44 protein-coding genes, 2 tRNA genes and 2 pseudogenes (1 of these 48 cut by a window edge) are annotated in these 52,854 nt (G+C 42.9%); 4 read left to right on the forward strand and 44 right to left on the reverse strand.

Annotated elements, in window-relative coordinates; translation table 11 throughout:
* Positions 1–551: the 3' portion of a response regulator gene (locus ROSEINA2194_RS08285; RefSeq protein WP_007885621.1), read on the forward strand. Its footprint begins 1,045 nt before the window's first position; only the last 551 of its 1,596 coding nucleotides appear in the window; its start codon lies beyond the left edge, outside the window; the stop codon is at positions 549–551.
* An 80-nt stretch (positions 552–631) separates the two neighbouring features.
* Here ROSEINA2194_RS08285 and ROSEINA2194_RS19690 read toward each other — a convergent pair whose 3' ends face one another.
* From ROSEINA2194_RS19690 to ROSEINA2194_RS08380, 19 genes are all read right to left on the reverse strand, one after another.
* Positions 632–3,193, reverse strand: coding sequence for a discoidin domain-containing protein (locus ROSEINA2194_RS19690; RefSeq protein ID WP_007885622.1), 2,562 nt, complete (start codon positions 3,191–3,193; stop codon positions 632–634).
* Positions 3,194–3,226: 33 nt separating this feature from the next.
* Positions 3,227–4,249 carry a peptidylprolyl isomerase gene (locus ROSEINA2194_RS08295; RefSeq protein WP_007885623.1) on the reverse strand — a complete coding sequence of 341 codons (1,023 nt, stop codon included), beginning with the start codon at positions 4,247–4,249 and terminating at the stop codon, positions 3,227–3,229.
* Positions 4,250–4,458: 209 nt separating this feature from the next.
* Complete coding sequence (locus ROSEINA2194_RS08300) at positions 4,459–4,926, reverse strand: Fur family transcriptional regulator (RefSeq protein WP_044927521.1); 468 nt, start codon at positions 4,924–4,926, stop codon at positions 4,459–4,461.
* Positions 4,927–5,006: 80 nt separating this feature from the next.
* Positions 5,007–5,138 (reverse strand): FeoB-associated Cys-rich membrane protein, encoded by a 132-nt coding sequence (locus tag ROSEINA2194_RS20335; protein ID WP_007885627.1) that lies wholly within the window; start codon positions 5,136–5,138, stop codon positions 5,007–5,009.
* Positions 5,139–5,207: 69 nt separating this feature from the next.
* Complete coding sequence (gene feoB / locus ROSEINA2194_RS08305; RefSeq protein ID WP_044927511.1) at positions 5,208–7,364, reverse strand: ferrous iron transport protein B; 2,157 nt, start codon at positions 7,362–7,364, stop codon at positions 5,208–5,210.
* Positions 7,365–7,512: 148 nt separating this feature from the next.
* Entirely contained in the window at positions 7,513–7,731 is a 219-nt protein-coding gene (locus ROSEINA2194_RS08310; protein WP_007885634.1) for a FeoA family protein, read from the reverse strand.
* A gap of 88 nt (positions 7,732–7,819) precedes the next feature.
* On the reverse strand, positions 7,820–8,032 hold the full coding sequence (locus ROSEINA2194_RS08315; RefSeq protein WP_007885636.1) for a FeoA family protein: 213 nt from the start codon (positions 8,030–8,032) through the stop codon (positions 7,820–7,822).
* Positions 8,033–8,290: 258 nt separating this feature from the next.
* Complete coding sequence (locus tag ROSEINA2194_RS08320; protein WP_007885638.1) at positions 8,291–11,296, reverse strand: beta-glucosidase; 3,006 nt, start codon at positions 11,294–11,296, stop codon at positions 8,291–8,293.
* Positions 11,297–11,504: 208 nt separating this feature from the next.
* Positions 11,505–11,873 (reverse strand): hypothetical protein, encoded by a 369-nt coding sequence (locus ROSEINA2194_RS08325; protein WP_007885640.1) that lies wholly within the window; start codon positions 11,871–11,873, stop codon positions 11,505–11,507.
* A 91-nt stretch (positions 11,874–11,964) separates the two neighbouring features.
* Positions 11,965–12,222 carry a hypothetical protein gene (locus tag ROSEINA2194_RS08330; RefSeq protein ID WP_007885642.1) on the reverse strand — a complete coding sequence of 86 codons (258 nt, stop codon included), beginning with the start codon at positions 12,220–12,222 and terminating at the stop codon, positions 11,965–11,967.
* Positions 12,223–12,407: 185 nt separating this feature from the next.
* A complete protein-coding gene (locus tag ROSEINA2194_RS08335) occupies positions 12,408–14,090 on the reverse strand; it encodes an AAA family ATPase (protein ID WP_007885644.1) in 1,683 nt (560 codons plus the stop codon).
* 76 nt (positions 14,091–14,166) lie between these two features.
* Positions 14,167–15,729 carry an MFS transporter gene (locus ROSEINA2194_RS08340; RefSeq protein WP_007885646.1) on the reverse strand — a complete coding sequence of 521 codons (1,563 nt, stop codon included), beginning with the start codon at positions 15,727–15,729 and terminating at the stop codon, positions 14,167–14,169.
* Positions 15,730–15,762: 33 nt separating this feature from the next.
* Positions 15,763–17,685 (reverse strand): glycoside hydrolase family 2 protein, encoded by a 1,923-nt coding sequence (locus tag ROSEINA2194_RS08345; RefSeq protein WP_007885648.1) that lies wholly within the window; start codon positions 17,683–17,685, stop codon positions 15,763–15,765.
* A 223-nt stretch (positions 17,686–17,908) separates the two neighbouring features.
* On the reverse strand, positions 17,909–19,090 hold the full coding sequence (locus ROSEINA2194_RS08350) for an ATP-binding protein (protein ID WP_172727075.1): 1,182 nt from the start codon (positions 19,088–19,090) through the stop codon (positions 17,909–17,911).
* A gap of 87 nt (positions 19,091–19,177) precedes the next feature.
* Entirely contained in the window at positions 19,178–19,882 is a 705-nt protein-coding gene (locus tag ROSEINA2194_RS08355) for a LytR/AlgR family response regulator transcription factor (protein ID WP_007885653.1), read from the reverse strand.
* Between the two features lie 227 nt (positions 19,883–20,109).
* Positions 20,110–22,149: a methyl-accepting chemotaxis protein gene (locus tag ROSEINA2194_RS08360; RefSeq protein WP_044927512.1), complete on the reverse strand. Its 2,040-nt coding sequence runs from the start codon at positions 22,147–22,149 to the stop codon at positions 20,110–20,112.
* Between the two features lie 115 nt (positions 22,150–22,264).
* A complete protein-coding gene (locus ROSEINA2194_RS08365) occupies positions 22,265–23,110 on the reverse strand; it encodes a delta-lactam-biosynthetic de-N-acetylase (RefSeq protein WP_007885656.1) in 846 nt (281 codons plus the stop codon).
* Between the two features lie 51 nt (positions 23,111–23,161).
* Complete coding sequence (locus ROSEINA2194_RS08370) at positions 23,162–24,067, reverse strand: hypothetical protein (RefSeq protein WP_044927513.1); 906 nt, start codon at positions 24,065–24,067, stop codon at positions 23,162–23,164.
* A gap of 623 nt (positions 24,068–24,690) precedes the next feature.
* Positions 24,691–25,908, reverse strand: a complete 1,218-nt coding sequence (locus ROSEINA2194_RS08380) for a hypothetical protein (protein WP_007885661.1) — start codon at positions 25,906–25,908, stop codon at positions 24,691–24,693.
* Positions 25,909–26,187: 279 nt separating this feature from the next.
* Between ROSEINA2194_RS08380 and htpG the strand changes: the two are divergent.
* From htpG to ROSEINA2194_RS08395, 3 genes and pseudogenes are all read left to right on the forward strand, one after another.
* Positions 26,188–28,304: pseudogene (htpG, locus tag ROSEINA2194_RS08385) on the forward strand (molecular chaperone HtpG).
* A gap of 475 nt (positions 28,305–28,779) precedes the next feature.
* Positions 28,780–28,998, forward strand: coding sequence for a hypothetical protein (locus ROSEINA2194_RS08390; RefSeq protein ID WP_007885665.1), 219 nt, complete (start codon positions 28,780–28,782; stop codon positions 28,996–28,998).
* Between the two features lie 128 nt (positions 28,999–29,126).
* A complete protein-coding gene (locus tag ROSEINA2194_RS08395; RefSeq protein WP_044927525.1) occupies positions 29,127–29,882 on the forward strand; it encodes an exodeoxyribonuclease III in 756 nt (251 codons plus the stop codon).
* Between the two features lie 103 nt (positions 29,883–29,985).
* On the opposite strand, the gene ROSEINA2194_RS08400 is transcribed toward ROSEINA2194_RS08395, so the two are convergent.
* The 25 genes and pseudogenes from ROSEINA2194_RS08400 to ROSEINA2194_RS08520 all read right to left on the reverse strand — a co-directional run bounded on the left by ROSEINA2194_RS08400 (position 29,986) and on the right by ROSEINA2194_RS08520 (position 52,835).
* Positions 29,986–32,217, reverse strand: coding sequence for an InlB B-repeat-containing protein (locus tag ROSEINA2194_RS08400; protein ID WP_007885669.1), 2,232 nt, complete (start codon positions 32,215–32,217; stop codon positions 29,986–29,988).
* Positions 32,218–32,339: 122 nt separating this feature from the next.
* Complete coding sequence (locus ROSEINA2194_RS08405; protein ID WP_007885671.1) at positions 32,340–32,645, reverse strand: hypothetical protein; 306 nt, start codon at positions 32,643–32,645, stop codon at positions 32,340–32,342.
* 81 nt (positions 32,646–32,726) lie between these two features.
* The gene (locus tag ROSEINA2194_RS08410) at positions 32,727–33,770 is read right to left on the reverse strand and encodes a LuxR C-terminal-related transcriptional regulator (RefSeq protein WP_172727076.1); all 1,044 of its coding nucleotides are present in this window, start codon (positions 33,768–33,770) and stop codon (positions 32,727–32,729) included.
* The gene (locus ROSEINA2194_RS21045) at positions 33,680–34,141 is read right to left on the reverse strand and encodes a hypothetical protein (RefSeq protein WP_007885674.1); all 462 of its coding nucleotides are present in this window, start codon (positions 34,139–34,141) and stop codon (positions 33,680–33,682) included. Before ROSEINA2194_RS21045 ends, ROSEINA2194_RS08410 begins: the two co-directional genes overlap by 91 nt.
* Positions 34,142–34,196: 55 nt before the next feature.
* Entirely contained in the window at positions 34,197–35,273 is a 1,077-nt protein-coding gene (gene mnmA, locus ROSEINA2194_RS08415) for a tRNA 2-thiouridine(34) synthase MnmA (RefSeq protein ID WP_007885675.1), read from the reverse strand.
* A gap of 94 nt (positions 35,274–35,367) precedes the next feature.
* A complete protein-coding gene (locus ROSEINA2194_RS08420; protein ID WP_172727077.1) occupies positions 35,368–36,150 on the reverse strand; it encodes a flagellar filament capping protein FliD in 783 nt (260 codons plus the stop codon).
* Between the two features lie 340 nt (positions 36,151–36,490).
* A complete protein-coding gene (locus ROSEINA2194_RS08425) occupies positions 36,491–37,168 on the reverse strand; it encodes a uracil-DNA glycosylase (RefSeq protein ID WP_044927526.1) in 678 nt (225 codons plus the stop codon).
* Between the two features lie 72 nt (positions 37,169–37,240).
* Positions 37,241–38,002, reverse strand: a complete 762-nt coding sequence (gene hisF, locus ROSEINA2194_RS08430; RefSeq protein WP_007885678.1) for an imidazole glycerol phosphate synthase subunit HisF — start codon at positions 38,000–38,002, stop codon at positions 37,241–37,243.
* An 11-nt stretch (positions 38,003–38,013) separates the two neighbouring features.
* Positions 38,014–38,619, reverse strand: a complete 606-nt coding sequence (hisH, locus tag ROSEINA2194_RS08435) for an imidazole glycerol phosphate synthase subunit HisH (protein ID WP_007885679.1) — start codon at positions 38,617–38,619, stop codon at positions 38,014–38,016.
* On the reverse strand, positions 38,616–40,082 hold the full coding sequence (locus ROSEINA2194_RS08440; RefSeq protein WP_007885680.1) for a hypothetical protein: 1,467 nt from the start codon (positions 40,080–40,082) through the stop codon (positions 38,616–38,618). Before ROSEINA2194_RS08440 ends, hisH begins: the two co-directional genes overlap by 4 nt.
* A gap of 102 nt (positions 40,083–40,184) precedes the next feature.
* A complete protein-coding gene (locus ROSEINA2194_RS08445; protein WP_007885681.1) occupies positions 40,185–41,090 on the reverse strand; it encodes a chemotaxis protein in 906 nt (301 codons plus the stop codon).
* 226 nt (positions 41,091–41,316) lie between these two features.
* Positions 41,317–42,000 (reverse strand): DUF5067 domain-containing protein, encoded by a 684-nt coding sequence (locus tag ROSEINA2194_RS08450; protein WP_007885682.1) that lies wholly within the window; start codon positions 41,998–42,000, stop codon positions 41,317–41,319.
* Complete coding sequence (locus tag ROSEINA2194_RS08455; protein ID WP_007885690.1) at positions 41,997–43,523, reverse strand: sensor histidine kinase; 1,527 nt, start codon at positions 43,521–43,523, stop codon at positions 41,997–41,999. The genes ROSEINA2194_RS08450 and ROSEINA2194_RS08455 overlap by 4 nt, the downstream gene beginning before the upstream one ends.
* 54 nt (positions 43,524–43,577) lie before the next feature.
* Positions 43,578–44,261, reverse strand: coding sequence for a response regulator transcription factor (locus ROSEINA2194_RS08460; RefSeq protein WP_007885694.1), 684 nt, complete (start codon positions 44,259–44,261; stop codon positions 43,578–43,580).
* A gap of 45 nt (positions 44,262–44,306) precedes the next feature.
* Positions 44,307–44,960: a hypothetical protein gene (locus ROSEINA2194_RS08465; protein WP_044927514.1), complete on the reverse strand. Its 654-nt coding sequence runs from the start codon at positions 44,958–44,960 to the stop codon at positions 44,307–44,309.
* An 80-nt stretch (positions 44,961–45,040) separates the two neighbouring features.
* A complete protein-coding gene (locus ROSEINA2194_RS08470; protein WP_007885701.1) occupies positions 45,041–46,099 on the reverse strand; it encodes a sulfate/molybdate ABC transporter ATP-binding protein in 1,059 nt (352 codons plus the stop codon).
* The gene (gene modB, locus ROSEINA2194_RS08475; RefSeq protein ID WP_007885702.1) at positions 46,096–46,755 is read right to left on the reverse strand and encodes a molybdate ABC transporter permease subunit; all 660 of its coding nucleotides are present in this window, start codon (positions 46,753–46,755) and stop codon (positions 46,096–46,098) included. The genes ROSEINA2194_RS08470 and modB overlap by 4 nt, the downstream gene beginning before the upstream one ends.
* A gap of 31 nt (positions 46,756–46,786) precedes the next feature.
* The gene (gene modA / locus ROSEINA2194_RS08480; protein ID WP_044927515.1) at positions 46,787–47,656 is read right to left on the reverse strand and encodes a molybdate ABC transporter substrate-binding protein; all 870 of its coding nucleotides are present in this window, start codon (positions 47,654–47,656) and stop codon (positions 46,787–46,789) included.
* A gap of 71 nt (positions 47,657–47,727) precedes the next feature.
* Positions 47,728–48,643, reverse strand: a pseudogene (locus tag ROSEINA2194_RS23535) (molybdenum cofactor synthesis domain-containing protein).
* Between the two features lie 47 nt (positions 48,644–48,690).
* Positions 48,691–49,692 carry a GTP 3',8-cyclase MoaA gene (gene moaA / locus ROSEINA2194_RS08495; RefSeq protein WP_044927516.1) on the reverse strand — a complete coding sequence of 334 codons (1,002 nt, stop codon included), beginning with the start codon at positions 49,690–49,692 and terminating at the stop codon, positions 48,691–48,693.
* The gene (gene moaC, locus ROSEINA2194_RS08500; RefSeq protein WP_007885707.1) at positions 49,686–50,177 is read right to left on the reverse strand and encodes a cyclic pyranopterin monophosphate synthase MoaC; all 492 of its coding nucleotides are present in this window, start codon (positions 50,175–50,177) and stop codon (positions 49,686–49,688) included. Before moaC ends, moaA begins: the two co-directional genes overlap by 7 nt.
* A 6-nt stretch (positions 50,178–50,183) precedes the next feature.
* A complete protein-coding gene (locus ROSEINA2194_RS08505) occupies positions 50,184–51,206 on the reverse strand; it encodes a molybdopterin-binding protein (RefSeq protein WP_007885708.1) in 1,023 nt (340 codons plus the stop codon).
* An 11-nt stretch (positions 51,207–51,217) separates the two neighbouring features.
* Complete coding sequence (locus tag ROSEINA2194_RS08510) at positions 51,218–52,513, reverse strand: putative ABC transporter permease (RefSeq protein WP_007885709.1); 1,296 nt, start codon at positions 52,511–52,513, stop codon at positions 51,218–51,220.
* 169 nt (positions 52,514–52,682) lie between these two features.
* A tRNA-Gly gene (locus ROSEINA2194_RS08515) sits at positions 52,683–52,753 on the reverse strand.
* Positions 52,754–52,760: 7 nt separating this feature from the next.
* Positions 52,761–52,835: transfer RNA gene (locus tag ROSEINA2194_RS08520), tRNA-Pro, on the reverse strand.
* Between the last annotated feature and the right edge of the window lie 19 nt (positions 52,836–52,854).

The following is a 52,854-nucleotide window of genomic DNA, read 5'->3' on the forward strand; positions in this document are numbered from 1 at the left end:
CGCTGGAACCTTTTCATCTGTGCATGAATTGCGTCCATATTTTTGAAGGTGTCGCATTGTCCGGCAAATCTGGAAAACTGCATGCACAAATTCATGATTACCAGAAGAAAATTTCGCAGTCCACAAGCTTGGCAGAATTAAAGGTTACACTTTGTGATGCGCTTTTACTTTTACTGGAAAGCAATGAAAATAATTATGAAAATTACAAAAAAGAAATTCAGGTTGTGATGCGGTATGTGAACGTACACTACAAGGAACATATCACCCTCGACCAAATTGCTGAGGAGGCAAACCTGAACAAAAGCTATCTCTGCCGCCTTTTCAAAAAAGAATACGGTGACAGTGTCTTTAATTATCTGAATATGATACGGATGGAAAAAGCTGCCGAGCTTCTGCGGAGCAATCCCGGACTTTATGTGCAGGAGGCAGCCGCAGAGGTCGGAATTACAGAACCTTTTTACTTTACCAGGCGGTTCAAAGAATATTTTGGCATCTCGCCAAGGGAATATATCCTGCGGGTTTCAGACAATGACCATTCCCCGGAGGCATAACCTTTCTTCCTCTGTCCCTGCACGATTAAAAAACCAGCACACTGTGATTTAACTCATCTGTGTGCCGGTTTTCCTTTTCTTTATCTTCTGTAAAGCTCAAATTCTGCAATGCTCGGGTCTGTCTGTCCGGCACTGTTTGCCGAAGTATCCGCCCGCAACGCAGTAATTACCAGCCTTATTTTCTGTGCTGTGGTATCCTCAAAAGCAAATTCCTTCCTTTCTCCGACTTCTCCTGTATTCTCAAATATTGTCTGATATGTGGTTCCATCCCACGCCTGAAGCTGGAAGCTTTCAATTCGCGGCGTTGCCCAGTTTGCAACAATATTTTCCGTCATTGCCATTGTGTTAAATGTCACATCACTGCCCAGGTTAAATTCTATCTCAATCGGTAATTCTGAATTGGCAGATGCCCAGCGTGTATCCATTTTTCCGTCATTAAGCCATGATACATCAAAATCATTATGACAGTTATTGGTTATAACTTCTTTGTTTAAAACCAGATTGACCTTTTTGGAAGCCTGTTTATTATAATAAAGCTCCAGTTCTTTCAGGCTCGGGTCTGTCTGTCCTTTTCCGTGCAATGTCGTATCTGCCTTAAGCCCTGTAATTACAAAACGCAGTTTTGTCGTTGTAACTTCTGGAAAAACAAACTCTGCAGACTCCCCAATTGTTTCACTGCTCTCATAAAACTTCTCAAACTCCGTTCCGTTCCATTTTTGCAGTTCAAACTTGGCAATTCGCGCAGATGCCCATCCGGAAACGATATTTTCTTTTGCTATAAGCTCATTAAAGGTTGTCTCCTCCCCAAAATCAAGCTCCAGCCAAATCGGAAGGGTGGAGTCGGCAGATGCCCATCTTGTCGTATCATCTCCATCCACTACATTACACGCATCAAACGATACATGGAAATTATTTGCACTCGCAGAAGCTTTGACCGCAAGATTAACCGGTGGTGCATTATATTCTCCTTCCGGTACTTCATATACACCAATATCCGGTGCATCCCCGTAATATAACTGATTTCCGAAAAAGTCCATCGTTCCCATCTGTGGTACATAAATCCCCGCATCAACTAACGGAGAGTCCTTCCCAATTTTATAACCGTCCCAAATGGTGGCACCGCTGAGAATTCCCTGTTCATTGCGCTCCGGTTTTTGTCCCGGATTTACCATTTTCGGGTTCTCGGTAACTTTATATGCATCTGCCGGTTCATATTTCGAATGTATTCCGCTCGCCTCATAAAAACAATTGTTACTGAATGTCACCGCTCCAAGATTTCCGAGATATCTGGCAGTATCATGCCACGTTGTCGTAGTTGTGGTGCTTTTATTATAGAATACATTATTGTAAAAGTATGTCTGTGATTTAAATGGGTCCCGATGCATAAACTTCGTTCTTTCCCCATCATATATAATAACATTATTTAAAAAATAGGTTGGTGTTTCACAGGCTGTCAGAAAATATTTAATGATGTAATCGCCGCCGTCATCACTGATATTATAACGGATAATATCATTATTATTTTTTCCCATATACAGCATCCAGCCACACGGATTGTTATGTGAATAATTAAACTGATATACAACATCTTTCAGACCTGAGTCCATATCATAAGGGCTTCCATCTGCATTTGTTGACGGTCCGTTGTATACCTCATTAAACTGAAAAACTGCATTTTCACATTTCCATGGATAAAGTGCAACCGTCGGCCGGAAATTCGGATAACGTTTCAAAAATCCATCTACAACATTGTACTCCACAACTGCGTCCTTCGCATCACACAAGTCAATTGCTCCCTGCGCAATGTCCTCAAAATAGTTGTGTCCGATATACACGTTCGTCATCCACATATTGTTGGCATCAATCCCATCCTGATAGTTTCCCTTAACGGTTGTAACATATCCGGTAACTCCCAGAAGGTCCACCTTACGGATTGTATTGTATGCAATACGGAGATCATTAAAGCTGCTGGAAGGTCTCAATGAGCTTCCAACCACGTTAAATATAATTCCACCAGTAAATGTATCATTCCAGTCATTTGGTCCGTCTACATCATGTACATAACAGTTCTCAATGTAAATATGGTCCATAATTCCGTCATCATCATCCTCTAACTGATCACAATCGACAATCAGAAGTATTCCGTTTCTTGTCATATTTTTACTCGACCAGCTATTGTCGCCCTTCGGTCTGGAAAGGTCAATATCCTCATCAAAGTCATCGTCATTTGTAATTTCCAGATTTCTGATTTCCCAGTACTCCTGATTTCTCAGATGGACTGCTCCAGAATAGTTTAATCCACGGTCAATTCCCATACCGTTTATAATAGGTTTCTCCTCACCGCCGTACTTGTCAATAATAATCGGCGCTCCTTCCACACCGGAGCCTTTCGGCCATAACCATTCCCCATTCCACACACTGCCGGATTTTAACAGAATTTGGTCGCCCGGCAAAAATGTCGTATCAGTGACTTTATTCAGACTTTTCCATGGTGCATCTATGCTTGTGCCACTGTTAGAGTCATCTCCATTTTCTGCATCAACATAATAGGTTGTCCCTGCATTACCTGTCGTTTCCTGTGCATTTACACAAACAGGCATGCTTCCTGTCACCATACCTGCAACAATTACTGCCGCCAGCAATGAACTAATCTTTTTTTATACATTCTTCTTCTCCTAATTCCATTTAATCGTATCGTAAACTCTGTCTACGACTGTTACTGAAAGTTCTTCCTCTCTGTCTGTCAGATATCTCTGAAACTGCTCTGTCATAATCATATCCTCCAGACGGTTTCTTACCTCATCATAAGAGAGTCCGCTGCCCTCCTTTCTGCCTAAATACCGGACTGCATAATAACCTATGGAGTCATCATAATAAACATCTGATATCTCCCCGGCATTCAATCCATAGACTGCTTCCAAATAAATACTGTTGCTGCGCGAGTCCCCTTTATTTGACATCTCTCCTATCGCAAGCTCTGTTTCGTCATATTGCCCGATGCGTTCTTTTTCAGACTGTATTCTGCCGTTAACCTCAATTTCTTTTTTTATCTGTCTTAACGTGCTCTCCCCATTGCCGTCCGCTGCATCCGGCACTGAATAAACCAAAAGACTGATTTCATCTCCCTGCGAAAACAGTTCTTTGTGGCTTTCATAATACTGCCTTGTCTCACTCTCCTGTAATCTGTTATCCACTTTATATTGTTCAAACATTTCCAGTTTTATTTTACTAATATAGTAAGAATAATAATCTGAAAAACTCATCTCAACCGGTCCATAGACAATTTCGTTACTCTCAACTGCATTTTTTCTCGCAGCTACAAACTCTTTCCAGTCTTTTCGAATATCAGAGTAGGATACACTCTCTGCCATCCCGGCTTCCTTTGCCAGTAGCAGAATATTTTTTGTCTCCACAATATTTTTCAATGCACGTTCACGCGCATATTCCTCCGGCGTTATTCCATCAAACTGCGTATTCCGAAAAGAAGACACAGAGGTATCCGCATTGTATTTCCCCGCAAAATATGCATAAGATGCACTTTTTTCCTCCGATACAAAAAATTCTGCCTCCTCTTTGGAAATCTTAATATTTTCTACATAAAGTGCCGGAGAAGAAATAAGCAGACTTATTCCTGTAATGCTGAATGCTGCTAAAAGAACAATTCCTATAACAAAATAAAAATATCGTCTCTTTCCCATTACGTTTTCTCCTATATTGGTAATTGATAAGTACTATTGTATGTATTATGACTGACTTTTTCCATGAAGAATATTTTGATTAACCTATACAATATTGACTTTCAGGATATGAAGAAGTGATTTTTCACAAAAAAACAGCGGTACCGCCAAATGCGATACCGCTGTTTTCTAATGATTTTTATTTAATTATAAGGATTTTCTTTTTCATTTCAGCAGGCTGAAGGCTGCATATTAAGGCTTTTTACATGCTGGTCATTGATGTACCCACAGGCTTTTAACCCCGCCTGAAGAACAGAAATTAAGCTTGCACCTGACATCTGCTGTATGGTATGATCATCCAATTCGATCATGTACGTGCGTTCGCCGTTATCTTTCTCACAGTCTATCTTATACATATTTCTTCTGCTGATCGCACCGATCTCCTCTAAGGTATTGATCATACGATACACGGTGGCCGTTCCGATCTTAGGATCAATTCTGGATGCTTTATAATAGATTTCTTTACAGCTTGAACAATTCTCATTCAATATGATATCGAGTAACACCATTCTCTGCTTTGTAATCCTGCATCCCTGCTCTTTCAGCCGCTGAATCACAATTTCACGCTGCATCTGGGTTCTCTCATACTTCTGCTGGTTGTTCTCTTGTTTCTGCTGTACTGACGTATGCTGATTCATTTTAAACCATGCCCTTCTTATCACCTGAAATTTGTGGTTATCACTACAGGCAGCATGAAACACCGCCTTTGCTTTTTTATCTAATGGCAGCCTCTGCAATGTGAACAGTCCCCACCGCAGGAAGATTTTCCACTCTTTTTGTCCCGGACAATGCCTCTGACGATCAGAGCAACTACGGATATCAAAACAACTAATACAACGAATGTTCCCATATTATACTACCGCCTTTCTGTTTTTTAAGGAGAAGCCTCTATGTATGAGGCTTCTTCCTGAAATGACTATTATTTTGCACTTACAACTTTCTTTGCGTCAACCTTCAAAGAGCTGCTCTCTTTGTATGGGCGGAACAGTAAGTACAGGAATCCGATCACAAGCAGGAATGCCACAACTGTTCCGATTCCGAATGTTCCAGTTGTAATTAATGTACCGATCTGGTAGATGCAAAGTGATACCACATAAGCGAGTCCACACTGATATCCGATTGCGAACCAGAACCATTTTGCATTGTTCATCTCACGTTTGATGGCTCCCATTGCTGCAAAGCATGGTGCACACAGTAAGTTGAACACTAAGAATCCATAAGCTGCGATTGGAGTCATGGCTGCTGCAAGGTTACCCCAGATCTCAGCACCATCTTCTGCTACTTCTCCGAATCCATATAACATACCGAAAGTTGCTACAACGTTTTCTTTTGCAATCAAACCTGTGATTGCTGCAACTGCCATCTTCCAGCCTTCACCTGCATTGGTCCAGCCAAGTGGAGTGAAGATCCATGCAATCGCGCTTCCGATAGAAGCAAGGATAGAGTTATTTAATTCCTCAACCATACCAAAGCTTCCGCTCTCCCATCCAAAGCTCATTAAGAACCATAATACGATGGTAGATAAAAGAATGATCGTACCTGCCTTTTTGATGAAGGACCAGCCTCTCTCCCACATGCTGCGAAGTACGTTGGAAACTGTTGGCCAGTGGTATGCCGGAAGCTCCATAACGAATGGTGCAGGATCACCGGCAAACATTTTTGTTTTCTTTAAGATGATACCGGAGCAGATGATCGCTGCGATACCAACGAAATAACAGCTTGTTGCAACCCATCCGGAGTTATCGAAGAACGCGCCTGCGATCATGGCGATAATTGGAAGCTTTGCTCCACAAGGAACAAAGGTCGTTGTCATAATGGTCATTTTACGGTCACGGTCATTCTCAATCGTACGGGATGCCATAATACCAGGAACACCACATCCGCTGCCGATCAGCATTGGAATGAAGGATTTTCCGGAAAGACCAAATTTACGGAAAATACGATCCATGATAAATGCGACACGCGCCATATATCCGCAGCTCTCTAAGAAAGCAAGGAAAATAAATAATACTAACATCTGTGGTACGAAACCAAGAACTGCACCGACACCGGAGATCACACCATCTACGATAAGTCCGGTCAGCCAGTCTGCACATCCGATGCCTTCAAAGAAGCTCTGTGCTCCTGGAATGATCCATTCTGCAAATAATGTGTCGTTTGTCCAGTCTGTCAATAATGCTCCAACGGTTGTAACAGATACATAATATACAATGAACATAACAAGTGCGAAAATAGGTAATGCTGCCCATCTGTTTGTCACGATGCGGTCAATCCTGTCAGAAGTTGTCAGTTTTTCTTTGGTGTTCTTTGTCACACAGTCGCCAATGATAGAAGAAATATATACGTATCTCTCATTCGTGATAACACTCTCTGTATCATCATCAAATTTATCTTCCATCTCTTTGATCTCTGCGGATACATCCGGAACGTTTGTCATCATTTCATTGATCTTATCATCTTTTTCCAGTAATTTGATCGCAAAGAATCTCTTCTGTTCCTCCGGCATTCCTTTGATCTTGCCTTCAACTTCTGCAATAATATCCTCAGCCTCTTTGGAGAACTCGTGGGCTACTACTGCTGCTTTTCTGCTCTCTGCAAGCTTTACTGCCTTCTCAGCAGCCTCTTTGATGCCGGTTCCTTTTAAAGCGGAAATCTCAACGACTTCACAGCCTAATTTTTTGCTTAATTTATCTGTGTGGATTTTCTCACCGCTCTTCTCCACAACGTCCATCATGTTGACTGCCATGATGACCGGAATACCTAATTCCATAAGCTGTGTGGAAAGGTAAAGGTTACGCTCGATGTTTGTACCGTCGACGATATTTAAGATCGCATCCGGTCTCTCAGCGATGAGGTAGTTTCTTGCAACTACTTCCTCAAGTGTGTATGGAGATAAAGAATAGATACCCGGTAAGTCCATGATAACGACATCTTTATGTCCTTTTAATTTTCCTTCTTTCTTTTCTACCGTAACACCCGGCCAGTTACCAACAAACTGGTTGGAACCTGTCAGCGCATTAAATAATGTTGTTTTACCGCAGTTTGGATTTCCTGCGAGTGCAATTTTAACTGCCATGATCAACTCTCCTTTTCTGCTTCTATGTAAGTCCGTTTCCATGTCTGGAATCCGTATGCTGCATTCCGCAAAAGTATGCCAGCACTACTCATTTTCACAACATTTTTGTCTTATAGGTTAGTTATGTTTAACCTTTAGGCAAAAAAAATTATTCTACTTCAATCATCTCTGCATCTGCTTTACGAAGAGATAACTCGTATCCGCGCACAGTAACTTCTACAGGGTCGCCGAGTGGCGCTACTTTTCTGACAAAAACATCCACACCTTTTGTGATCCCCATATCCATGATCCTTCTCTTAACCGGTCCCTCGCCAGTCAACTTTTTGACTTTTACTGTCTGTCCGACAGCTGTTTCTTTTAATGTCATTTCCTAACGGCTCCTTTTTTATTTTTTAGTCATTTATCAGCAGGCAGGAAACGCCCTGCCATTGCTTACAACTTACAGGCTGGCACACCTAGACCATGATCTTGTTTGCCATGTCTTTTCCGATCGCAACCCTCGAATCCTTGACATTCACGATCATATTGCCACCGATCTCAGATACGACCGTAACAACGCCTCCTACTACAAATCCGAGATTCTCTAAAAATCTTCTGGTTTCTTCTTTTCCGCCAACTTTTTTAATTGTATTCTCTTCACCTGTTTTCACCATTGTTAAAGGCATCATATCTTCCTCTTCCTTATCTTTCCAAAGACTATTGATAATCTTTTTCGTTTCTACGTTGGTTAGTATAATCTAACGATAGTTAGTTGTCAATAACTTTTTCACATATTTTTCTAAAATATTTTCTTTTGTAGGGCTGCACAATTTTTCATTATTTTAAGTCACTATTTTCAGTGAGATGTAAACCTCCTCAGACGTATGGTCATGAAAAAAGAAGACATCACACATTTTGCTGTGCAATGCCTTCTTCCGCATCATTTCTTACTGTTTATTCTGCTTATTCTGTTTTAACTCTTTTTTCCATGCCATATAGCTTGTGTACTCTTCACTCTTTTTGAACTTGCGTTTTTTCAGAATGAACATCACAAGTGAGAGGATGAATCCTACTACACCGATGGTCGCAATTGTCTTTAAGATCACAAGTAATTTTGGTTGTACAAATTTAATGGTTGTATTTTCACCAACACCGTTCATAGCAACAGAGTTTGCTAATACATACAGGTCATGGTGGCATGCCTCACGCATTGCTGTTACCATAACCGGATCATTTTTATATGCCGGTAATTCTTTGGTCACATACGGCATCATGGCATCATAGGTTGTAACACCACCTGCCATCACTCCGTCCGGGCCATTGACATATGGATTAAGAACGTTGTCTGTGATGGTAAGTCCATTGCTGCCCCACTCATTTCTCATGATTCCGGTCATCAATCCTTTGTTACCGCCGGACCAGATACATCCCCAGCGTGTGTAAGCAACCATGGTTCCGTTTGCATTTCCTTCTTCAAATACATCCTGGAATGCTTTTAAATATACTTCACGTGCTGCCTGCTCAGAGAGCCATACGCCAAGACCAATACGATCCTGCTCGCAGTCATTTAATGCAAAGTGTTTCATTACGACATGAACACCTTTTTCCTGGATAGCTGCCACTTCGTAAGCACTCATTTTTCCGGAAAGGAATCCGTCTTCACTGTAGTACTCGAAGTTACGTCCGCCATAAGGAGTTCTGTGGATATTGTTACCCGGTCCGTAAAGAATCGCAACGTCTGCAGACAGACAGTTATTACCGATCACTTTACCAATTTCTGTCATAATATCCGTATTGAAAGTTGCTGCCATCACATCCTCAGATGTAAATGCAGTTGCTGTCAGTTTTTCTTTATCATTATTACCGAATAAGGAAGCGGTCAGTCCCTGTGGTCCGTTCTCATCACGGGAACCCGGAGCCTGGATCGATTTGATCGGCATTGTCCAGTGGAAGGAGTCGCCAATTAAAGTTACCATCTCGTCATAGGTAAGCTGGTCTAATAAAGTATCCCAGTCAGCATCGTCATAATCTTTACCGATCATATCGTATAAAGTAAGACCATTTTTTGCACCTAATGTCGGCATCTCTACCGTATCATAATCTGCTGCATCATACTGAACTAACTGCAGGTCATCGATCATAGTATCTGTCAATGCAAATACCGGAGATTCTGTCGGGAATGTTCCCTCCCAGTCATTACGTGAAAGGTAAGTTACGGAGTTATCTCCGGCGCCTTCGTAAAGGTTCATATCGGAATCAGATAACTGGTTTGTCACCTCTGCACCACTCTTAGATACTGCATAAGTAGTGGTATCTAATGTATCATTTGTCCACTGGAATGTAAGTTCTGCATTACCTTCTGCATCCATTCCATTCTCAGCTGTAAATCCTTTTGCTGCAAGAATGTTGTTTACAGCATTGTGTGCATCTGTTGCTGCTGTAAAATAGTAATCACCTGCATCTAAGATATATGTTTTTGCACCGTATGCATCATAAGATGCGATATCTGCCCTGTCCACATTGATCGTTAATGTCTGGGACTCACCCGGAGCCAAAATATCAGTTTTGCCGAATCCGCATAACTGTACTGCAGATTTCTCTACAGAATTCTCTTTGTCATACTCTGTATATGGAGACTGTGCGTAAATCTGAACGGTCTCTTTTCCGGAATAAGTATCACCTGTATTGGTAACTGTCACATTAAAGTTATAAGAATCTGTCGCAGCATCATAAACGCCCGTCATGTCACTGTACTCGAAATCTGTATAGCTTAATCCATAACCGAATGGGAATGCCACATCATCGCTGTATACATAGCTTCCTGCATTTCCGGTTCCCATAACCGTGTCTTCATAACGTGTCTCATAATATTTGTATCCAACGTAGATACCTTCCTGATATACCATGTAGCTTTTTGCTTTTTCAGGAATCAGTTCTTCTGTATAGCCTTCATAAATCATCGGCATGAAGTTGGCCATGGCCGGTGAAGAATAATTGTCATAGCAGTAGGTATCCACAAGGCTTCCGGATGGATTGACGTTACCTGCAAGGATATCAGCCACTGCATTGATACCTGTAATTCCGACATCGCCGATCCACAGACAGGCATCTACATTATAAGTATTGTCTTTTAAGAAATCTACCTGTAATGCATTTGCAGAGTTGATCAGCACAATGATCTTGCTCACTGTTCCGTCTGCTTTCATTGCTGCCACATTGGAAAGCATTTCTTTTTCATTGTCATCTAATGCAAGGTAATTGACATCGCCGTATGCAAGGTCGGCACCCTCACCGCCTACACGGGATAATGTGACGATTGCCGCATCACCATAAGAGCTTACAGAATCTTTCACTTCGTCTGTGTACTCATTCCATGGAACTTCAGTTACAACGGCACTTGCAGTTGCGATCGTACCACCATTTCCACGTTTGTACATTCCCATCTCTTCGGATTCATAGAAGTTCCAGAGTGTTTCATTTACATTGAAACCTGTTTTTTCCATTGCAGTTTTTAATGTATCTGCTGTGGAAGCGTCAATGTTACCGGATCCTGTACCACCATACACAAGGTTTACAGATGAATTGGAAAACAGACTGACATTGTCCCCTTCTGCCAGAGGAAGTGCGTTATTCTCATTCATAAGAAGCGCTGCACCTTCTGCCTCCACCTGCTGGACAAGCTGTAATCCGTAGTCAACCATATCTTCTGTAGACTCAAAGTCAGAGGTAAAGTACTGTGCACTTTCATCCTCGTTCTGTAATTTCCAGAATGTTCCTCCGACGAAAATAGCCAGTGAATTATCAAAAACGTTTAATAAACTGTACAGCGGCACAAAGATCACTGCCAGAATTGCACATACAATTGATAATCCTTTCCATGGACGGATCGCTCTGTGTTTTGCTTTACGGAAAGCCTTCTTACGGGCTTTCACTTCTTTTTTGTTCTCTCCCATAAATTTTCTCCATTTCTTTTTTCAAACTTCGTCATTTTGACGGAATTTATTTATGATGTGTCCTTATTTTATTAAAATTTTGTTAAAAAATCAACAAAGTGGACTTAGTCGGTTCATTTTGTGACGTAAGTGGCATAAAAAAATACAGCCTATAAGACTTTCATCCTATAAGCTGTATCTTTTGCATAAATTATGTTTTCTATAATTTTTATTTTAATCCTTTGGTCAATGGAATCAACATTAACAGTGCGATAATGCCGACAAGTCCGATCACAACACCAAGTACCATTTTTCCAAATACCATGCATAAACACATTCCAATTCCAAATAAAAGTGCTCCAAAGATAGATAAAATGATTGTACCAACTGTTTTTCCACTTAAATGGATTGGCTCTTTTCCTTCCATTCTTCTCCATACGATCAACGTGATAAGAAGAATTACAAGTCCGATCACACCTGCGATAACTCCCTGCTGAAACATTCCCCATTCTTCGATCAGTGCCATGCACATTCCAAGTGCAAAGAATACCATTCCGATTGTTCCAAGTATTAATGCTGCAAAATTACTTTTTTTCATGTTTATTTTCCTCTTTTCTTTGTATTATTTATTGTAGCTATAATGTACATCTTCTTTTTTTAATAATTGTTTGACTATTGTTTTAGAATTGTTAATCTTGCTTTTTTTCTTCTAAGAACTTGTCTACAAATGCATCTTCGATTTTCTTGTAGGTTCCAACTACTCCGTCCTCAATTCTGTGGTAAGTTCCTACGACTTTCTCCGCTGTTTTTCCAGTTTTTAATGTATATCCGGAAGGACTGCTCTCATCCTTCTCCAAAAAAGTATCCGTAAATTTTTCTTCAACTTTTTTGTAACCATCTACTACTTTCTGTCCAATTTTTCCTATTTTTAACTGATATTCAGCCATAATGCTTTCCTCCGTTTTTCTGTTGTTTTTTTATTGCTTTACTTTATGGACTGATTCTAACGTCTGATTGTTTCATTATTGCTTGATTTTTGTTTTAGAATTGTTAATTGTTGACTAAAAACTAAGACTTTTTCAATATAAAAAAGTCCATGCATCTGTATTTCTACAAACACATGGACTAACCATTATAACCTCTCGCATACCACCCTGCACCGTTTTTTATGGAATGCAATGCCATACGCTAAAATATCACACCTTCCATTCTCCCTGAGTGTTTCATCGTATCTGCGATTTTTAATCTGCGCCATTGCATTTTCACATGCTTTGTCAAGACCGCTAATAGATGCCGCATGCTTTACCTCAATGATAATGCCTGCATCCGGATTTTCTGGTTCTATGAGAATATCACTATACCCGTCTCCTGACTCTCTGTTCGATTTTATCAGCCAGTCCGGATTGCTTCCCCGCAGCAAACCTAATAACAGTCCATGATAGAAATTCTCTTTCTGTTCCTCGCGCGCTTTTGTATCCAGCACGCTGATCATCCTGCTCATGATAACATTCAACTGTTTCTGCAATTCTTCTGCATCTGCGTTCAAAATTGTCTTTGAAAACTCTGGCATAGATTCTTCTTTTGCAACAGAACGCTGAAACCATTCCTGTATTTGCAGAACAAATACCTCATGAACTTCCCTATTCGGAATAACCAGCTCGTAGACGCCACTCTCTGGATTTCCTATATTCGTAAGATACCCTGTTGTAAATAAAACACTCCATACATTGTCTATGCTATTCTCAATTTCATCATAGGTCAGATCCAGACGAATCCTTTTTGTTACCGATTTTCCGGTAACAAGCCGTTCTATTTCATCCTTCGTTGATTGATCTGCCTTATCCACGAAAAGTTTTACCAGATCATTTCCACTGCTATTGATCCAGAATGCACTTGGTTTTGCATTAGAATCTGTCAATAATTTTTTCACAAAATTAATGACATCCCACGGACAGTATATGTCTGCGTTGCCAAAATGATATCCATCGTACCACTCTTTTATATCCGAATAGCGCTCCGTACAATGATAATATTTTAACATCTGCATCACTTCTGCATCTGTAAATCCAAAGCCTTCCTCATGCTCTATATCAACAATCGAATTAATCTCAAAATTATTAAGTCCGGTAAAAATGCTCTCCTTAGAAACACGTAAACACCCTGTGAGTACCGCAAACTGCAAAAATTCATTTGTCTTTAGCGCCTGCCCGAAAAGTCCCCTGATGAGCGAAACCATCTCCTGATAATACCCATTCTTAAAAGCCTTATCCAACGGAACATCATACTCATCAATAAGGATTACCACTTTCTGATCGTAGTGCAGATAAAGCAACTGTGAAAGCAGTCTTAAACTGTCAACAAGATTAACGTCCTCATTCAAAAGCATTTTTTCAAATTGTTTTCGGTCTTCAACCGTCAGCTTATCACTTGTTTTCAGATAATAATGTCTCCGGACCTCGTTATTAATAATGGTCATAAGCATTTTCTGTGCATCTGCAAAATGAAGTCCCTCTACTCCCTTAAGCGATAAAAAAATAACAGGATACTTTCCCATGTATTCCGCACACAGTTTTTCTTTTTCCGAAATATACAAGCCCTGAAAAAGCGATTTCTCTGCACCAATTTCAAAAAAGCTCTTTAGCATACTCATATTGAGTGTTTTGCCGAAACGGCGCGGTCTGGTAAAAAGAGTCACTTCACCCCAGCTTTGTAAAAGCTGCTCAATCAATTTTGTCTTATCCACATAATAAAAACCTGCTTCACGTATTTTTTTAAAATCATCTATTCCAACCGGTAATTTTAATGTATCATTCATGGAAGCCTCCAAAAAAAATCCGCTATACTATTTACATAGTATAACGGATTCCTACTAAAAAAACAATTCTCTTACTTTATTCCTGCCGGAATTCTTCCGGCACATCCTCATAAGTTTTCCATTTTTCCATGGCTTCTTCCAGTGACATTCCCTCACTTACCGCGTGTTTTCTCACAGCATTGACAGCCTGGATCTCTTTCATTCTGGCTCCTGTTAAAGTGTAGCCCTTCATGGCCCAGAGTGTTGCAAGCCATGCGATCATCGGTACGATACAGAACAGGATCAGAACAACGCCATGCATTCCGGAAGAATATGGTGTCTTGCTGTCCGGTAATGTCTGGATACCGATCATTGCAACTGCTGCACCAACGATGGTAGATCCAAGAGAACTTACTAATTTATCTACAAGTGAGAATAATGTTCCCATAATTCCCGGCACATACTGTCCGGAACGGTATGTCTCATAATCGGAACAGTCTGCAACCATCGGAATCGGCATATCTGCTGTTGCATAATATGCACCATAACCGATACCAAAGAATAACACAAATAACACCGTGTATACATTGATGGATCTCAGGCTTAAGTTAAATGCCGGAACCCCCTGATTCCATAACAACAACAACACTAAAACTCCAATGTACATGACCAGTGCAAGCATTGTATAGCGCACCAGTGAAGCTTTCTGTCCATGCTTCTGTGATGTCTTTACCGTCAAAAGGAAGAACGGAACAGAGAAAATATATCCGACGATCATCATTGGAAGATACAGTCCGCCGTAGTCTCCCATCATTGCTCCGTAAAGCATACAGAGTACTGTCATATTCGTTGCGATGGAGAAAGCAAGCTTACATCCCGCTCCTGCGACCATAAGACGCTGCAGCTCTTTGTTTGCTTTTAAAATAGCAACATATTCTTTTAATTTTACTTTTTCCTGTTTATTGCCAACACCGAAAAATTCCGGTCTGTCTTTCTCCCAGATACCGATCACTGCAAGAAGTGTCAGCACTGCAGATACCACGATGGCAAGCGGGATCATAAAATCAAAAAAGTTTGCGCTGTTATAGCCGCCAAGACGGTCACCTAAGATCGGTGCCAGAAACTGTACAAGTCCCATACCGATCAGGCTGGCGATCGTATTAAAAATAGTAAACATCGGGCGCTGTTTCGGATCGTTTGTCAGACAAGTCTGTCCGGAACGGGTACAGGCTGTCTGGAATGTGTATCCGATAACATATAATGCATAAAATAACACAAAACATGCATAGCGCAGCCACTGCATGTCCGGTGCGATGATCCTCGTTCCAAAATACAGTAAAATGGAAGAAACGATCATGATCACATTTCCGATTACCATGTATGGACGGAATTTACCGAATTTTGAATTTGTCCGGTCGATCAAAGCTCCGATGATTGGATCCGTCACGGCATCAAAAAGACGCATAACGGTTACCATTGTCGTTGCAAACATAAGCGCAAGTCCTAACACTCCGTTTGCATAATATGCGATAAAATTCATGGTGAGGATATAATAAACATTTGTCGCACCATTGTTCATCGGGAACAGCACAAGCTGATACGGTTTTGCCCGGTTCATTCCGGCTGCCTGTGCAGTGGTTTTTTCTTTTTGATTACTCATTATTTCTTCTCCTTTGGAATATCCTGCTAAAATCTATACCCAGTTTTCACTCTTTTTCGCTTCTTTTTTCAGCTTATAATCCGGATTCTCTTTTTCTGTGTGATGAAGTACCATCGCATCCTTCACACTTCCGGCTACAGCTTCGATCTTATTCTCTTTTTCCATAGGAAGCTGGAAGGTAAAAATATGATTTCCGCTCTTCTGCTCGATCAGCTCTCCGTTATTGTATAAGGATACGACCGGCTGGTTTGTGTAAACTTTAATGGTCGTTGTATCCTCAGAACGGTCACTGCGGCGTGATCCACACAGATGTACAAATGGTTCGTCACTCCAATATGCTTTATATAAGAAGAAACTGTCTTTCTTTGTCTTGCGGTCAAATGTCACAAGTCCCTTATGGTTCATGCCCGGCTCGCCGCCCTGATTTCTAGCATCTGCCGCAAAATCAAACATATTCCACACATAAGTGCTCCACATAAATGGATGACGCTCGAAACATTTGATCATATACTCATGATATTTTGCCTGATATTCCTCAGTATGGTCTCCACGTCTCGGTCTTCTGCTGTGAAGGTTTGGCATACCTTCCGCGCCATACTCGGAATAACCGATCGGGCGGTTCGGGAATACAAGGTGGAAAAATCTTAAGAACAGATCATTTAAGAAAAATCCCGGTACATACCATCCCAGATATAAATTCCATCCAACCAGATCTGTGATGTGTGCAGAACGGTTAAATGGTCCGCACATTGCATAACATGCTAACGTTGTCAGTCTTGTCGGGTCCATCTTGTGGCAAAGATCATTTAACACATGATGATTGTCCAACATATCTTTTTTGTCCTTTGTACTGATGGTAATCTCATTGGATACGCCCCATACTACAATTGACGGATGATTGTAATTCTGAACGATCAGCTCTCTCATCTGGCTGATGGTGTTCTCTCTTCCGCCCGGCATATGTTCCGAAATGTATGGAATCTCTGCCCATACGACCATACCTCTCTCATCACAGAGATCATAAAAATACTGGTCATGCTGATAGTGTGCGAGACGAATCGTATTTGCCCCAAGTTCGCAGATCATATCCATATCTTCATCATGGTTTTTTGTTGAAATCGCATTTCCTAATGCTTTAAAATCCTGATGTCTGGAAACTCCGTGAAGTGGATAATGCTCTCCGTTTAAGAAAAATCCCTTCTTTGGATCTACCGAAAAAGTACGGATACCAAAACGGTTCGTGATCTCATCCTTCACTTCCCCATTTACGGTCAGCGTTGCAACTGCCGTATAAAGGTATGGATTTTTTCTTCCATGCCAGCGGATTGGATTCTGGATATTAAGATTTACGTCACATCCGTTCCCTTCTGCAACTACTTTTCCGTCCTGATCTTTGATCTGAACGTTTACCTGTGCTTCCTCTGTATTGGTAAATGTTTCGATATGAACATTCGCTTCGTTCTCTTTTACTTCCGGTGTGATCTTAATTCCGTTACTTCCGAGGTAATCTAAGTCAAAATGCTCTTTTGACACGATCAGGAAACGGACATCGCGGTAAATTCCGCCATAGAACGTAAAATCGGCTTTCTGCGGATATACTTTTCCATTGACGGAGTTGTCCACGGTCACTTCCAGTTTATTCCGGTCTTCTAAAACCTCTGTGATATTGATGCGGAATGTGGAATATCCGCCATCATGATGTGCAAGTTCTTTTCCGTTCACAGTCACATCACTGCTTGCATTTACACCAAGAAACTCCAGATATACTTCCTCTGCCTCCGGATCAAATTCCGGTTTTTCAAATGTTTTCTCATAGTGGCAGGTTCCTCTGTAGTAATCATTTCCTCCGTCCTGTCCGTCTTTTGCATTCCATGTATGTGGCAAGTTCACCTGCTCTTGTCTGTTGTCAGGTCCAATGAAAAGCCACTGCTCCATCAGATTTTGAATTCGTCGCATATAACACATCCTTTTTATTATTTATGGTGCCTGTCACTTTGTATCGTTTCAGGCTATTTTTATATATTGTTCCAATTTCAATACATAAATAATAAATAAAATTCGTTAATTTTTCAACGAACCTGACTTAGTCGGTGCTTTTTGTGACGTAAGTGGTGTTCCTTTGTAAATACGAAACCGTCTATCCAAACTATATGTATAATTCAGACAGACGGTTGTTCTTTTACTTCACCGGGAGCAGCACTTCCAGATTGAAACAGTTCATCTCTGTGGATACTGAGATATCCCCCCCGTATTTCTCTGCAATGTGCCGGATACTCTTTAACCCAATCCCGTGATACTGCTTGTTTTTCTTCGTGGTCTTTGGCAGATCATTCTCATACTCCGGTGCTCGCTCGATTGGATTCGAAAAACGGATATATAAAAAATGCTGCTTTTCTGCGACACAGATATCGATAAACCGCATCTCTTTCTCTGAAAACTTTTCCACACACTCGATCGCATTGTCAATAGCATTTCCAAACAGTGCATAAATATCAATGGAATCCATAAAGAAAAGCTTCTTTCCATCGATCACACAGTGCATGGTAATATCTCTTGCCTCACAGATCAGGCTCTTCTCTGAGAGCAATGTATCCAGAATCTCATTTCCTGTTTTTACGATAGAGTCGTAAATGCGGATTGACTGTTCCAGTTCTTTTAAATTTTTCTCCCGCTCTGTCGGGTTTTCAATATGCCGCATTGCAGCCACCTGATACTTCAGATCGTGACATTTGCGGTCGATCACCTGCATCTGGTCTTTCGCGATCTCGTACTGCTTCTTCTGCTGGTACCACATGCGCTCCATCAGCGCATACTCCTGCTTTACTTCGCTTTTTTTGAAAAGCTCTGCCTGCAGATACAAAAAAGTCACGCAATATAACTGAACCAGAACCGCAAGATTGGATTCTCCACGGTTCTGGTAAAAATTGTAGTAAGAAAACAAGGATAAGAAAAGCACTGCTGCTGCTGAGAGTGTTCTTCTTGGTCCTGCCTGGTAAAATCCATTTCTCGGAAGCCAGCGGAACAGCGTGATGGACAATAGCAGATACACCGCTGCAAAAAACAGAAGTGAAAAGAGATATTGCAGCACCCGCGGCTGCTGCTCAATGGCAGAAACGCGATGTAGACTGTTCCAGATAATATTGATACAATGATATACAATGAGCGGCCAGACCGTACAATAAATCATTTCCCAGCTTATTTTTTTGCTGATCAGTCCAACAGCAATCATCGTGATCACAAAACGCATGAAAAACTCTGCGATCAGATGTTCCCCGATTGCCGGAATGAGCAGTCTTGCTGCAAGCATGACACACCAAGCCCCACAAAGTATCAGACCGTTTTTTATTTTTTTCTTTTCCATGACATGCAATGGCATGAGAAACAGATACACACATACCAGCAATAAAAAATACCTGAAAAATCATGATACCAAAATCACGAACCATTCTTAACTTCTCCCTACACTGCGGATGAGTGCCGTCATAAAGTTTTTCTTACTGCGGCGGCTGATCTGCAGTTCCTCTCCTTCTACGATCACCGTGTCATCCTTAATCTCTGCAACATGTGTCAGACCTACCAGACACCAGTTGCTACATTTTGCAAACAGCCCCTTTGGAAGCTCCTCTTCCACATTTTTCAAGCTTCCGCGCACCTCAAAATTGCCCTGTTTTGTGTGATAGCGCAACACATGATTCTGGATCTCCACATAAAAAATGTCTCTGGAATCAATCTTTTTGACGCCGGTTCCCGTCTGGATCATCACCGGTTTGCTTCCGCGGTTCTCCACCAGCTGCATGGCACGATCCATCTTATTGGCAAAATTCAGGTACTGGATCGGCTTTAAGACAAAGTCCAGTGCGCCCACTTCATATCCTTTGATTGCATAGTGCGCCATGTTCGTAATGAACATGATGACTACCTGGGCATCCCTTTTACGGATCTGCTCTGCCGCATCCATGCCGTTTGTTCCCGGCATCTCAATGTCCATCAGGATAATATCATAATCTCCGTTATAAACTGCCAGAAAATCATCCGCTTTCTCAAAAGGTGTCGCCTCAAATGCTGTATCACGTTCCTGTTCATATTGTTTTATATAAATAAAAAGTGTGTCACGATAACCCTGATCGTCTTCCACAATTGCTATCCTGTTCATGTCTGCTCCATCTTTATGAATCCTGCATTTTGGCAGTGTTCTTCACTACCTTCTTTTTTCCGTATCTCTTATTATAACAATTCACATTTGCAGTGTCTAGGTTTCGTATGCAAAAAGATTGATGAGCCCGCCAAAAGGTATTGGGCGACAGCAAAATCCCACCGGCAGATAGGATGTTCCTGTTCGCTTCGCTCACGAAGGAAATCATATCTGCCGGTGGGATTTTTCTATCTTGTTGTATCGTTGCTGCCATCATCTTCGAGGTCAAAATGTTTGACAAGCGCTTCGAGTGTTGCAGCCTGTGCAGCCAGCTCCTCTGATGTTGCAGAAGTCTCCTCTGCAGATGCAGAATTATCTTCCACTGCCTTGGAGATTTCTTCGATACCAAGTTTGATCTGCTCAATGTTTTGATTCTGCGTCTGGTTATTCTCTGCACTCTTCCCTATCATACCATTCACATTTTCAATCGCATCCAATACTTCCTGCATGGAGACAACCACATTCGCTGCAAGTTCTGTTCCACGCTCAATCTCCTGAATGGATACTCCAATGAGGTCTTTCGTATTATTTGCAGCCTTGGAACTTCCTTCTGCAAGCGATCCAATCTCAGAAGCAACCACTGCAAATCCCTTACCGGCTTCACCGGCTCTTGCCGCCTCAATCGAAGCATTCAGTGCCAAAAGATTCGTCTGATCTGCTATGTCTTCGATTGTCTTAATGATGCTGACAACTTCATTGGAAGTCTCTGTGATCTTGTTCATCGCATCTGTCATCTGATCCATCTGCATTCTGCTGTCCTGCATCATCTTTGTGACACGTGCCGTTTCATCTGCTGATTTTAATGCATCGTCTGTATTCTCTTTTACCTGCTCAGATACAGAAACTGAAGTTGCGACAAGTTCTTCCACAGAAGCTGCCTGTGTGCTTGCACCCTCAGCAATATTCTGGGCTGCTCTCGAAAGATCATCTGCACCAGCCGAAACCTGTGCGGAACTGTTGATGATATTCTCGATCATTCCCTGTAATGATTCTGAGATATGCATCATTCCATCTTTTACTTTTGCAAAATCACCTGCATAATCGTATTTTAATGTAAATTTCAGTTTTCCATCGGATAAACGGTTCAGGACATACGCAATCTCATCAATATAATTAATGTATTCTTTTAACCGGTTTACGGTCTTCTGGATGGAATCTGCAAGTTCTCCAATCTCGTTCTCTGAAGAAACGTCGAGCGATACATCCAGATTACCCTCTGCCAGTTCCTGTGCCACCTCATTTAATGCAACGATCGGTTTTGTGATATTGCCTGCCAGACGTCTGATTGCCATAATGATAATGACAACTCCAACAATTACAAGCAGCAGTACAATAATGATACACTGGATCAGGCTTGCTAAATATTCGCTGGAAGGCATACAGCTTAACGTATAATAATCGGTCGTTCCGATTCTTCCGACATATCCATACTTGCTGCTTCCATCTGCTTTATACTTCACAGATGTTCCGTTCTGACTCTGAATTGCTTTCATCACGGAATCCGAAACGTTCAGCTCGGAAAGATTTTTCAACTGGTTATCTGAATTAGGATGATAAATAATGGTTCCATCCGATGTTACTAAAATAACAAATCCATTGTTTCCAATCTTATAAGCCGAAAGCAGTTCATCAATATGCTCAAGTGCGATATCCGCTCCTGCAACACCAATGATATTCTTGCCATTTTCATCATAAACCGGAGCTGCTGCACTTAAGATCAGATTTCCGGTACTCGCCTCCACATAAGCACTTGTCAGGATCGTACTGTTCGTCTCCACTGCACGATACCAGGTACGCTCTGTGATTTCAAAGCTGCTGTCACTTGTAAACCCGTCTGACTGTGTCGCCACATTAGCATCAATATCTCCAAGCCAGACTGCCTGAATGTTATCACTGTCTGCTGCTGCAATTTTCTCCATCTCGTGAAATACCGTCTGATAGTCTGCCGACTCTGTGATCTTATCTCCTGCTTTTGTCTCAGTAAGCAGTGTCCGCACATCTTTGTCAAGCGCCATCTGCTCCACAATGGTCATATACTCCTGAAAAAAGATTTCAAGCTGGTAAGATGCTGCCTTCGACTGCATCTCCAGATCATTCTTCTGTGCACTTAAGCTGACATTTCCAACCATAACTGCGACCACAACCGCAACCACCATAAAAATCGCAATCACAATGGTAAGAATACGGCTCTGGATTTCCTGCGCAATCCGCTTTTTCTTTGTTTTCATATCAAATCTCCTCTTTGGTTTTTCTGACATCTTCTCGAAATGTAACAATCTATTTTTATTATAATACTCTTTCTGCCAAAAGCAAACAAATTCGGGCATTTTCAGAAATTTTTCGTCAGTTTGTTTTCTCATCACTCCATAAATGCGACAGCGGCTGGAAGGTATATCCCATGTCCTCCCATCTTGTGAGCAGCTCATCTAAAATTTTACCATTGGTGGATGATGTATTATGTAACAATACAATTGCGCCCGGATGGATGCGTCCGATCAGTTTTCCATAAGCCTCCTCCTCTGTCGGCTGTACATCCGCATTCCAGTCCACATAGGCGAGGCTCCAGAAAAAGGTCTTATACCCCAATTCTTTTGCCATCGCAAGATTCTCTGTACTGTATTTGCCCTGCGGTGGTCTGTAATACTTTGTCATCTCCTGTCCGGTCACTTCCTGAAACAAACTGCTGACTGCATCGAGCTCTTTCTGAAACGACTCTTTGTCCGAGATTGCCGACATATCCGGATGATGATAGGTGTGATTTCCCACCGTGTGTCCCTCTGTAACCATCCGTTTGACCAATTCCGGCGCACTCTCCAAAAAATGTCCCACGACAAAAAAAGTTCCCGGTGCATTGTGTTTTTTGAGTGCATCCAGAATTGCTCCTGTATTGCCATTCTCATAGCCGCAGTCAAATGTGAGATAGATCACCTTTTCCTCTTTACTTCCTATATAATAGGTATCATACTGCTTTAACTCATCCGCCGTGGCATTTCCGGTCGGCTGCAGTTCCTTTCCAGACTCGCCAAAGCCAAGTCCCCAGTTATCGACTGCCGCCTCGATGTGCATCGTCTCCTCTGTTTCCCTGTCAGACTGCCACTTTGCCACGACGGCTGCGCTTCCCCAGCCGAATAAAAACATCACTGCAAAAAGCAGCAGGCTGGAACGGTATTTTAATAAGAATGCTTTCATTTTCTGCTCCGCATATCTTCTCTTTTTATGTATACGAAGCCAGACGTTGTCCTATTCATTTTGTTTATAACCACAGCGAGGACACACACCAACGCCCTTATAGATGTAACCGCAACGGTAACAGCAAATCGTATCGTGTTTTTCCTTTGCAAGATAAGATTCTTTTCTGGAAAATGGTTTTTCCTGCAGATAGCGCACAAAATCTTCTAGCACCTTTGCAAATTTTTCCATCTCTTCATGCTCCACTGCCAGCGGAAGTTTTGTCTTACTTCCATTCTTCTGATATACATAAATGCCCCGGTTTAATAGTCCTGTAACAGCCTGGATAGACTCAATATCCATCACCGGAATGTAATAGGAAGTCATCCATGCGCTGTAGTAAAGGTTCTCTGGTGTCAGAAGAACCCCTTCTTTTCCTGACTCATCCTTTGATTTGTCTACCAGAAGCACCGGATACTCAAACTTTCCGATTCCGTTTGCAAAATTATCCACTGCTCTCTCAAAGACAGCTGTCTCCTCCGGTTCCGCCTGCTTCTGCCACACTCTTTTTGCCGGATAAAAATGACACCGTTTCGACTCTGTCACACCGGCTTCGTCAAATGCATTCAGCAATTTGCTGACTAAAAGCCCGCACTCATCCGTTTTAATCTTGGACATGCGCTGCTCCAGTTCTTTTAATGCATCAAATTTCAACTGAGGAAGGAAATCGCCATCCTCTAACTGCTTTGCTGCTTCGCTGGCATCCTCAAAATCCATCCTGCCGACATCTCCGCAGATTTCCTTTATTTTTTTCTCATCCATAGCACGAATCCTGTTCTCCACTTGTTCCGTGTACGGTCTGACAATATCCGGACTGATGCTTTCTTTTTTTATGTCATCCAGCAGAGAAACCAGTTCCTCTCTTGTTTTTCTTCCCGGCTGGTTGACAAGCCGCTGCACCTGCGTCAGACGCTTCAATTCCTCCTGGCGGGCCTGTCTGCCTCTCTCAGCATTTGTTGATGTGTCTGCACTGCCTGTTGATGCGGCATACTTTGATGCGTTTCCACTGTCTACTGATGAGCCGTATTTTGATGGAATTCTGCTGTCTGCCGGTCTTATATTTCCGGATGGATTCTTTCTTCCTGTTGTTGACGCATTTTCTGATGATTTTGTATTTTCAACCGATTCTGTCTTCTTTTGCGGGCTCCTCTCAAATGTCTGCTCTGCATTTCTTGCACGCCCTGTTTTTCTTTTGCAGATTGCGTTTCCTCTACTGACGTACCGTTGGTTTTCTCTACCGTTTTTTCTGTGTTTTGTCTATAACCTTTTCTGTGCTCTGCCGTGGATTTTCCTTACTGTTTTGGTTGTTTTCCCACACTGCGCCCTTATTTTCCTGCGTTTTTCTCTTGCTTTTCCTGTAATTGCAGAGGAATCTTCTCTTAGTTTTTCCACAGTTGTTGTGGCATTTTCTTTTGCTTCTTCCAGATTTGCATGAGATATTCCACTTGATTTTCCCGCAGTTACAGGTGCGTTTTCCCTCGGTTTCTCCGAATCTCTTCCCGGCTTTCCAAATGCTCTCTCAGAGTTTCCATCCGATTTGTCTACATTTTTTTCGTTTTGCCTGATTCTTCTGCATTACGTTCCAATTCTGTATCCGGCTCATCTTCCGCGGCTCTTTCCGTATCTGCATCCTTCTCATCATCTGCGTTGCAATCCGCATCTGTTTCCATCTCATCCTCGCCGCGGATTGCTTGCTCCAATCGTCTTACACCCTCATCCGAATAAAATCCTTCTTCCATTTTCCGCATAGTCCGGAACAGTTCCAGTTCTGACAATTCCGGCAGATGCCCGATCAGTTCTGTAATTTCCTGTTCCTCATCCTGTGCTGGAGATGAATCCGTGCATTCCGTCTCCATTGCCATTTTTTTGTCCACATACTCGTTGTATTTTGTATTCACATTCCGCCCGGCAGTGCGCCCTAAAAGCTCCTGATAATCCTCATAGGCAGTCTCATCCCGCTCAAAATCCATTTTGTACACATCCCCATCCACCAACAGACGCTTTGGTCTTGGCGTATACATGCAACAGCACTTTTTACAACTGTAAACGCGGGCAATGCGGACTGCCCCCTCTTCTGTCTCAATCTGAAATTCCCTGCCTTCCGGGTAAACTGCCATGTAAAGCTGGCTTCCACACTTCGGGCACAGATATCCGGCCAGATAAAAGTTATTTCCGATCCGGTTCCGTCTCCGCTCTGCAAGCGTGGTATCCCGCATCAAAAAACTGCTCGCCGCCTTTTTCCAGACCAGCTTATGCCACAATCCCTGCAGCTCCTCTTCCTCCGGCAGTAAAACCTCCTCGGGTTCATCTGACAGCACTGCCTCGATCACGTCCTCATAGGTCAGACGGATTTTATTTTTATAGAAGCGGAAATGTTCCGGTCCATACTGCGATTCCACCTGAAATTCCCCAAGGATCTGCGCAAACAACCGGTTCAGCTGCACATAATCTCTGTCCACACGGAGTCCCTTGATATTTCCCCACTTTCCAAACGCATAAAGCACCATATTCAAAATATCCCGCACATTTGGGTGCTGCTCCACGGCAGCGATCATCTGCTCCTCTGCTTTCAGTTCAATAATATTCGTCACCACAAGCTTCGTATCAAAGTTGAAAAAAAGTGACCGCACGCTCCCCTGCAGGATCAGATAATCCCCAATCACAAAAAACATGCCGTTCCACTCCACAGGCACATCCATCATTTTGATCAGTTTCTGAAAGGTTAAATTCAATTCTTTATCCGCTTTTAAAACTATCATGTTATCCTCCGTTCTCTTGTGGTTATTATACCATGAACTTCAATTAAGTTTATAAAGTTTTTATATATTCTGTAAACACCTTATTTTTCTGCTTTCGCCCGTTCATTGTTAGCACTCATTTAAAAAGAGTGCTAATTTTCTATTGACTTTTGCAGACAAGGGTTATAAAATCCTAGATATAAGTTGAAATGCAATGATTCAGATATTTGATAAGTGCATTTTATAACAGAGTATAAAATAATTAGTTTTACTTATGGATAGAAAAAGGAGTGTTATATTATGGCTGAGAAACATGGAAATCTTTCAATCAACAGTGATAACCTTTTCCCGATCATCAAGAAATGGTTATATTCCGATCACGATATCTTCTATCGTGAATTGATCAGTAATGGCTGCGATGCCATCACAAAATTAAAAAAACTGGATATGATGGGCGAGTACGAATTACCTGCTGATTACAAACCACAGATTCAGGTTATTGTAAACCCGGACGAAAAAACGTTAAAATTCATTGATAACGGTCTTGGTATGACAGCTGATGAAGTAGAGGAATATATCAACCAGATCGCATTTTCCGGTGCTACTGATTTCATCGAAAAATACAAAGACAAGGCAAACGACGATCAGATTATCGGTCATTTCGGACTTGGTTTCTACTCTGCATTCATGGTAGCGGATCAGGTAACGATCGATACTTTATCTTATAAAAAAATGCCACACCAGTCCATTGGGCATGTGACGGCGGCACAGAATTCGATATGACAGACGGCACAAAGGAAGGCGTCGGTACAGAGATTACTTTATACCTGAATGAAGACTGTCTGGAGTTTGCAAACGAATATCGTGCAAGAGAAGTCATTGAGAAGTACTGCTCTTTCATGCCAACCCCAATCTTCTTATCTAAGGCAAATGCTGAGACAGAATATGAAACCATCGATGCAGCAGATAAGTTAGATACTGATACCGTTGTGGAAGAAATCCACGAGGAAGCAAAAACAGAGGAAAAAGAAAATGAAAACGGTGAAAAAGAAGTCGTTGAAGTTTCCCCTGCAAAAGAAAAATTAAAAATTGTAAAACGTCCGGTTCCATTGAACGATACCAACCCATTGTGGGCAAAGAATCCAAAAGACTGCACAGACGAAGAATACAAGGAATTTTACCGCAAAGTATTCTTAGACTACAAAGAGCCTCTGTTCTGGATCCACCTGAACATGGACTATCCGTTCAACTTAAAAGGAATTTTATACTTCCCGAAGATCAATACAGAATACGATTCTATTGAGGGAACCATTAAGTTATATAACAATCAGGTGTTCATCGCAGATAACATCAAAGAAGTCATTCCTGAATTCTTAATGTTATTAAAAGGTGTAATCGACTGCCCGGATCTTCCACTGAACGTATCCCGTTCCGCTTTACAGAACGATGGATTTGTAAAGAAGATCTCCGAATATATCACCAAGAAAGTTGCGGACAAACTCATCGGCATGTGCAAGACCGAAAAGGAAAGCTATGAGAAATACTGGGATGACATCAGCCCATTTATCAAATTTGGCTGCTTAAAGGATACAAAGTTCTGTGACAAGATGAACGACTACATCCTGTTCAAAAACTTAGATGACAAGTATCTGACTCTTCCTGAATTATTAGTGAAGGAAGAAGAAAAGAAAGACGATGCGGAGGTATTAGACAAAGATGGTAATCCAATTGCAAACACTGGCGATGCTGCTGCATCTGATAATACTGCTGATGGCAGCGACACTTCTGCTGACAGCGAAAAGGATGAACGTAAAGTTATCTACTATGTTACCGATAAAGTCCAGCAGGGTCAGTACATTAAGCTCTTCAAAGAACAGAACATGCAGGCAGTGATCTTAGATCACAACATTGATACCTCTTTCATCACACAGTTAGAGCAGCGCAATGAAAAATACAAATTCATGCGTATTGATGCGGATGTGACAGAATCCTTAAAGGATGAGACTTCTGCAGAAGATCTGAAAGCTGAGACAGATGCTTTGACAGAAGTATTCAAAAAAGCTCTGAACAACGATAAACTCACTGTGAAAGTGGAGAAGCTGAAAAATGAGAACATCTCTTCTATCATCACACTTTCCGAAGAAGGAAGACGTATGCAGGATATGATGAAGATGTATGCCATGAACGGTATGGGCGGCATGGACATGAATATGTTTGCTGCTGACCAGACACTTACTTTAAATGCTAACAACGAACTTGTAAAATACATTTTCGAGCACAAAGATTCCGAGAACGTTCCGATGTTCTGCGAGCAGTTATACGATCTGGCTGTGCTCTCCAACCATCCGTTATCTGTAGATGAGATGACAAAATTCGTGGAGCGCAGCAATAAAATCATGATGCTGCTGGCAAAATAAATCGAAATATACCGGAGTTTAACGAACGTAGTGTCGCAGATTCTGCAGTGCTTTTATGGGTTGTGAGGGGCAGATATAAGCGCCCTCTCACAAGGCAAATTTATATGTAATGAAAAAGAAAAATGGTATAAACGAAATATTATGTTTCTGTTCGCCGGGCATTACGATGGGCTTCTGAACAACAATCATGTTCAGCAAAGGCTTCCATGATTGTTAGAATCCCATCTCCATGGCTCACAAAGAAAATAATATTTGTTTATACCGTTTTTCTTTCATTTACGTTATGAGTGACTTGTGGGAGAACGCCTATACATGCCCAATTTACGCTGTGGCTTGCACCACAGAATCTGCAATTTACGTTATGGAACTCACGGTTATGGGAGGAGTGCCTATTGGATAACGACAGAAATCAATCTGTATTCCCATCATAATTTAAGTTCAACTTCTTTGAATGAATTTTAATAGAATCAAATAGATGATTTCCATTGATACCAAAAGACTCCATCTTCTTCACAAGATGGCTCCGGAATGGGAGTTTATTAGTTTTACAGAATGTGAAAATATAGCTAGTATTGAATTGCTTAAGAAATTAGGATATAAGAATCTTGGCTATGTTCCAAGTCTGGATTCTCAAGCATTCGGCAAATGGACTACAATGGACACGGAGGAAGAATTTGCTCATCTGGGCAAATAACTTCTGGTCGCCTAAACACTTATTACCACAATACAACAGAATAACCCACACTGTGTCAGAGTATATAGAAAAAAATCAGCGGCAGATGCCTCCACGGTCACTGCTGCAGGAAAAGGATGGATAAAACTATGAAATTTATTTCCTGGAATGTAAACGGACTTCGTGCCTGCATGCAAAAAGGATTTTTAGATTTTTTCAATGAAGTGGATGCAGATTTTTTCTGTGTCCAGGAAACAAAATTACAGGAAGGGCAGATTGCCCTTGATCTCCCCGGCTACCATCAGTTCTGGAATTACGCCGAAAAAAAAGGCTATTCCGGCACTGCCATTTTTACAAAACACGAACCACTCTCTGTCTCTTATGGCATCGGCATCCCGGAGCATGACCATGAGGGGCGTGTCATCACATTGGAATACGATGCTTTTTATCTGGTTACCTGTTACACTCCGAATTCCCAGAACGAACTGGCAAGACTTCCTTACCGCATGCAGTGGGAAGAAGATTTTCTTGCCTTTCTGAAAAGGCTCGACGAGGTAAAACCTGTCATTGTCTGTGGAGATCTGAATGTTGCACATGAAGAGATCGATTTGAAGAATCCAAAAACCAACCGCAAAAATGCCGGTTTTTCCGATGAAGAACGTGCAAAGATGACCACTCTGTTAAACTCCGGATTCACAGATACTTTCCGCTATTTTTATCCGGATAAAGAGGGGATCTACTCCTGGTGGTCTTACCGGTTCAAGGCACGTGAGAAGAACGCAGGATGGCGTATTGACTATTTTATCACTTCCAGATGTCTGGACGAAAAGCTGCAGTCTGCCGGAATCCATACGGAAGTGTACGGCTCTGACCATTGTCCGGTGGAACTTATTGCAGACGCCTGATGCAGCGATAATATGTTTTTTAACGTCGTTTCGCATAAGATAAAAAGGGCGTGTGAAAAAACTCTCGTTTTTTCACATGCCCTTTTTACCTCTTTCAGATTTTTTACATGATCCTATTTTTCATGATTACCATTCCCTTTTTTTGTATCTCTTTCCTGCTGCAAACAGAATACTGCATCCTGCACAGAGAATGAGCGTCCATACCATCCACAGGGAGTTGTCTCCTGTTTTTTGGCGATCTGCCTGTCAGAGTGGTATTCACATCCTCATATACCAATGCATAGGTTGAGAAACCATCCGTTGCAAATGTAAACTGATTCGTGGCTGCATCGTAATTTCCATCGATCAGTGTTGCTACACCATCATGGATTCTGACGATCCTGTAAGTGCGTTCAATACTACTGTCATGGTTCACAAGGTTCTGCGGAATTGTGATTGCTATATACATTGGTGCGAATAAATCTGTAATCTGGCGATCCGCTCTTCCTGATATCTTCAATGTTAAATCAAGATTTAAGTATTGTCCAATCACATTGTTTCCAAGAACACTCTGAATGAGTGCAATCTCTTCTTTTGTTGGTGTCATGCCGGATGCACTCAAAACAAACTGCGTCTTGTTTCCGGCTTTTACTGCCTTGTTCTCGTCTTCACTTAACTTTGCAAGATTCAGAAGCTGATCTGCTGCACTTGCGATATTGATTGCAGGGACTCCCTCTCCGCTTACTGACTGTGCAGTTATCGCATTATCTGTAGATCCCGCAGCCGAAGAGGCAGTTGTGGAAGATGTATTGGAACTTTTTTCCGTTTTTGCATTACCATTATCCGCTTTCTTTGCTGTTTTCACAATAAAATAAGTTGAGAACTGATTTGTCTCAAAAGTCAGCGTACCATTTTCCGACACAGACGTTGTAAGTTTTGTGAGGTTTCCGTTATGCTCCCTTACAACCTCATATCCTGCCGCCGTGTCATAATCAGCCACTTGTAGTTTCATTTTTACAGGCTGGTCTAACTGCGTGACTGGATTCTCCCAGTTAGTTCCATCTCCCTTGCTGACAATCTGGTCTAAAGTCAGGTTTACTGCTTCTGCACTTACTGCATTTTCTACCTGTGCAAGTGCATTTGTTGTATTTGCATCCGAATCCTCCACGGTAAGACGCAGATTTCCACTTGGAGCCGCATTTGCTCCATTTTCAACAGAGGCGGAAGAAACTTTTGTTCCTGTTGTATTAATTTCATCCTGTGTCTGTGTGAAGATTCCTTTAAAATGCACGTTGGTATCCGGCATTGTGAAGGTGAAGGTGGATACCTCCGCCTGCGGTGCCAACGTAACTCCTCCATTAAGTGATACACCTTTCAACTGATAACCATAATCCGGGGTTAATCTTACCGTAACTTGTTTTCCGGCTTCTACTGCAATATGTCCACCTTTCTCATCCCCTGGATTGTTTGCAAACGGTATACTATATAAATCATATACACCTTCTACCGCAACCACCTGCGCTTTTCCATGCTCTAAATAGGCATCTTCTCCATAGGTCTGTCTGTCATATGCCCATGTAATGGTTCTCACAGAATGATCGATCTGGATATGCTGTGTTCCCGCTGCATTTAACGCTATCGCTGTCTGCTCGGATTTTCCCTCATCTGCGGACTTTCCCGGAAACTGCAGACTGTATTTTGTTTCATCACAGGAAACGTAAAATTGTATAGATGTTATGTCAGCTTCAAACACATATTCTTTTGTACTGTTGGTATCTAAACCTGTCAATTGACTGAAACTGCTGCCACCATCCTTGCTTACATATATCTGTATATCTTTAGAAACCATGTCTGCAAAGCCGTTACAGGCATCCCCCTCCAATTGTAAGCGAATCCTGTTATCTGTTGACTGCCCCGGCTGTCCTTGCGAACCCTTTTTTTCTACGACCAGTGTAATAGAATCTGGGAATCCTCCTTCACCCTCCCGTTCTGCCAGTGAAGTTTCATTCTGATTTACCGTAAGATATGTTTGAAATCCATCGTTTGAATACACACGAATCTGCATCTTATCTGGATCAAAGTTCTCGAGTTTAAATTTTACACTCCCTAAATTCCCCTCTGATATAGAAACTTTAGAATCATTTAATTCTGCACCTTCCACCGTTAACGCAACATCTGTGCCCTCTACGTCATACGTGACAGTGCTGCCATTCACAGTACCTGCAAAATTCAACTCAATTGATCTGCTGCCTTGTCCTCCTTCATTCTCTGCCGACACATTCATCCCCGGCAGGACACCGAATAGCAGTACCAATGTCAGCAGGACACTGACTGCTTTCTTCCACGCCTTTCTCATCTGCTTTTCCTCCTATACTACTTTTTAGTGTAATTTTATTCTCCCATTTTTGGTCTCTTCTCTACACTTTTCCGCTTCCGCCACATACCGTACATTTCTTCGCTCCATGACAGAGAATACAATCATCCGTGATCACACCCTTGCCATGACAAATTGAACACGGCTTTCCATGTGAACCGCCACAGAGTTCGCAGACAATTTTTCCTGCGCCGCCACAATGTCTGCATGCAGAACCATCCGGCTTTCTCCGTCGAAAAAGTTTCCACCGTTTCTGTCCCCATGACTGCTTCTGCATCACGGCTTTCTTCAGAACTCTGTTCGGTCGCTGCGATCGTCTGATCACTCACTTCTTTTCCACAGGAAGTTACAGTAAACAACATCACCGCAAGACAAAAAAAGACTCCCAGATCACGCACCTTATGTCTCATTCAAGCCTCCTATCTCCATAAAAGGAATATACTTGAAAAATCTTAACATAACATTACACGATCCGGGAGTTTACATATGTCTCAATCGTCACGATCAGCCTTTTTTTCCGGTTTCCATGTATAATAAAACTGGATCAGGCCAATCCTTGAATTTGTATCTGTTTTTTTGTTGAGCGATGAAATATATCGATATAACATTGCCCTTGAAATATAAAGCCTATTTGCGATCTCCTGCACCTCCTCATCCGATGCCAAAAGCATTTTCAACACCTCCTGCTCCCGTTCTGTCAGCGCATAGGTATCTGCAAATGCTGAAAAATACTCCTGCTCCTCTTCCTGTTTCCGCTCCTGATCAGGCAATTCCACATCCGTCTGTCCCATCACCGTGTAAATATAAATCGCAATGCTGATCAGTACAAATAACCCGATCGATGCGATCATGATCTTTATACTGTCGCCGGACCGGATCAGTGCTACAGAAAAGCTTCCAATGAGTATGGCGCAGAGATTGTTCACCGCTCTTCCCATGCCAGCCCAAAACTGTGGCACTCTCATGTACCCCGCCAGCCGCACAAAACCGGTCGAGAAAAACACAACAAAGAAGCCTGCCGACAGATAAAACACGATCAGCCCAAGCAAAAAAGAGCCGCCGGAAACGATCACAAGTATACACACCGTGGAGAGCAGCGTCACACAGTACATGATAAGGTTCCTGTATCTGCCTTTTCCATAATCAAACAACACGCCTGACACAAGTCCGCTGACCGCCAGGATCAGTCTTGGCCACTGTCCGATATCCATACTTCCACCTGCATGCCCTAATGTCACTGCATTGTCTAATGTTGCAAAAATACAGGTCATAAGGGCGACTGTGAAAATGAGCGTAACTGCCACTGCATACGGATGTCTGATGGGATCTGACTCATATAGGTTCCACTCCATCAGGCTTCCCGCCAACTTCCTTTTCTCCACCAGAAAAAGAAGTGCCCAGAATGCAACAGTCAAAATCACTGCTTCCACCGCTGCATTATGGATCAGATTATTTTCAAGAAACTGTAAAAAAAGTCCAGTTGCATACGATACCCCACCGTTTCCGCCAGATGTTCTTCCATACCATAGCGGCACGCTACCCGGTAGTGTACCAGACTTCCGGCTATTCCAAGCAGCACATATAAAATCAGTCCTGCTGCAAGTGTGCTTCCATAACTCTGATGTACCTGGATTCCCCACAGACATACGGCTGCGAGAACTCCTGCACCAGCACTGCCCGCCTTCTTTGCTCTTTCCCGCATTTTACCATCCAGTACGCCAAACAGAAGAAAACCAACCGTGCTGCTTCCAAGCACATAACTCTGTGCCAGCACCACTCCGCCTGAATCCGTCTGAAATGCCATCATATTGTCAAATAAATATTCTGCTCCTAAAAACACATAATTAAATAATGCCAGAGCAGTCATAATCTCGATCCGCTCTCTCTTCCAGAAGGTATTCTTCATTTGTTAATTCTGCCTTTAATTTTTATAAAATTTCCGTATCATTCCGTGCCAGACCTCAGATAATGACTCCGCCGCCGGCAATGTAATCTCCATCATAAAGTACAACCGCCTGTCCCGGTGTCACTGCGCGTACCGGTTCTTCAAACACACAATGGATCTGATCTTCCCCGGTACGTGTCACTTTACACATACTTCCACTGTGGGAATAACGGATTTTTGCTTTTAACTCCATTTCCCCATCAATGTCCGGAAGCGACATAAAGTTCACATGATCCGCATACAGTTCTGTCGTAAACACGTCCTCATTCGAACCCAGTACGACCTCGTTTGTCTCCGGGCGGATCTCTGTCACAAACACAGGGTAACCAAGTGCAATCCCAAGACCTTTTCTCTGTCCGACCGTGTAATGTGTGATCCCTTTATGTCTTCCGAGTATTTTTCCATCCGTAGACACAAAATTTCCGGGCGGCGGCACAAGTTTTCCACACTCTTTATCAATAAATCCCGCATAATCATCATCCGGGATAAAACAAATCTCCATGCTGTCTTTTTTGTGTGCGACCATCAGCCCGATCTCCTCTGCGATCTGGCGGATCTCATCCTTATGATAATCTCCGACCGGCATGAGTGTTCTCGACAACTGCGTCTGCGTCAGATTGTAAAGTGCATAAGTCTGGTCTTTCTCGGCGGTGACAGAATTTTTGATCGCATAACGGCCATTTGGAAGCTGCTCAACCCTTGCATAATGTCCGGTCGCAATGTAATCTGCACCGATTGCAAGACTCCGGTCTAATAACGCCTCCCACTTCACATATCGGTTGCATGCGATACATGGATTCGGCGTCCTTCCCTTCAGATATTCTGCTGTAAAATAATCCATGACATTCTTTTTGAATTCCTGCTTAAAATTCATGACGTAATACGGAATTTCCAGACGGTCCGCCACTCTTCTGGCGTCATTAACGGCGCTCAGTCCACAGCATCCACCGTTTTTTTCCTGTGTAAATTCATCCTCATCCTGCCAGATCTGCATGGTGACACCGATCACATCATATCCCTGCTTCTTTAATAAATACGCTGCAACGGAAGAATCCACGCCTCCCGACATTCCTACTACTACTTTTTTTGCCATAGTTTACCTCTTTTCCCGCCATAAAAAAATTATGAGAAACCCATTTTTATGAGCTTCTCATAACATAACATGTCTGTATTTATTTTGCAACCGTTTAGGTTGTGGTATTATAGATCTCACCTGTCGTATAATTGTATGTATACATGCCTGACTTATTGTAAGTATTGGCTTTCTCTGCCTCACTCTTCGCATAACTCTCGATCATGCCTGCCTGAACCGAGGTCTGATAACCAAATCCGCCTGTCGTATGGAACAGGGATTTTACCGTGTTCATATCGGCTTTCTTAAATGCTGTCTCATCAATGGAAAGCTTATTGTCGGTTCCGATCGTGATTCCGACCTTGCTGAGCATGTTGGAATTTGCCTTTGTCAGATTGACCATGGACTTCGTGCTTCTTAAGATGCTGTTGGTATTGGAATCGCCACCCTCTTTTAACATCTTGTTGTAGCTGTCCACAAAATCACTGACCGCCTTGTAAATCTTGTCTGTATCATACTCATAAGATACTTTTCCATCTTTATCTGTCGTCTGTTTCTTTGTAAACAGAGATTTATCTCCGTTTGTTCTCAGTGTCTCAGATACTTTCTTCAAATCATCTGCAGCGCTCTCGATATTTGCAAGTGTCTTCGAAGAATCTTTGGAAGTCGATGTAGCAGCAGACACAGACGAAGATGACGGATCATCCGATGCCGCCTTTTTGTAATAAGCCTTCATCAGCTTTGTGTAACTTCCATTCCGGATCGTAGCATAGTCAGAATAATTAATGCCAAGTAAATCTGATGTTCCAAACATTGTACTTGTATTCGTCCTTCCTGAATTCAGGCTGGAAAACAGTACGCCGATGGAAGATGAATCATATCCTGAAATTGTTGCCATATTTCTCACTCCTTTGATCAGCAGTCATCCGTGTAAAACAATATCGCTGTGTAATCATGCATTTCCTCTCATGATTACCTTCTTTAATTATTACATCGTCATTTTAGCTTCATTTTATTAGTTTTTCAAGACCATTTCTGTAGTTTTGCACAAAAATTTATAATTATTCAACAATTGTTCATACTTTATTCACATATTACTGTTACAATGAACTCATAAATGAAACGGAAATAAGTTTTTAATACTTGATAAATTTTTTCATAATAGCCCAGATGCCTTTGGTATCTGGGCACTCCTCATTTCAGAGGTTTTTTCAGATGGCAGAACACCATCTGTTTTTTTATATATTCTCAATCTGCCAGTCAATCGGTTCCACACCATTCGCCTGTAAAAACTCATTTGCCTTGCTGAAATGCCTGCATCCGAAAAATCCCCGGTACGCAGACAGTGGACTTGGATGCGGCGCTGTCAGGATCAGATGCTTTGGATTGGTCAGCATCGGTATCTTGCTCTGTGCCGGTCTTCCCCACAGCATGTATACAATCGGTCTGTCCTGTGCATTCACAGCCTGGATGATTGCATCCGTAAACTGTTCCCAGCCATGCCCCTGATGGGAGTTTGCCTGATGTGCACGCACAGTCAGTACTGTATTTAACAAAAGCACACCCTGATCTGCCCATTTTTTCAAATATCCATTATTCGGGATATAACAGCCGAGATCATCATGCAGTTCCTTATAGATATTCTGTAAGGAAGGCGGTATTTCTTTCTGCTCCGGTAATACGGAAAAAGATAATCCGTGCGCCTGATTTACATTATGATATGGATCCTGCCCAAGCAAAAGCACTTTTACCTTGCTTAACGGCGTAAAATGCATCGCATTAAAAATATCGTCCGCTGGCGGATAAATCACCGTTTTACTGTATTCATCGCGGACAAACTGATATAACGCTTTATAATATGGCTTTTTGAATTCCCCCTGGATCTCATCCAGCCAGTCATTTGTGATCATTGACATTTTTGTTACCTTCTTAAAATTTCTCCTGCACTGCTGCATTTGTCCGGGACATCCAGTCTGCTGCCGGATGTCTCAGCGCCGCACCGGAACACCGCGGTCTGCAAGATAATCTTTCAAATCAGCTATTTCCAGCTCTTTATAATGGAACAGAGAAGCTGCTAACGCTGCGTCTGCTTTTCCTTCTGTCAGTGCATCATAAAAATGCTCTTTTGTTCCGGCTCCACCGGATGCGATCACCGGAATTGATACATTCTCAGAGATCATTCTGGTGAGTTCCAGATCATAGCCTGCCTTAGTGCCATCACAGTCCATACTGGTCAGTAAAATCTCACCCGCCCCCAGCCGGTCTGCTTTCATCGCCCATTCAACCGCATCCATGCCGGCATCGATACGGCCGCCATTTTTATAAATATTCCAGCCGAATCCATCTTCTCTCCGTCTTGCATCGATTGCTACAACGACACACTGGCTGCCAAATTTATCTGCTGCCTCACTGATCAGGTTCGGGTTATTGATAGCAGACGAGTTGATGGAGATCTTATCTGCTCCCTCGCGGAGCAACGCCTTAAAATCATCTACCGTGCGGATTCCTCCACCCACGGTAAACGGGATAAAGACCTTTTCTGCGACCTTCCGCACCATATCGACCACAGTCTCCCGCGCATCAGACGTTGCTGTGATGTCTAAAAATACTAATTCATCTGCTCCTGCCTTATCATACGCTGCCGCAATTTCTACCGGATCACCTGCATCTCTTAAGTTAACAAAATTAACACCTTTTACCACGCGTCCCTGATTTACATCCAGACACGGAATAATTCTTTTTGTAAACATTGACGTTCCTCCTACAATTTTGCAAAGTTAGAAAGTATCTGTAATCCTACTGTTCCACTTTTTTCCGGATGGAACTGGCATGCAAAAATATTATCTTTCTCCACAGACGCATGGATATGTGTGCTGTAATCGATGGTTGCTTTGACAATTGCCTCTTCTCTGGCTTTTAAATAATAGGAATGGACAAAATAAACAAACGGACTGCCTTCCAGATTTTGAAACAGTCTTCCATTGTTCTGCAGATCCAGCGAATTCCATCCAATATTTGGAATTTTCAGTCCTTCCTTTTCCGGGATCCGGAGGATTTCACCATCTAACAGATGCAGTCCTTCCACTCCATCAGACTCTTCACTTCCTTCAAACAAAAGCTGTAATCCCAGACAGATTCCCAAAAATGGTTTCTGCTCTGCCGCCACTTCATGAATGACCTTGTCAAGTTCAAACTTCCTCAGCTGGCTCATGGCATCTCCGAAAGATCCAACCCCCGGAAGGATCACCTTGTCTGCCTTTTTGATCTCATGAAAATCTCTTGTGATCACGCACTCCTGCCCCAGAAACTGTAACGCCTTTTCTACACTTTTTAAATTTCCTGCATCATAATCAATGATTGCTATCATTCTGTCACCTCTGATAAGCCTGCCTTCTCTAATACTTTATAAATTTCTCTGGAATAAGTCTCTTTATTGGACAGTGCATACATGGTTCTTGCATCCTCTGCTGTCAATCCAAAATCCTGCTGTAATGCTGTCTCTGCTGCACTTTCAATCTTATCAAACTCGCCCCTGCATCCATAAGTCTCTGCATCCTGCAGATACTTGTCATATCGCTGCACCGTGCGGATCAGAGAATCCAGAGCCATATCGTAAACCTCTGCATCCATCATGCTCTCGTAAGCTTCATACTCTGCTGAAACCATAGCTGTAATACGATATTTCTCATAGGTATCCGTGTCTTTTTCCTTTACTTTCTCCCCTGCCACAGCCTGAAAAGCATCCGAATATCTTCCTTCTGCAAATGCCTGGTCTGCATCTGCAAAACTGTTTGAATATCCAAGTAAATGTGTGCCTGCCAGAACAAGTACCAGAATGGATGCTGCCATCACAAAAACGAGGATCACCGGCACTTTTGGCAGCGGCGGTGTGTTATCCGGTTCTGCCGGTGGCTTTGGTTTCTTCTCTTTCTTTGGTTTTACTTTTTTCTCTTTCGGCTGCTTTGGCGCTTTTTTCTTTCTTCTTTTTCTCTTTTTTCTTTTTTCTTTTTTGCCCTTCTTATCATCGTCCGAAGAACCTTCTAACTCTTTTAAGATGTCCATATCATCCATAGACATCTCAGTAACTGCAGGTTCAGCCTGCATTCCGGAAATTTCTTCCTCATCTGGTTCATCATCACCGAACAGTAATTTAGACAGCTTTGCCAGAAATCCCTGTTTCTTCGGCTTCTTTTCTTCTTTTCCCCCGTCATCCGGCTGCACTTCTGCTTTTGCATTGTCTGCCTCCGGTATTTCGGAATCTTCGCCTGTTCCACTCAGAATTTTCATTAATTCATCATCTTCATCCGATACCGCTTTTTCGTTTTCTGTTTCCGGATCATCCAGTCCAAAATCATCAATTCCGATATCATCGATTGCCAGATCATCAATTCCATCTTCACTGGCACCCTCATCATTTTTTACTTCGGCAGTATCCTCTTTCTGCTCTGCTGTTTTCTCCACTGCTGATGTTTCCATCTCTGCTGTATCATTTGCGGCTTCCTGATTCACGCTCTCCATGATCTGGTCAATATCATCAAGCATCGGCTGTGTTGCTTTTGTCACACCCTGTGAACTTTCGTCCCTGTCTAATTCTTGCTCGAACTGTTTTAAAAATTCATCGGGATCATTATCTTTCCGGAGTTCCTGTTCAAACTGATCCATAAACAGATCATTGGAATCCGGAATATCAATTGTCTCTCTTGTACTCTTCTGTGGCATTTGTTCTTTACTCTCAATTTCTTCTGGATTTACAGGATCACTGTCATTTAAATCAGATCTGCCATCGACGGCATTTAATAACTGATCCAGGTAATTTTCTGATTCATTCATGGTAATATTCTCCTGCTATTGATTTCTTTGTAACTATCATATATTTATTTTTCGATTATAGTAAATCAGGGATGTGAAAAAACTCACACCCCTTTTTCTGACTTAATCTACGCTCTTATCGATCAGATTGTCAATTGCCTCTACCAGCATACCGATCTCCGGCTTTGTCAACTGGGCATCTGCTCCTAACTGTTCTCCCTTTTTGCGCATCTCCTCATTCACAAGAGATGAAAAAATAATAAGTGGTATCTTCTTGATCTCATCATCTGATTTGCAGAGTTTTGTCAATCTGTGTCCATCCATGAGAGGCATCTCAATATCTGTGATGATACAGTGTACGTCCTGACGGACTGTTCCTTTCTTCTTGAACTCAGTCAGCTTATCCCACGCCTCCTGTCCGTTCATTGTCATGATCAGATTCGTGTATCCTGATTTTTTCAGACACTCTGAGATCATTTTTCCAAGCAGTGGGGAATCCTCTGCAATGAGGATTGGAGAATCGCTTCTGTCTCTGGCTGTTCTCTCCTCCACATCTGATACTTTCAGTCCGGTTTCCGGGCTGATGTCCGTAACTATCTTTTCAAAATCAAGGATCACCACTAATTTTCCTTCCAGCTTGATAACCCCTGTTGCAGCACTCTTATCTTCCGTGTTGATCGTAGAATCCGGTTTAATGATGTCCTCCCATGATACTCTGTGGATACCGATCACTTCATCTACATGGAATGCAATGTTTAATTTATTAAAGTTTGTGATAATGAATAAGCCCTTTTTCTCGGATGGTTCCATTCCCAGACACTTTTTCAGGTCAATAACCGTCATCATTGTATCACGCGGCATAAAAATTCCTTCCACACAAGGATGTGCATTTGGAACCGGTGTTACCTGCTGATAGGTAAGGATCTCTCTGATCTTTGCCACGTTGATTCCATAATAATTGTCACCTAACGTAAATTCAAGAACTTCTAATTCATTTGTACCTGACTCTAAAAGAATATTTGTATCCATTGTGTCTTCCTCCCACGTATATGTTCTCTTGTTTTTAATTTGATTTAATATATGAACCTCAGTCCGCAGTGCACGCCAGAAAAATCAGAGATTTTCCTGGCTGTCGGGCATTCGCCCTATCACTCTCGATATATACAGACCTCACCATGCAAACATATCCGGTCTGTATATTCTCGATTGGCACTGCTCATTGCTTACGCACATTATATCATAACTCTTCCTGTTTTTACAATTTTATTTCATAAGTTGTGTCATCTCTTGTCACATGGAGCACAATATCAGAAACTTCTGTCACGGAATCCGGTATCTCAAATAAAAGAACCGCTGATTTTGTCTCTCCTGCCGGGATCTCATCATCATAAGTTGAAAAATCCGTTGTCATGATCGTTGTATAAGCAGAAACCTGCGTACTCTCTGCTCCATCAGCAGAATAATCCGCTGTAAACTTTACCTTTGAAGTGAGATTATCCAGAGTAATACCCTCTTCTGTAGGATTGGTCATATCGATTTCAAGTACCATAAACTGTTTTCCATTCGAGGCTCTTACATCAAGCACATCCGACTCTGTATAGTTTCCGGCAAGGCTTACTCCTCCATAGGCAACTTCCAGTCCATCCGCTCCAAATACATCCTCCAGCGTATTTCCGGCTGGTGTCTCATCCATTATTTCTGTGCCATCCACACTCTCACTGCCTGTGACAGTCTCTTCCGGCTCTGTTTCTTCCGCGCTCTGATCCACATAGACCAGACCATCCTTCTGATATGAATTATGCTTGGAAACAACGTGTACTGCATAATTGACGATCTGACTTTCCTCTGCCTCTGTGAGATCATATGCTTTCGTTCCACATCCTGTCAGCAAAAGCATACCTGTCAGACATAAGATTCCTTCTATCTTTTTTCTTCTCATACTGTATCATCCTCCGCCTGTCCGGAACCAATCCCTGTTTTTTCCGTGTCAAGTTCGAACCAGAATTCTACGCCATCTTCATGATTTAACACGCCACATTCCCTGTGAAATGACTCCATGATTGCCTTTACGATAGAAAGTCCTATTCCACTTCCACCATATTCCCTCGTTCTTGCCTTGTCCACTTTATAAAACTTGATCCAGACATTATCAAGATCTTCTTCCGGAATCTGTTTTCCGGTATTGAATACACTCACCCGGACAACACTGTCTTTTCTTGTGTACCAGATTCTGATCTTCTTATCAAATTCTGCATGGTGGATCGCATTGCTCAGATAATTTGTCACAACCTCTTCCACCTTGAATTCATCTCCCCATGCATCCATCGGTCCGCTCTCATCAAATGTGACCGAGATATCGTTCTGCTCTAATAAAATAGAAGATGAATTAATAATTCCATGGATCAGTTCTGTCAGATTAAAGCGCTCCATAGGAACAACTTCATTTCCAAACTCTAACTGGTTTAAAGTCAGAAGTTTTTTGACCATCTGATTCATTTTATCCGCCTCGTCCATGATCACTTCACAGTAGAAATCACGGCTCTGTGCATCATCATTGATACACTCCTGCAATCCCTCTGCATAACCCTGGATCAACGCCAGCGGTGTCTTCAGCTCATGAGATACATTGGATAGAAACTCCTTGCGCATCTCATCGATTTCTGTTTTTTTCTCAATATCCTGTTTTAATTCGTTATTTGCACTCTTAAGTTCTGAGATTGTGCTTTCAAGCGCACATGACAACCGGTTAAAATGTTCACCGAGTTCATCTATCTCATTTTTTCTGTGTCCTTTGGAAACATACTTGGCATCAAAATCAAGTTCTGTCATTCTTTTTGATATGTCCGTGAGTTCTGAGATCGGTGTTGTTATCCTCTTAGACACAAACACTGTGACAATCGCACTGATCGCAATTGCCAGAACGCCCACGTAAACCAGAAACTGATTTGAAATTTTTGCACTCTCACGGATACTCTCCACTGCGGTACGCATCAGGATCAGATTTCCATTGGAAAGTGTTCCATAAAGAACCATGTACTCAGATGATAACCTTGTATCTGTCTGTTTCTGTATGACGTAATTGTCTGATCTCTGTAAGATCTCGGTCTGGTTTCTGTCATCACCAAACAAAATATTCATAAATTCCATCAGAATGACCTGATTGTCATTCACCGACGACCTCACGATCGCACGGTTGGAACTGATGATCATAACTGCAATATTACCATTGGCACACAGATTGTCAAAAGTGACATCAAACCCACTGGAATTCAGTTCACCTGTCTCACTGGCACCGTTGATCACATCATATCCATCGATCAGCGAATCCTGCTTATTCAACATATAATATTTTTCCAAAAAGGAAGTATTGATAAACCAGCATAACATAATCGTCCCTGCTACAAGTCCGACTAATATCACTGCAAGTTCGCGGGTCAGTGACCCTTTTTTATCTCTTTTCATATTATGACAACCATCCTGTAATGTCAATCAGTTTTGCAAATAATCGTCAATACCCTACTCCACTATAAACTTGTAGCCAACACCCCAGATTGTCTTGATATACTCCCCTTTTTCCCCGATTTTGGCACGGAGTTTTTTGACATGTGTGTCAATTGTCCTTGCATCTCCAAAGTAATCATAATTCCACACGTTGTTCAATATCTTTTCACGGGATAGTGCAATTCCCTGATTCTCCATAAAATAATCCAGCAGTTCAAATTCTTTAATACTTAATTCGATTGGTCTGCCATCCACGGTCACAAGATGCGCCGTCTTATCCAGTTTAATACCGCCCGCCTCAACAAATTTTTCATCATTTCCGGCAGTCAGTCCGCTTCTGCGAAGCAGTGCATTTACCCTTGCCACAAGGATTTTCGGTGAAAATGGTTTGGAAATGTATTCGTCCACTCCAAGTTCAAATCCGGTCAGTTCATCGCTCTCATCGCTTTTTGCAGTCAGCATAATGATCGGAACTTTGGATGTTTCACGCACCTCACGACAGACATCCCAACCGTTGATCTTTGGCATCATGACATCTAAAATGATCAGTGCGATATTCTTTTCTTTATAAAATATATCCAGTGCCTCCTCACCGTCTCCGGCTTCTAACACTTCATAATCTTCCCGCACTAAAAAGTCTCGGACCAGTTTACGCATCCTGCTCTCATCATCTACTACAAGAATCTTTAATCTCTCCATATCGTCCTCCGGTTATGTCTGTTCTCTGTTCATCATATCATGATTTTATGGCGAATCTGTGAAATCTGTCTGTTCTGTATCCACCTGGATCCCAAGTTCCTGTTCTTTTTCGCTCACTGCCTTTTCCCGCTCCGTCAGTTCCTGCTCCCAGGATGCATAGCGGTTTAAAAGTTTCGACTGATAGTCCACGATCGTCGGACTGTCGCTCGTCAGCGCCATGGCAAACATTGCCACAACGCACACCACAAGGATTGCATTCACACACAGGGAAATCTTCAATTTTCCGGAGGACTCTGTCTCTAATGCCTTCCTGTCGATCTTTGCAAGATTTTTTTCACGCTGTCTCGCCCTGACCGCCCGCACACGTTCCTTCTGTGCGATCTCACGCTTCTGCTTTTTTAAGCTTTCCTCAAGTCTCGGATGTGTGACCGGAATCGGCAGGATATCTTCATTTTTGATAAAAGGAATTGTCGTCAGGTATTCCTGCAGATCCTTTAAATAACTGTATCCGACTGCTGTTTCAAACAGTTTCTGTCCGATCATTTTGTTATAAACCTGCAATATGACCTCCGGATCATTCATATCGGTCTTGGTCTTGATATATCTGATCCCCTCGATTTCCTTTTTCGCCTGTTCTGCTTCATCCTTATTTTCAAAAGAAAATCCACCAACGCTCACTCTCTGCGTATTTTCCGGCATTTGTTCTTCCTCCGTTCCATTTACACTTCCTAAGCACATGTTATTTTTATTATAAAAAATAACTTTACAGTTTGCAAGTTTTATCCGTGCAGATAAAGAATACTCTCCTCCGGAATGACGAGGTACTGCGGCATTTTTTCCTGATATTCTTTCTGCCAGCTTTCTTTTGGGATTTTCCACCAGACATCATGTTCGAAAACAACCACCAGTTCAAAAGGATCGTCGAGGATCTTTCCGTTTTGGCACTCCACCAGATTTTCACGCTGTCCGTTCTCCGGCAGTCTTAAATAATGTGCGCGGATGCCGATATGTGTCGTATTTTCCGGGATCATGCCCTTTACGCAGACCGTTGTATTCCAGTTTGGCAGAACCATCGTATGGTCGTCCACTCTCTCGATTTTTTCAATATTTTTGCAGCCTGTCAGCTTCGCAGCCGCCGGTGTGCCGGGATTTTTAAAAATTTCTTTTGTGGCGCCAAATCCCGCCTGTCTGCCATTCTCCACGATCAGCATATGCTCACAGAAACGGTAGATCTCATCGCGGCTGTGCGTCACCATCAGAATGTCTTTGTCATAACCGGACAAAAGTTCCAGCAGTTCCAACTGCAGTTTTTCTTTCAAAAATGCGTCCAGCGCAGAGAAAGGCTCATCCAGCATCAAAACCTCCGGGTCTGACGCAAGGATTCTCGCCAGCGCCACACGCTGCTGCTGCCCGCCGGATAATTTCCCCGGATAAGAGGATTTTAACTCTGTCACATGCAGCAGTTCCATATAATCTGCCGTCTGCCTTTTTATCTCCTCTGCAGTCATTTTCTGACCGGGACGACATTTAAAACCAGCCGCAATGTTCTCCTCCACCGTCATGTTCGGAAACAGTGCATAATTCTGGAATAAATAACCGACATGTCTGTCCTGCACGCGCAGATTGATCTTTTTGCCGGAATCAAACAATACCCTGCCATTCAAAACAATTTTCCCACGGTCCGGTGTCTCAATGCCGGCAATGCATTTTAACGTCATGCTCTTGCCACAGCCGGACGCACCGAGGATTCCTGTGATTCCCTGTTTTCCTTCGGTATCAAAAGAAACAGACAGCACTTTGTCATTTAGTTTTTTTTCGATCTCCACCTGTAAACTCATCTTTTTTTCTCTCCACGCAGATTCATTCCTGCCACGATGAGCAGGGAAAAAGCAACAATGATCAACACGTATTTTCCTGCGGTATCCATATCCCCGGCCGCCACCTCAGAATAAATGGCGAGTGGCAGTGTCCTTGTTTTTCCTGCAATATTTCCGGCGATCATCGCAGTCGCTCCGAATTCGCCGAGCCCTCTTGTGAATGCGAGCACGCCGCCGGAGAGGATTCCCGGTCTTGCCTGTGGCAGGATAATTTTCCAGAAAATGGTGCGCTCACTCATGCCAAGCGTTCTGCCCGCATAGATCAGATTTGCATCGACCTGCTCGATCGCACCTCTCGCCGAGCGGTACATCAGTGGAAACGAGATCACGACAGCCGCCAGAACGGTTGCCTGCCAGCTGAACACGATTTTATAATGAAATACTTTTTCTAAAAAGATACCGGCCGGTCTTTTTGCTCCAAACAGATAAAGCAAAAAAAAGCCCGCTACGGTCGGAGGCAGTACGAGCGGCAGTGTCAGCAATCCATCCAGCCATGCTTTTGCTTTTGTGGAACGGACGGACACAACGCCACGTGCTGCCCAAAGCCCCAGAAAAAATGTGATGATGATCGATACGACCGATGTTTTTAACGAGATCCATACCGGTGAAAAATCCATTTTTTTTTGCCTCCTGAACTACTATCCTGTCTTATTGCTGTGAATTGACAGTGAATCCTGCTGCCTTGAATACGTCAAGCGCTTCATCGGACTGTAAAAACTCCATGAATGCATCTGCTGCGTCTTTGTTCTTTGTCTCTTTTAACTCTGCCACCGGATAAATGACTTTGGAAACACTTCCCTCCGGTGCTTCTGCCACAACCGAAACCTTGTCAGTCATGGAAGCTGCGTCTGTTGCGTAAACGATCCCGGCGTCTGCACTTCCCTCAGCCACCCAGTTTAATACCTCTGTCACGTTAGTTCCAAGACTTAATTTACCTTCCACACTGCTCCAGAGATCCAGATTCTCCAATGCCTCTTTGCCGTACTGTCCTGCCGGAACACTCTCCGGATCACCGATTGCGATCATATCTGCATTCACGATGTCCTCAAAAGAAGTGTAACCTCTCTCTTTTCCTGCCGGAACGATCAGAACGATTTTATTTTCCAGAAGATCCACAGATGCATCCTCTGCGATATAGCCCTCCTCCTGCAATGCCTCCATCTGTTTTAATGATGCGGAAAAGAAGATGTCCACATCTGCGCCAGCCTCAATCTGTGACTGTAATTTTCCGGAACTGTCATACGTTCCTTCAATGGATACTTCCGGGTACTGTTCCTCAAACATTGGAATCAGATGCTCTGTAAAAGATTTTTCCAGACTTGCAGCTGCCGCCAGTGTGATCGTTCCCTGAATGTCTGCATTCTGTGCTGCACCGGATGTTTCTGTTGTCACAGCTTCCTCTGTGCTTTCATTCTGTGCCGGAGTATCTGTGTTTGTATCTGCTCCTTTATTGCTGCCACAGGCTGCAAGTCCTGCGGTCATAGCTGTCAGTAATAGAACTGCTGTCAATTTTTTCATCATTTTTTCCTCATCTTTCTTCTGATTGTTTTTATATAAATCTGAAGATTGTTTGCAAATTCATGATTCTTTTATTTTCCCGCACAATTTCCGGTATTTCCCTTTAAAATATCAATTCCATGCGTCAGTGCACCGATCGCATATTCCAGACACTCTCTTACCGCCTTCGGGCTTCCCGGTAGGTTGACGATCAATGCCTCTTTCCTGATTCCCGACACGCCTCTGGAGAGCATCGCCCTCGGCGTGATCTGCAGGGAATAATAGCGCATGGCTTCTGAGATTCCCGGTGTTTCGCGTTCAACTGCACGCATGGTTGCCTCCGGCGTATTGTCTCTTTTGGAAAAACCTGTTCCGCCTGTCGTTAAGATCAGATCCGCTTTATCTTCATCCGAAAGTTCACACAACAGTGCTGTCAGCGTATCTCCATCATCCGGGATGATTTTTTTTGAAAACTACCTCATAGCCCTCTTTTCTCACAATTTCTTCGACCGCTGCTCCGCTCGCATCCTCCCGCTCCCCCTTAGAAGCGGTATCGCTTAACGTGATGACTGCCGCCCGGTACTGCACATGAAATTCATCCCCGACACTGATCTTTCCGCCGTGAAGCACTTTCGCAAACACGCCGTTCGTCGGCATGATGCACTCTCCCATCTTCTGAAAAATCTCACAGCCGTGATGACATTCTTTTCCGATCTGCGTTAATTCCAGCACCACATCTTTGCACGTATACCTTGTCCCGACCGGGAACTTTGTAAAATCATAGCCGCTCACGACGAGATTTTCTCCGAAAGCCCCATCTGTAACCTCTGCACCACGCGCCTTAAATGCGGCGATCGTTTCCTCTGATAATAAGGAAATCTGCCTGTGCCAGTTTCCTGCATGGGCATCTCCCTCAATGCCCCAGTTTTCCACAAATACTGCGGATTCTATATTTTTCTTCTGTGTGCCGCGTTTTTCACTGATACACACAGCCCTTACTTTTCCCATTTAAAAATCCAGCCTTTCCCACAACCTGCAAAGATTGTGTCTCTGTACTAGCCTCCAATTTCAGACATTCCTCTGTGTTCTGTCTGCTCCGGTTCATTCATTTCCCCAAAATGATGGCATTTCGGTTTTTGTGTGATAATCGTTTCAATCTGCGCTTTTAACTCTGCATCCGAAACGCCGTCTCTTAACAGCGTGCGCAGATCCATTCCTGTCTCATATTGCAGACATGGTTTTAAAAAACCATCCGCCGTCATGCGGACACGGTTGCATCCACTGCAGAATTTATGTGAAATTGCACTGATAAATCCAATTTTTCCTTCAAATCCATCAATTTTCCTATAATGTGCCGGTCCGCTTCCAAGTTTTTCCTCGCACGGTCTAATCGTCCCATAAGTTTCACTGAGTATGTGCTTCACCTCTGCCTCTTTTAATGTATGTTTTTCTTTTCCCTGACCGATCGGCATCAGTTCGATAAAACGGACATTTACGCCGTCTTTTGCAAGTTCTGCCAGCGCAAGCAGCTCCTCTCTGGTCTGGTGCATCAGCACACAATTCACTTTTACAGAGATTCCTGCCTGTTTTTGCGCCTTTCGCATTCCCCGCAGCACTGCTTCCAGATTACCGTCAGAGGGATTCCTGTCCACATGACATCCTCCTGTGAGGGAATTGTAATGTTCCGGGTTTAATGTATCCAGACTGATATTCACACCATCGAGTCCCGCTTTTACAAGACCATCCAGCTGTTGTTCCAAAAGGATTCCGTTCGTCGTCAAAGTCACTTTTTCCATGCCACATTCTTCTTTCAGCCTGAAAATAAGTTCATCGACATGTTCCCTCACCAGAGGCTCTCCCCCGGTCAGTTTCACATTTTTGATCCCGAGACTCCGGTAAATTCCCGCAAGTTTTACGATTTCGTCATAAGTCAGAAGTTCTTCCTGTCCCAGATACGTCTTACACGTCTGCGGCATACAATAAACACAGCGCAGATTACAGCGGTCTGTGACCGAAATGCGGATATAGTCGATATTGCGGCTGTATTGATCTAACATTGTTCTCTTTCCTTACTTCTCTCAAAAAGCCCGGATTTTCCACCGTCTTTTTTCTCTAAATGAACGTCAAAAATTTCCATTGCGCGGTCCATTGCCTTGCACATGTCATAAATCGTCAGAAGCGCCACATTCACGCCCATCAGCGCCTCCATCTCCACTCCGGTCTTCCCGGAAACTTTGACCGTGCACAGTGCCTTTATGATGTTTTCCGCCTCCTTTACCTCAAAATCAACGGTACATTTATTCAGGCAGAGCGGATGACACATCGGGATCAGATTTGACGTCTGTTTTGTTCCCATAATTCCTGCCACACGCGCTACGGTCAGCACATCGCCTTTTTTTGCCGTGTGGTTGACGATCGCAGACATCACTGCGTCATTCACACGGATCTTGCCGCTCGCCACCGCAATGCGCTCTGTGATCTCTTTTCCGGAGACATCCACCATCACGGCATTGCCATTCTCATCAAAATGATTCCATTCCATACCTCTTTAAACCTTTCCAAAAGAACAGTCCGGGAATCTGCACTCTGCACATCCAAGGCATAAGCCCCCATGTCCCAGCACATAAAAATCTTCCGCTTTCACCGGGATCGCGGCTGCGATCCTCGGCAGCATAATGTCAAAAATAGTGCTCTTTGCGTACATCACGCAGCCCGGCAATCCCATGACCGGCGTGCCGTCCTCAAAATATCCGAGCAGAAACATGGCTCCCGGCAGCACCGGCGCACCGTAGGTGACGATCTGCGCTCCCGAACGCTTAATTGCCCCCGGCGTGCGGTCGTCCGGATCAACACTCATGCCTCCGGTGCATAAGATCATATCCACACCTTTTGCTTTATACTCTGCTATTTTTTCCGTGATAAGCGCCTCGTCATCCCCCGGATAACAATGCTCTACCGTCTCAATGCCATAGGCTTTCAGCTTCCCAATGACCACATCGGAAAAGGTGTCCCGGATCAGTCCTTTTGCCACCTCACCGCCCGTCGTGATAAGCGCCGCCGTCTTTAATTTATATGGAAGCACATTGACAAGCGGCTCTTTGCCCGCACACCGTTTTGCTGCTTCCATTTTCTCTTTCTCAATGATCAGTGGGATAATTCTGGTTGCCGCAAGCTTCGCCCCCTTTTTCACCGGGGTGTAGGAATGTCTCGTTGCGATCATCATCTCACCAAGTGAATTGACTGCCAGGAGTTTTTCCACATTGATTGTTAAAATTCCGTCAATGTCCGAGGTCAGCTCGATTTTCCCCTCTTTCGGCTGGGAGGCATGCATATGTTCTCCCTGACAGATCTCACGCAGGATCTCTGCCGCCTCATCCTCATGAAGCATGTTTTCGTTCTTCTCCCACACATAGAGATTTTCTTTTCCCATGGATAATAACACCGGGATATCCTCTTCTGTCACAATATGCCCCTTGCGGAATCTCGCGTCTTTCGTGACACCCTTTATGATCTGCGTCATGTCATGACATAAAACATGACCGACCGCTTCCTCTGTTTTGATTAATTTCATTGTTTTTCCTCTTATTTTGTCTTGGCGTTCGGGTAAATGTGCGCCATCTTTGCGTCATCATAATGCTCATCCATGTACACCTGCCAGCTCTGCGTTGCTTTCACCTGTCTGCCTCTCTCATCATAGCGTATTAACGCCATGCAGGACACCACAACATTGCAGCACATAAATACGATCAGCATCCATGTCACTGTCTTACCGATCACAACAGGAATTTTTTCTATCAATCCTGAAATTTTCGGATACAGAATCTTAAACCACACAACGGCTGCGATTCCCCAGAAAAAGCAGTACAACAGGTTAATCCTTCCGCCAAGGTTAAACGGCATCCAGCTATAATCCCAGAATACTTTTCCAAATACCAGCTCCGTGAACACACTGCACAGATACTCGTAAGCACCGCCTAAAAAAGTACCTGTCCAGAACAGAAATCCATCACTTCTGTCCTTATATTTATATAACATTGCCGTCACCATTGCAATCGCAAGTCCCCACACGATACTGAATGGTCCCCACACCACACTGCTGCGGCTCATCCATACCCCTGCTGTGATGCGGCAGAAAATCGTCTCCGTGATATCTCCCAGGAATGCTCCCACAAAAAATAACATCACGATTTTATAAAAATCACAGCCCTTTGCAAAAACGGTTTTATCCTTTGTGACCTTTTCCACAAAGCTTGCCTTCGGGTAGGCTTTTGTCATTCGTTTTTCAATTGATCCTGCAATCTTATTGCCAAGCCTGATGCGGAAACGATCGATTTTGTTATTTGCTTCCAGCCACTTCTCCGGGTGTCTGCTCTTTCCTGTCACAAGCAGATAGGAGGCGAGTACATCCACCACAAGCACACCGATCAGCACCAGCAGAACAATATGTACCAAAAGCTGTGGCAGTATCGCAAGCAATCGGAATACCCACCGGTTGGCATACTTCACCACAACATAACCCAATGCACCTTTTATCAGGGAAACCGGGAGACAGATGTAACCGTCTAAGTTCCATTTACTCTTACTATAATCCCACCAGCGTTTATGATAAAACCTCTCAATTAACTTTCCAGCGACGAACTCTGTAACTGCTGCATACAGGGATGCAAATAAAAAGAGCCATAGCCCGGTCAGTTCCTGCAAGCCCACAGACATTGCAACAGCTCCCACACCGTACAGGATACATAACGGGCCATTTACCAGCCCACGGTTGGAAAATTTCCGGTGCATAAATGTTGCCGCGGCTGTCTCTAACACCCAGCCCACAAAAGAATATATAAAAAATAGCCACAATAAATCATATCCGGTAAACTGTATCATTCGTATGTCCTCTTTCTGATTTTTCTTCTATATAAACATAGATATTTTTCTCGAATACACTCTTAGATTATATAGAAGCCACCGCTTTTCTTCAAGTAAATTTAAAAAGCCTTTGCAGAAAATTCTTTCCACAAAGGCTTTTCAATCACTTAAATCAAGAAAAAAATAGAGCGGGTGATGGGAATCGAACCCACGTATCCAGCTTGGAAGGCTGGTGTTCTACCATTGAACTACACCCGCATATCAGTCGGGGTGACAGGATTCGAACCTGCGACCTCCTGGTCCCAAACCAGGCGCTCTAGCCAAGCTGAGCCACACCCCGAGTCAATTGTATTCCACTA

Origin of the sequence: Roseburia inulinivorans DSM 16841 (assembly GCF_000174195.1) — a bacterium.
GTDB classification, from domain to species: Bacteria; Bacillota; Clostridia; order Lachnospirales; family Lachnospiraceae; genus Roseburia; species Roseburia inulinivorans.

Coding starts and splice junctions, on each gene's coding strand:
- ROSEINA2194_RS08350 (WP_172727075.1), bottom strand. CDS start 19,090: ATGGAAAAGAAAAAAATAAAAAACGGTCTGATACTTTGTGGGGCTTGG.
- ROSEINA2194_RS08295 (WP_007885623.1), bottom strand. CDS start 4,249: ATGGGAAAGAGACGATATTTTTATTTTGTTATAGGAATTGTTCTTTTA.
- ROSEINA2194_RS08355 (WP_007885653.1), bottom strand. CDS start 19,882: ATGAACAGGATAGCAATTGTGGAAGACGATCAGGGTTATCGTGACACA.
- hisH (WP_007885679.1), bottom strand. CDS start 38,619: ATGATAGCAATCATTGATTATGATGCAGGAAATTTAAAAAGTGTAGAA.
- ROSEINA2194_RS08440 (WP_007885680.1), bottom strand. CDS start 40,082: ATGAATGAATCAGAAAATTACCTGGATCAGTTATTAAATGCCGTCGAT.
- ROSEINA2194_RS08460 (WP_007885694.1), bottom strand. CDS start 44,261: ATGGAGAGATTAAAGATTCTTGTAGTAGATGATGAGAGCAGGATGCGT.
- modA (WP_044927515.1), bottom strand. CDS start 47,656: ATGAAAAAATTGACAGCAGTTCTATTACTGACAGCTATGACCGCAGGA.
- ROSEINA2194_RS08310 (WP_007885634.1), bottom strand. CDS start 7,731: ATGACATTAAAAGAAACAGCTGTCGGACAGACAGTAAAAGTCAAAAAG.
- ROSEINA2194_RS08505 (WP_007885708.1), bottom strand. CDS start 51,206: ATGAAATTAATCAAAACAGAGGAAGCGGTCGGTCATGTTTTATGTCAT.
- ROSEINA2194_RS08320 (WP_007885638.1), bottom strand. CDS start 11,296: ATGGGAGAGAACAAAAAAGAAGTGAAAGCCCGTAAGAAGGCTTTCCGT.
- ROSEINA2194_RS08400 (WP_007885669.1), bottom strand. CDS start 32,217: ATGAGAAAGGCGTGGAAGAAAGCAGTCAGTGTCCTGCTGACATTGGTA.
- ROSEINA2194_RS08360 (WP_044927512.1), bottom strand. CDS start 22,149: ATGAAAACAAAGAAAAAGCGGATTGCGCAGGAAATCCAGAGCCGTATT.
- ROSEINA2194_RS08335 (WP_007885644.1), bottom strand. CDS start 14,090: ATGAATGATACATTAAAATTACCGGTTGGAATAGATGATTTTAAAAAA.
- ROSEINA2194_RS08465 (WP_044927514.1), bottom strand. CDS start 44,960: ATGCCGGAAAATACGCAGAGAGTGAGCGTTGGTGGATTTTCTTTTGAA.
- ROSEINA2194_RS08345 (WP_007885648.1), bottom strand. CDS start 17,685: ATGCGACGAATTCAAAATCTGATGGAGCAGTGGCTTTTCATTGGACCT.
- mnmA (WP_007885675.1), bottom strand. CDS start 35,273: ATGGCAAAAAAAGTAGTAGTAGGAATGTCGGGAGGCGTGGATTCTTCC.
- hisF (WP_007885678.1), bottom strand. CDS start 38,002: ATGTTTACAAAAAGAATTATTCCGTGTCTGGATGTAAATCAGGGACGC.
- ROSEINA2194_RS08445 (WP_007885681.1), bottom strand. CDS start 41,090: ATGGATACAAATATTCTTTTAGAGTCAGGTACAAATGAATTAGAAGTT.
- ROSEINA2194_RS08325 (WP_007885640.1), bottom strand. CDS start 11,873: ATGAAAAAAAGTAATTTTGCAGCATTAATACTTGGAACAATCGGAATG.
- ROSEINA2194_RS08315 (WP_007885636.1), bottom strand. CDS start 8,032: ATGATGCCTTTAACAATGGTGAAAACAGGTGAAGAGAATACAATTAAA.
- modB (WP_007885702.1), bottom strand. CDS start 46,755: ATGGATTTTTCACCGGTATGGATCTCGTTAAAAACATCGGTCGTATCG.
- ROSEINA2194_RS08365 (WP_007885656.1), bottom strand. CDS start 23,110: ATGAAAGCATTCTTATTAAAATACCGTTCCAGCCTGCTGCTTTTTGCA.
- ROSEINA2194_RS20335 (WP_007885627.1), bottom strand. CDS start 5,138: ATGGGAACATTCGTTGTATTAGTTGTTTTGATATCCGTAGTTGCTCTG.
- moaC (WP_007885707.1), bottom strand. CDS start 50,177: ATGGAATGGAATCATTTTGATGAGAATGGCAATGCCGTGATGGTGGAT.
- ROSEINA2194_RS08470 (WP_007885701.1), bottom strand. CDS start 46,099: ATGAGTTTACAGGTGGAGATCGAAAAAAAACTAAATGACAAAGTGCTG.
- ROSEINA2194_RS08455 (WP_007885690.1), bottom strand. CDS start 43,523: ATGAAAAGAGATAAAAAAGGGTCACTGACCCGCGAACTTGCAGTGATA.
- ROSEINA2194_RS08405 (WP_007885671.1), bottom strand. CDS start 32,645: ATGAGACATAAGGTGCGTGATCTGGGAGTCTTTTTTTGTCTTGCGGTG.
- ROSEINA2194_RS08340 (WP_007885646.1), bottom strand. CDS start 15,729: ATGAGTAATCAAAAAGAAAAAACCACTGCACAGGCAGCCGGAATGAAC.
- ROSEINA2194_RS08450 (WP_007885682.1), bottom strand. CDS start 42,000: ATGAGAAGAAAAAAGATAGAAGGAATCTTATGTCTGACAGGTATGCTT.
- ROSEINA2194_RS08380 (WP_007885661.1), bottom strand. CDS start 25,908: ATGATAGTTTTAAAAGCGGATAAAGAATTGAATTTAACCTTTCAGAAA.
- ROSEINA2194_RS08390 (WP_007885665.1), top strand. CDS start 28,780: ATGATTTCCATTGATACCAAAAGACTCCATCTTCTTCACAAGATGGCT.
- ROSEINA2194_RS08420 (WP_172727077.1), bottom strand. CDS start 36,150: ATGGCAACAATTTCAGGATATGATTCATCTTCCATCGGCGTACTGTTT.
- ROSEINA2194_RS08300 (WP_044927521.1), bottom strand. CDS start 4,926: ATGAATCAGCATACGTCAGTACAGCAGAAACAAGAGAACAACCAGCAG.
- ROSEINA2194_RS08510 (WP_007885709.1), bottom strand. CDS start 52,513: ATGATACAGTTTACCGGATATGATTTATTGTGGCTATTTTTTATATAT.
- ROSEINA2194_RS08330 (WP_007885642.1), bottom strand. CDS start 12,222: ATGGCTGAATATCAGTTAAAAATAGGAAAAATTGGACAGAAAGTAGTA.
- moaA (WP_044927516.1), bottom strand. CDS start 49,692: ATGTTAGATCAATACAGCCGCAATATCGACTATATCCGCATTTCGGTC.
- feoB (WP_044927511.1), bottom strand. CDS start 7,364: ATGGCAGTTAAAATTGCACTCGCAGGAAATCCAAACTGCGGTAAAACA.
- ROSEINA2194_RS21045 (WP_007885674.1), bottom strand. CDS start 34,141: ATGAAGAATACCTTCTGGAAGAGAGAGCGGATCGAGATTATGACTGCT.
- ROSEINA2194_RS08425 (WP_044927526.1), bottom strand. CDS start 37,168: ATGTCAATGATCACAAATGACTGGCTGGATGAGATCCAGGGGGAATTC.
- ROSEINA2194_RS08395 (WP_044927525.1), top strand. CDS start 29,127: ATGAAATTTATTTCCTGGAATGTAAACGGACTTCGTGCCTGCATGCAA.